Below are 57,671 nucleotides of genomic sequence, written 5' to 3' on the forward strand. Positions count from 1 at the left end.
ATTAACAAGTTCAATACCCTATAGCCTGCATAGTTTCATTTATGGTGGTGCCAAGTGTGCGGGCATGGGGGTTTAGTTTGAACACCCAGAGTTATTCTGTAACTGTAAATAATTCAAAAGAAGCAGAAGGGTTTCAAATTCAATATATTACCGGTATAAAAGAAAATCTTGATGGCACTCTCAGCGCCAAACATAACTCACATATAAAACTGGTGTTATCATATCCTCCCGGATATTTTACGGCAAATGCACCGGAGGGAAAAAAGAATGTGGGTATTGAATTTAGTGATTCGTCTGTTCCAGTGGCAGAAGAAGAAGATCAGACGAAACGTACAATCAGCTATGAATTTACTTATCCGGATAAGCCGATGACTTTGAATGTAGTAGGAGATAAGGAAACAACAGGCCTGATGTATGGGATATATGATGCAACATCCAATCTTCAGCGTGCAGAGCAAGGTTCGAACTGGTGGAAAGCGACAGATGCGAGCGGAGCGTATACAGAGGGACAGCCTTATTATGGGTTTGGAAGCTACAGCGAAGCAGATACCGGAGTATTAAAGGTACGGGGAGGAACAGCAAAAAACGTTAAAATAGAAGGGAAAGAGACACCGGTAAGTATGGCCACCGGATCCTTTGCCAGCGGGCAGGAACTGCACTTTGAATATGCAATTGACCGTGTAAATCAAAATGGAAAGCCGCCATATTTCTTCTGGCCGTCCCCAACCGTGAGTCTTTGCTATTTTTCAAATGGCGCTGACTATGCAAAGGATGCACCTATTACCGAAACCTTCCCCCTCTGGTCTCCTGATTGGATTTATGACCCGGATGCAGGGGGAGCTGCCGTTATATCAAACACCTATACCGCAGCGGTTGGAGCTGAGATTACAATTACAGTTAAAAAATCTATCTATACCGAAGTAGGGACAAGCACTGCGGGGGTAAGATTAAATTATCCTTCTTATCAGGTACATGTAAAGATAGAAAACATGAAAAACAGCTTTTATTTAAGAACACAGGGCGCGGGGAGTGTACAGGGGCCCCATTTTTTCAGAAATCTGGATAATATCTCTCTTGGATTGAACAATAATTTGCCGGACTCCTATTTTCTGGAGGATCATACAGATGAAAAGGGCGGGGATACCGGCACAGTTGGCGAAACAAGCATTAAGAGTGGAGGGATGTTTTTAGACAAACGTGCAGTTTATAATAAAAACATAACCGGTGGAGGCGTTCCCTGGGAGGAGGAAGGAAAACCGTTTTTTAAATTTGGGATTACTCCCAAATGGGGATACACGAATCCAAGAGTGGAAAGCTATGGAGAAGCATCGACGCCTATTATGACGAATAAATCAATTGAAATAGAGAAAAAGGAGCTTGAAAATAAAAACAGCCAGACCACATATCCGGATTTGACTTTGGGGAAATATTCCTGGTTTCATACGTCCCAGGACAGAAGAGATATAAGCCCTTTTCAGTATGTTCTGTTTATGCCGGTTGAAAGCTTGTCCACAAAGCATGATATGCGGGCCATTGATGTGAAAACAGAAAAAATCATAGGAACTGTCACTAATAATGCTGACTATGTGAATGATAACGCCGCTCAAAACTATATTGTGGAGGGGGACGGTATATTTGATTTATTGTTGGAAGACAAGGTTGTGTTTAACCCGGATTTTAAAGCCCCTGAAGAAACAGGCAGGGTATTTGCAGGATTCACTGTAACAATTACGGCTCCGGATAACTTACTGCTGCCGGCAGACTATAAGCTGGAGCTTGCAAAAAGTCTGGATAACTCGGTTTATTTTAAACCCGGTGATATCATCAGCATTTCAGATTTCTTCCGCCGTGATACGGCTGTACTGTTAAAGGCCTGGAACACAAATCATACACTTACGCCAGAAGAACAGAAGCGCCTGAATCTCATTATGTATTCATCCAGGCTGGATGCAAAGATAAACCTTATATACGAGGACGCTGCCAGCAGTCAGGGGCAGAATATCAGCGGGAATGTGAATAAATACCTGCAGGATGTGAGTAAAGACGGAATTATTTATTCAACCCAAAGGGCAGATACAAAAAGTATAAACGTCATAAAAGGGACCAATATTAAGTTTAACAAATTTGCGGAGACCTTCGTGAATTCCGTTGATCAATATACGTATTACCTTAACGAGGAAAATACAACCACTGTTGATAAGGTAACCGTGGATCATCAGGAGATTGCAGCTGTGAAATACGACCGGGGATTAACAGTCAGCTATTTAGATGAGAATGGCACCTCCTTTGCAGGACTCAGTGACGAAACGGTATATAAAACATATACGGGGAGTAATAAGGCTGTCATCAAATTTCCCACCGGAGCACAATGTCCGCCAGGCAAGGCATTTGATTACTGGACAGTCACTGAGCTTAATGACACAGGAAACTGGATACCGAAGCCAGACATTACATTCAGGGAGAGTGATGCACCGCAAGTGTATGAATTCGCCTCCGGCCTAAATGCAAATAATAAAAGTATAAGTCTTCAGGCTGTGTGGAAGGATATTTCTCCTGATTCCTACATATCAATACCGAAAAATATACGGTTAAGTGAAAGCGGGACAAACCTTACACCTGCTGAAGAATTTGCCGGGACAAAAGTAACCATTGCATATCACAGTGTCAATAACAGCGACAAAGATATTAATGTAGATGTTTTAAAGACTTTTGATCTTTCCCTGTCTGCAGACAATACTAAAAAGTTGACGGTTTCTGCGTACGACGCAGACGGAAACCTCTTAACAGCAGCCGGTATCAATGAAAGCTATGCGCGTATCGGTACATTTGGCACAGGGAATCCAAGCCGGGAAATATGGTTCAACACAAAATCTCAGAACGGAAATGAAGTTTATAAAGGGAGTTTTCATATTAGCTCTGATTCAGCGGATGTAGGGCAGGGAACCCTATTTTATATTTCCGCGCCATTATCAGGGGGTGCAACGCGATGAAGAAAATAATAACTGCAGGCATTTTAATTATGCTCCTTGTGATTAACCCATGTACTATATCTGCAAAGGAGAGTGCTGGGAAATACAAAAATACAGGACAAATGGAAGTAACCTATACACCAGATAAAAGACCTCCCATGTTAGAAATAGATAAGGGAAAGGGAGTACATACAGCAAGTGCCCAAACAGGAGATTTCACGGTTTGGATTGGTCTGGAAGTACTGGTAATTGCATCGGCGACGCTGCTGATGTTAATTATATACATTAAAAAAAGGAGAAACAGAGTATGAAAAAAACCAAATTGATGAGTGTATTGGCATTAACAGCCATGATCAGCGCAACAACCGTTCCGGTATCCGCAGCACCGGAAACAGCAACCGCAGGAACAGAGGTAACATATACGGCAAATTCCGCGGCTCCGGATCAGGCGGATTGGCTGGTTTCCTATCCAAAAGAAGCAGTTTTGTCTGACTATAACACAACAGCAGATACGGGGGTTTCATTAAATTTTAAACTGTTGGATAAGCTGGGTTCACAGGATTATAGCGGAGACAGGAGTGTTACGATTTCTGTTAAGAATTATGGGACAGGACTTGACATGGACGGTACGTCAGGCACAGTTGTAATGGGAATTGCGGATGATCAGAGAGCGGAGTTGACTAATCCTAACTTTACAGTGGGAACTATGGTAAAGAAAGGTTCCGGAACTGAAAATGCAAGCACAGGCTACGCATATTTAAAATCAACAACAAACCCGGAAGGAACCTATACAAAAAATGTGACCTTTACCTTTACAGACGATGCTGTTTAGAGTACATTCTGATAAACAAGATGGAGTCAGTCATTTCAAAAGACTGGCTCCTTTTTCAAATAATCAAATAACCGCAAGGGGGAATGACCTATTAAATATAAGATGCGGCCGTTATCGTATGCAAAACGGACATATAAGGACTCTACCGGCAGTCTCTAGAATTATGTAAATGAAGATGAGCTACAGGCGATATATCCAAATGGTGGATTTAAAGTATTTTCGGATATGCATATGTGTGGTAACTCCAAAGCACAGAATTACCTTTCCGGCCAAACTACAGAGATTGGTGTTTATCCTTACAAAAGGAAACAGTCCTGGGCCAAGAGGACTGTGGGATATATACCGGTCACGGATGCAAATGAAGAAGAAGGCTTTATACGGATTATAGGCAATGCATGGCAGAGGGTCCTCTTCCTCATATTAGCAATCCTGGTATGCGCAGCCATATTTTTGGTGGGTGTGTGGTTTGCACAAAGAGATGAGGTTCCTGGTCTGGATAAGACGGCTGTGTCTTATCATATCGACGGTGTTAAGAACACAGATGAAGACTCCATTTTGCTTCCGGGACTGAGCGTACTAAATGGAAAGGCAAATGATACACATATTAAGGCAGTGTTGATGAACCCTGACGGCAATGGCTGTTACTTCAAATATACAATTATACAGAAAGATTCAGAAGAGGTCCTCTACACTTCCGGCCTTATCGAACCCGGAAAAGCTGTAACAGAATTTGATCTTAACAAAAAGCTGAAGGCCGGGAAGTACCCCATCCAAGTTATCGTAGAGACAAATGATTTAAAAAATCCAGAGATAGTTTATAATGCAGGCAATATTGACGCACAGCTTGTAGTTACAGAGGAATGATGCGAGGAGGCACCGATGGAAGATCTATGTAACCAGAAAGAGAAACATGAGGAGATGAAATCCTTTTCAAGTCAAGACAGAAAGGCCGGATATGTGCGGATTAAAAAAAAGACTTTCAGAAAAGTCCTGATTACTGTAATACCGTTACTGTTGTTGGCTGCCGGAGTGCTAATTGCATTGTTATATAACCGCGGACCGGATCTGGACAAAAATGCCATTGCATATCAGCTTCCCGACGGGGTGAAAAATACAGATCCCGATTCCATTCTGCTTCCGGGATTTGATGTCCTTGAGATGAATTATGCAACGCAGAAAGTAGATGCAGCTTTTTTAAATCCGGAAGGGAATGAATGTTTTTTTACTTATTCTGTGACACTTAAAAGTGATGGGACAAGGCTGTATCAAACAGGACTAATAAAACCGGGTACGGCTGTAACAAGCTTTCAGGCAGAGAAAAAATTAGAAAAGGGGGAGTATCCCATTATCATCCTGGTTGAAGCCAGTGACATGAAAGAACCAGAAAAAAAATATAACGGAGGTGCAGTGGAGGCAGTACTGGAGGTGAAGTAAGTGAAGAAGAAATGCTTTTTATTTGTCACAACATTATTTGTTTTACTTATACTTTTAAGCGCCTGCAGCGGAAAAACGAAAGCGGACGAGATCATAGAGGCCGGTCCCGATAAGAGCCTGTCCATAAACAATATTTCCTTTTCAGTGGAAGATATGGACTCCGGCAAAGAGGTTAAACCAGAAGTTCCAAGCGGATACTACCATTATTATGAAGAACAAGAGGGGTATTATTATTATGTTATTTCAGGAAAAGTGGTCAATAAAGGAGCGTATGCATTCGATGCTGAGAATATCAAGATACAAGGTGTCAATGACAGTACAAGCTATGATGGCAGACTCCTTTTTTCAAATCCTGAGGAAAGTGAGTTCATTAAGGAAATCAGGATGAATGAAGAACTGAAGTTTTATTTTATTATACTGATAAAAGACGGTGCGCCTCCTCCTGACAAAATTAATATATTTTATACAAAGGATTTCAAAGTGCCGCAGGAAGACCAGCCATATGATACATTACTTACATGGACACTTCCTTCATTTTGATGTAAAGGAACGGATGGCTCATTGGGGATGGCTTACAGACCCGGAGCTGTGACAGGGACAGTAAAAGAAAGGGTGTAGAATTGAAAACAGATTTATTGGAAAATATAGCAGAGGCATTGGGAATTTATATAAGTGACCTAAGGCATGAAGATATCCAAAAGCAGACACTTTCCTATATTATAGGGTGCAATGGTTATGAAGCAGTAGAGTGGAACAAACTGATCCATTATATGTTTGGTATAAAATGTGATTTCAGCAGTGAGAGCGAAGCAAAGGATTTCTATATCAGAAAGATAGCTGCACCAGTATATCGGAAAATTTGATATTTAAATTTAGCATGTATAAATGGGCATTTTTGTTCGGCGAAAAGTCTGCCTGGGGTATTCCCTCATTCTCCCACGTTTTACCGAATTTAGTAGAGGCTGCTCCATTCCTCGGCAGCAAGGAAACCATTCTCATTGCCCCTATAACAATGTCCCCCATTGTAATTTTTATGTACTTGCTATTGCACTTTGGGCAGTGGTTTAGAGACTGAGATGGGGACTTGTCAAAGTGTTTTAGGTGCGAACCCCCAGTAAACATAGAAGTACTGGGGGATTCGCACCTAAAACAGGAGTACAACTGGTCGCGTAAAGGGGCAAAGGAGAACATGAGAAATTGTATATTTGTGTGGTATTAACAGATTTAAAGTGATAAAATGAAATAAAATTATATATATTTGCTGTCACTGTCTGCGAGGGCAGTGTGGATTGAAATTGGGAATTGGATAGAGGAGGATTCCAATGGAGAAACGTCACTGTCTGCGAGGGCAGTGTGGATTGAAATTATCACTACTCAGCCCTATACGTTTATCGACTTACGTCACTGTCTGCGAGGACAGTGCGTTGTTTTTTGTTATGTTACTAAATCAAATTGAGTTAACATAATCGGGAGGGCATTTGCGCTCCCGAAAGTAACTACAGCAAGTGCAAATAGTCTGTCCACGACAAAGCACAATGTAGTAAAAAATTCTATTTGTATAAACTTTTCCACTTATCAGGTGAAAGTAGAAAGTATTATAAAATGCGGCAATTTTTGGGCATATGGAGCAGTAGCATGAAATATTATGAATAATGCTGGTGAAGAAAAGATAATAAGCCTCTTAATATGTTATAATGGCATAACACACTGCCGCATGAAATATTATGAATAATGTAGGTTTAGAATAGATAATACAAACATTATGTGTTATAATATGTGTTAATTACGGACATAAATTATCTGCCTGTTGTTATTCTTTCATTAAAGTACAGAGAATGGAAAAATAACATAATCAGATAAGCATTAGGTCTGTAAATTAATATCATTAAGGAAGGTGAGCAATTGGAAAACTATACCAAGTATAAGCTAAAGGGGAACGACGAGCTGGCTGAGTTACTGGCTGATAAAGATAAAATGTTCGTCATTGCCTGCAACAAATGCTTCAAGGAATTTCAGACCATTGACGAACCAGATTGCGGTGAATTTGAAAAAATCGCCGCGGAACATGGAAAAACAATCACAGGAAGCGCAAAGGTCGATTTTTTGTGCAACAAAACTCAGACTGAGAGAAAATTACAGGATATGATTCCCGAAGGTACGGAGCATGTTTTTGTAATTTCTTGCGGCTTGGGTATCCAGACAGTTGCAGACGGGGCAAAGGTGCCTGTATATGCGGCAAGCAATACTTTGAACTATACAGGACATCACGGCATGGCGTTGACTAAAAAGCGCTGTGATGCATGTGCCCAGTGCTACCTGAATATAACCGGAGGAGTCTGTCCAATCGTTGACTGCTCCAAAAGTCTGGTCAATGGACAGTGCGGGGGCGCTAAGAATGGAAAATGTGAAGTGGATCCGGACAAAGATTGTGCCTGGGAAAAAATCAATAGTAAATTGGAGAAGCAGGGACGTCTTGAAGAATTTTTGAATCAGCCGGTTCAGTTACGAGACTATTCTAAAGTTAATTTTAATGTTATTAATGAATATGTAAAATCTATCCGTGAGGAAAGGTTTGCAGGCTATTATGGCGGTGTTCATCCATCAGAACGCAAAGGATTCAGCGAGCATATTGCACTGGAAAGATTTCCGGAACCGAAAACGGTTGTCATTTCCATGTCACAACATTTAGGCGCTCCGGCAAATCCTATTGTCCAAGTGGGTGATACAGTGAAGGTCGGTCAGAAGATCGCTGAAGCTGCAGGCTTTATCAGTGCTCCTGTTCATTCTAGTGTCAGCGGAACTGTTGTTGCAATTGAGCCGCGCCTGCATGCTACAAGAGGCAGCGAAGTTATGGCTGTTGTCATCGAATCAGATGGAAAAAATACTCTGTACGAATCTGTAAAACCAAATAAAGATTTAGAAGACCTTACGCCGGATGAAATCATCGAGATTGTTCGAGAGGCCGGGATTGTAGGTATGGGAGGTGCCGGTTTCCCGACATCTGTCAAATTGAAACCGAACAAGCCAATTGAGGCTATTTTGCTCAACGGCTGTGAATGTGAACCGCTTTTGACAGCAGACCATAGAGTGCTTCTGGAGTTTGCAGATGATATTATTTACGGTCTTAAGGCCATGATTAAAACTGTTGACGCTCAGAAAGGTATTATTGTTATAGAGGATAATAAGCCGGATGCTGTTGAACTTATGGAAGCGAAAACTGCTGACTGTGACGAAATCGAAGTTGTAGTGGCTAAGACAAAATACCCCCAGGGTGCTGAAAAGATGCTGATTAAGCATATTATGGGAAGACAGGTACCGCGGGGTGGACTACCGGCAGATGTTGGGGTTGTAGTTAGCAACATCAGCACGGTCAAGGCTGTTTCTGATGCGATTCAGAAGGGCATGCCGCTGATTGAACGTGTTGCTACCATAACCGGTGAAAAGATGAAGAAGCCGGGCAACTACATCGTGAAGATCGGTACCAATGTAAAAGAGCTGATTGACTACTGCGGCGGATTCACAGATGATGATGTTATGGTCAAGATGGGCGGACCAATGATGGGGTTTGCTCTATCAGATTTGAATGTACCAATGATGAAAGGCTCCAATGGAATCATTGCTATTGACACTGATCAGACACAGGAGATGTCATGTATCAAATGCGGACGCTGTGTGGACGTGTGTCCGATGGAGCTTGCTCCGCTGTATTATGCAAAACTAGCAGACGAGCAGAAATGGCAGGATATGCGTGACAGAGATGTCATGGATTGTATTGAGTGCAGGAGCTGTGAATATATATGTTCCTCCAAGATTCCATTAGTCAGCAAAATTAAGGCTGGAAAAAATGCGATAAGGGAGATGAAGTGATATGTTAATTACCCAATTAAAAGCAAAGGAAACTATCGTATCACTGGTGGGCGGAAAGAAAGTTTTTATCATTAACTGCCAGGGATGCAAAGAAGTTCATTTCCCGGAAAAAGAAGCCGCAGAATTTCAGAAAGAGCTGGCTGACGACGGGAATGTGACAGGAATCATTACAACTGACTATATTTGTAATCCGGAAAATATGAAGCTGCGTCTTCAGAAGCATATGAGTGCAATTGAAGCTGCAGATGTGGTGTTGGTATTCTCCTGCGGCGTCGGTGTACAGACAATTGCCGAGTACCTGGAGGATAAAAAGGTATGTGCAGCATGTGATACATATCCATTGCCGGGATTCCAGGGTGTGACACCTTTAGAATATGACTGCGATCAGTGCGGAGAATGTTATCTGAACATCACTGGCGGTATCTGTCCGATTACCGCTTGCTCCAAAAGTCTGGTCAACGGACCATGCGGGGGTACCAAAAACGGCAAATGCGAAGTGGACGGAGATATGGAATGCGGCTGGGAGCGTATTTACAGACGCCTTGCACAGCTTGGACGTCAGGATGCACTGAAATGTCCGGTACAGGTACGTAATTATGCAACCGATGATGAAGTGTCTAAACAAACAGAGAACTGTTAAAATTCATGTGACTATTCAGCGGGTAGTATCCCGCGTGGTAACTATGATGGGACTGAATGGTTACAAATTTATAATGATTAGGAGTAAGGGAGAATGAATATTACTGAATTATTTCAACGTGGTGAATTTGTAGTTTCTGCAGAAGTAGGACCGCCGAAAGGAACCAATATTGACCATCTTGTAGAAGAAGCAAAGACTTATCTGACCGGTGTTACAGCGGTGAACGTAACAGATAACCAGTCTTCCGTTATGCGTCTGGGCTCTCTGGCGACATGTAAGGTATTGAAGGATGAAGGACTAACACCAATCTATCAGTTGACCTGCCGTGACAGAAACCGTATCGCACTGCAGTCAGATCTTTTGAGCGCAGCTATGTTAGGAATTGAAAACCTGCTGCTCTTAACCGGAGATCACACCAAGATGGGAGATCATCCCCAGGCTAAACCAGTTTTTGATCTGGATTCTGTTTCCCTGATTCATACAGTAAAAATGCTGGAATCAGGCTATGACCTTGGCGGAAATGAGCTGGTGGGAGAACCTCCTAAGTTTGCAAAGGGTGCAGTAGTATCACCCTGCAGTGATTCTGTTGACGCACAGCTTGCAAAGATGGAACGAAAAGTAATGGCTGGTGCTGACTACTTCCAGACGCAGGCAGTTTATGAACCTGAAAAATTCATTGAATTTATGGAAAAGGCAAAACAGTTTGGAAAACCTGTTCAGCTGGGTATTGTAATTCCGAAATCTGTGGGAATGGCAAGGTTCATGAACGCGAATGTAGCAGGTATCCATGTTCCGGAATCAATGATCGACGAACTGAAAGCCGATAAAGAAAAAACAAAAGCAGGTATCACTGGTGTTGAGATCGCTGCACGTATTATCAAAGAGTGTAAACCATACTGTCAGGGTGTACATATCATGGCATTGGGTTGGGAATCTAAAATACCGGATCTTCTTAAGCTGGCCGGAATTTAATATTCTAAGGACTGTCAGTTAATACGGAGTTTTAGTCCTTGTAGTATATAATAAGAACATTCCGGCAGGAATCAGGAGTAGTTATACTTGATTTTCCTGCGGGAGTGTTCTTTTTCTTTCATCTAAAAATATACTGACGATGGGAATATGATAAAAATAATGGCCCTAATTTAAAAAGGAACTGTCAAAGCCCTAAGATAAGTGACGAGAACTTGAGAATGTTGAGAAGCTATTGTATATTTATCGAGAAAGAAGAAGGCAGTAAATCTTACACATTATTTGGTGCGAATGTCAAGTGCACATAAAAATACTGGGAGATTCGCACCAAGATAATTGAAAAATAGTTATCATTAAGGGGCCAAAAGGTTAAGGGAAAACTTTAAAATTGTTTAGTATTAATAAATAAATGGAAGATAATGCAAATGTTATTGTGCATTTTTGCTGTCACTGTCCGTGAGGGCAGTGTGAATTGAAATAATGGTGGTTACTGTGAAGGAGAAAGGCTTAAAGTCACTGTCCCCGAGAACAGCTGATTATAAAAACATCGGACTACGCAGATTGTGGATGGCAGCAGATATGATTGCCGGAGACCTGATTTGTTCTAAAGATTTTTTCATGAGCTTCTTATAAAATAATTTAATAAATTAAGACAGGGGCAGCTGAATCCTCTGGGCAGTGAGCTAAGAGCTGGTATCATAAATGTGATACTGGCTTTTTTTGATGGAAAAATGCACAAAGGAACATAAACATCCGGATGTGCCGAAGCAAAAATAACGTATATGGATGTGTGCTTAGAAAGAAATACGGTAAAAGTACTAAATATATGGTTAAACACTCCCCGAAAAAGTGAAAAAGTATACAGTCAGAATTAAAAAGTGAAAGAGACAAAAATTAAAAAGTGTTAGGATTACACCATAAGATAACAATACAGGACGGAGGAGAGTTAGATGAGAGAGAACAGATTCTCTTTAGATGGAAAAGTGGCCCTGGTTACAGGGGGAGCTTATGGAATTGGGTTCGCCATGGCTCGGGCGTTGGCAGAAGCAGGGGCACAAATTGCTTTTAACTGCAGGAGCAAAGAGCACAGGGATCAGGCGCTGGAAGCATATAACCAGGTTGGGATCGCGGCTCAGGGATATCTCTGTGACGTGACACAGGAGGAAGAGGTACGGGCTATGACCGCAGAGATCGCAAAGTCTCTGGGAACGGTAGATATACTGGTTAACAATGCAGGGATTATTAAGCGGATCCCTATGCATGAAACCAGCGTAGAGGAATTTCGGAAGGTAGTAGATATAGACCTAAATGCTCCCTTTATTGTGGCAAAAGCAGTAATTCCCGGCATGATAGAAAAAGGACACGGTAAGATTATTAATGTGTGTTCTATGATGAGCGAGCTGGGACGGGAGACTGTGTCTGCCTATGCTGCGGCAAAGGGAGGGCTTAAGATGCTTACAAAGAACATTGCATCAGAATACGGAGCATACAACATACAGTGCAACGGGATCGGACCGGGTTATATTGCAACCCCTCAGACAGAGCCACTGAGAAGGATGCAGGAGAATGGGGAGAGACACCCCTTTGATCAGTTTATTATCTCCAGGACACCGGCCTCACGCTGGGGTACTCCGGAAGATTTGGCAGGTCCGGCTGTCTTTCTGGCATCTTCGGCGTCTGACTTTGTAAACGGACATATTCTGTATGTGGATGGAGGCATCCTTGCATATATCGGAAAGCAGCCCTAGAGGCGGAAGCGTTCAGAATCATGGAAAAGAGGAAAAAAAGATGAGAGCAGCAAAGCTTATAAGCGCAGGAAAGATTGAGATAGAGGAGACAGAGAAACCGGTGATCCGGCATCCGGGCGAGGTACTGGTAGAAGTGAAAGCCGTGGGAATCTGCGGAACGGACTTACATATTTTTCGGGGGGAGAGGGATGATGTAGAGCTTCCCCGTGTTATGGGACATGAATTATCCGGTATCGTAAGAGAGACAGGAACACAGGTGACCCGGGTGAAGACAGGCGACAGGGTGGTTTTGGATCCGGTGTTTGCCTGTGGAGAGTGTAAAACCTGTAAAAGCGGCCATGTGAATGTGTGCAGCAGCGTAAAGTGCTATGGCGTGCAGATGGACGGTGGATTTCAGGATTATATTGTTGTAGAGGAGAGCCACCTCTATCCTTTTGGAGAAGATGTTTCATTTGAATCGGCAGCTTTGGCAGAACCATTTTCTATTGCCGCTAATATAGTGGCGAGGACCGGGGTTATACCTGAAGATAAAGTGGTGGTTATTGGAAGCGGGACCATTGGACTTTGCATTGTACAAGCCATAAAAGGGATTGGCGCAGCGGTTCTGGTATCGGATGTGGTTGAGTCAAAACTGTCCAGAGCGAAGGAAGCCGGTGCGGACGACACTGTAAACAGCAGAACACACTCTCTGGAGGATGCGGTTGAGCGGTTTGCGCCTGGAGGTGCGGACGTGGTGATAGATGCGGTAGGGATTGCGGCCCTGACCGAGCAGATGCCTGACCTGGCAGCGCCGGCCGGCCGGCTGGCCGTCATTGGGTTTGACGGAGCGCCTGCAGGGATACCGCCGGTTAAAATTACGAAAAAGGAACTGACGATTGTGGGATCCAGGATGAACTGCCGCAGATTTCCGAAGGTGATGGAGTGGCTCAGAGAGGGAAAAATCAACGAAGATCTTATGATTTCCAGGAAATATCCGGTGGAAGAGATTCAGAAGGCGTTTGAAGAAACCCTGGCGGACGGGCAGGATACGGTCAAAACTTTGATTTTGTTTTAGAAATATGAGCAGAGGGCTGACGGAACAAGGAGTGTCCCCGAACGAAGGAGGTAGAAAATGAAGAAAAAAATATTTGGAAAAAGCGCCCGGCCGTATCTGATGCTGCTTCCCACATTTGCGATTATTGGGATATTTATGCTGTATCCGATTTTAAATACATTTTTTCTGAGTACACAGAATCATGTACTCACGAATATGAAGGACGCAGGGTTTGTGGGGCTGGACAATTTCAAAACTCTGCTGCAGGATGAGACGTTTATAAAGGCAGCAGGCAATTCTCTCTGGTGGACGGTAGTAAATGTGGGGCTGCAGGCGTTTTTTGGCCTTCTGGTTGCCCTGCTGCTGAATATGAAATTTAAAGGGAGAGGATTATTCCGTGCCCTGATGTTTACACCTTGGGCGGTGGGCGGTATTCTGGTAGCCCTAATCTGGAGCTTTATGTTTAATGAAAGTGTTGGAGTAGTGGGAGACCTTCTGATGAAATTTGGGATACTGGATCATCGTATGTCATGGTTTTCCGATGGAACACTTTCCATGTGGGCTCTGACGATTGCAAATACCTGGAGGGGGATTCCCTTTTTTGCTATCAGCATTCTTTCAAGTCTTCAGACTATATCCGTTGAGGTATATGAATCTGCTGATGTAGACGGGGCAAATGCCTGGACAAAGTTCTGGAAGATAACACTGCCGCTTATCAAGGATACCTTACTGCTGACGATCTTACTCCGTACAATCTGGACCTTGAATGTGGTAGATATCATCTATGGAATGACAAAGGGGGGACCCAATTTCTCAACCCTTACGATTCCTGTATATATCATGATGGTGTTCAATGATACTCTGGATGCAGGATATGCTTCGGCTATGGCTGTACTGATGATTCTGGCCCTGCTGATCTTTTCTGCCATCTATCTTAAGGTAGGAAAATACGGAGAGGAGGAGTACTACTGATGAATAAAAAGGTAAAAAAGAGACTGAGTAAAATCTTTGGCTGCTATCTTCCCATTATACTGTTTACGGCTTTTATTATCTTCCCTTTCTACTGGTTTTTATGTACTTCGCTGAAGGAAGAGGGCAGTATTATGGAACTCCCTATCCGATATCTGCCCACCCCGTTTACTTTGGACAACTATAAGAATATGCTGGCCAGTATGGGATTTGATAAATACTTTGTGAACAGTCTGATTGTCTCAGTGGTGACTACAGTCATCATTATGATTGTGTCAATCTGGGGAGGATTTGCAATCTCAAGATACAAGTTCAGAGGCAAAAAGCTTACGTTCTTTATGCTCCTGATTACACAGATGCTGCCAGGTGTTGTAATATTGATTCCACTGTTTACTATATTTAACAAACTGGGTCTGATCAACAATCTCTGGTCTCTGATTATTACGAATACTACGGTAAACCTGCCGTTCTGTATGATTATGATGAGCGGATTCTTTTCAGGGATTCCGGCAACCCTGGAGGAGGCTGCTCAGATTGACGGATGTTCCATCTGGAAAGCCATATTTAAGATAGTAGTTCCATCCATCATGCCTGGAGTGGTATCCAGCAGTGCGTTTGCTTTCGTGAATTCCTGGAATGAGTTTGTATATGCTCTGAATTTTATTAATGACTCCAGTAAGTTTACCCTTCCGGTTGGACTGAGTATGATGAAAGGTGAGTTCACGGTAAATTATGGGGGACTGGCTGCCGGAACTATAGTTGCACTGATACCGGTACTGCTGATATTCTGCTACATTCAGAAATATCTGGTAGAGGGGATGTCTGCCGGAGCTGTGAAGGGTTAACACAATAACCATAAGGAGAATAAAACGATGAGGTATAAAGAAAACTGGGAAGAGACAAAGGAAAAATGGCGCCGGTACTGGAAACATGAGAATACAGGAAGACCTCTCATGTGCGTCATAGCCAGAAAACCGGAGATTGAGGAGGCGGCTCAAACTATGGAAGCTGCCGACGTGTGCCGCAGTGAGGGGCGGTATTACCGTCTTCCGGAAGAACTGAACTGTAAAAATCCCGAGGAAAAATATCTGAACGCAGAAAAAATAGTGGGAAGATATCGGCATTTTTGTGAAACCCATGAGTTTCTGGGGGAAAGCTTTCCCAATATGAATGTGGATTTCGGGCCGGGAAGTCTGGCGGCGTATCTTGGCGCAGACATTGTATTTAACGATGATACCATTTGGTTTGAACCCTGCATTGACGATTGGGATGGCCAGCCGCCCTTTGCATTCCGGGAGGATAACCCGTGGTTTAAGCGTCATATGGAACTGACAAAGGAGTGTGTGGCGCTGGCTGGGGATGACTTTTATGTCTGTATTCCGGATTTGATGGAGAATCTGGATGTGATAGCAGCGCTGAGAGGCCCCATGCCAATGATTTACGACTTGATAGAGGAACCGGAAGAAATTGAAGCCCGGGTAAAACAGATTGGGGATCTCTACTTTGAATACTATGACAGATTTTATGAACTTGTGAAGAACCAAAAGGATCAGGGCAGTGCCTATATGGTATTCCAAATCTGGGGGGAGGGAAAGACAGCTAAACTGCAGTGCGATTTCGGCGCCATGATATCCCCGGATCATTTCCGGAAATTTGTATTGGATTCTCTGAAGGAACAGGCGTCAAAGCTGGATCAGGTGGTTTACCATCTGGACGGCCCGGACAATATCAAGCACCTGGATGCAATTCTTGAAGTAGAGGGCATCGATGCAATTCAGTGGACAAGCGGGGATGCAGGCCCTGACGGAACCCTGGAAAAATGGGATGAGATTTATGATAAGGCCATAGCCGCTGGAAAATCTATATGGGTGAAGGTATATAGCGGGGAATTTGAAGACTGGCTGACCAATGCGGACAGGCTGGTAAAACGTTACGGCTCTCACAGTTTATTTCTGCATTTTCCGGAAATGTCTAAGGAACAGGCAGATTGCCTTCTGGATTATGCGGAAAAGAACTGGCGGGATATAGAAGGAACATTTAAAATAAAAGAGTAAAGGAGAATTGGAATGAGAAAGAAAAGACTTATGGGGTTACTTCTGACAGGAGTACTGAGTATGACAATGCTGGCAGGCTGCGGAGGCGATAGCGGGGACAAGGAATCTTCCGGGAGCAAGGACGATGGAAAGCAGCAGGAGGCATCCGGGGAAAAACAAACCATCGAATTCTGGTATCATGATGGGAATCCTACATCTAATCCAATTTTTGAGGAGCTGATTAAACGATTTGAGGATAAATATCCTCAGTATGAGGTGAAGTATGTAGGACTGCCTGCTGACTCCTACCTGCAGAAGTACAATACCGCAGTGGCTACTAATACTGTGCCGGACGTAGTGAGTATTCGGGATATGGACGTTTCCTCATTTATAAATCAGGACGCCCTGATGTGCCTGGACGAAGTGTATGATGAATTTTCTGAAAAAGAGAATCTGAATGAGGCAGTAATCGAGGCAACTCGTCTATGTTCCATTGATAAGAAGCTGTATTGTCTGCCCCAGTATATTACTACAGATATTTCCTGGTGCAATACGCAGCTTATGAAGGAAAAAGGCATTGAAGTTCCGAAGACATTGGATGAGTTTATGGCTGACTGTGAAAAATATGCAGATCCGGACAATGGTTCTTATTTCTACTCCCTGAGAGGCGGAGCCGGTTCTATGGAGAATCTGTTTGACTTTATTTTTACCTATGCAGATCAGGACAGCATGTTCGACGAAGAAGGAAACTGCGTGCTTTCCCAGCCTATTTTTGCCGAGGCCATGGACATGTATGCAAGTATATACTGGAATGGATGGACTTCTAAGGACAGTGTAACCAACAGCTTTAAAGAAATGGTAGCTGAGTTCGGTTCTAAGACCAGTATGTATATCAGTCACAATTCATCCTCCCTTGCTGAGCATAAAAAGAATCTGGGGGAAGGAAACTTTGAAAATGTCATTGCACCCGCGAATAAACAGGGAAATGTGGTAACTAAGAATTTGTCTTTCACCGGATATTCCGTGATGGAAAATGCTAAAAATAAGGAGGGGGCCATTGCGTTTATTGAATATCTGGTATCCTGTGAGGGAGCTTCTTATCTCTGTGAGCAGGAGGGCAGAGTTCCTATCAATAATTTGATTTATGATGAAGAATGGTATAAAAACGATCCTTACAACGGCATTTACAGGGAATTGATGGAGGCGGAAAATGTAAAATTCCTTACCCATCCGGTATGGCTTACCCAGTGGAATGAATTCAGAAGCAAATATCAGGAACCTGGATTCCAGGCCGTACTGCTGAAGGAGAAGACATCGGAGGAAGTCTTAAAAGAGTGGGCAGATTATCTGACCGCAGCGCAGAAAGAATATCTGGAGGCAAATAAATAAAGTGATGGAAAAGGTAGATTATAGAAAAGCTTACCAAAAAAAAGTAAGATTTGTCCGGGCAGAACTATACAGATTTCAGCCGCTGAAGCTGCCGAGGGAGTTCTGGGATTCTACAGGGGGACCGTTTGATACGGTTCCCGTGGATGCCTGGCTGATCTTGTACAACCAAAACGGTACGGCCGGGCAGTGTCCCTGCTCGGAAAGGATGAAGCAGTTTTTGAAGCTCATTACAGGAAATGGAGAAAAAAGCTATGAGGACTGGTACCATATGCTCTACTGGGCAGTCCGAAACTGCGGTTTTTCAAGCGAAGCAGCACTGGAGCTGGGAAGACTGGATCTGGCTTTTCATGATATGATGGCAAAAGAAGAAAATCTTCCTCTCCACCGATTCCTGGGAGCTGACAGAGACTGGGTTGAAGTGTATGCCAGCGGATGCGGTACGAATCTGACAGACCGGGAGATGGAAGAGGAAATAAAATCTTATCAGGCTGGAGGGTACACCACGTTTAAGATGAAGTGTGCCGGTTCTTTTGGCACCTGTATTGACAGGGATGTGGAGCGTGTTCGGATGGTCCGCTCCCTGCTTGGCCGGGAGGCAAGGCTGGCCATAGATGTGAATCAGCTGTGGAATGCAGAGGAAGCGCTGAGATTTGCGGACAAAGTGGAGAAGTTTGATATTGCCTGGTTTGAGGAGCCGGTTCATTCCTATGATATGACAGAGCTTGCCAAACTGACGAAACTGTCGCCGATTCCCATAGCTATGGGGGAGTCACCCAGATGCTATTATCCTATGGAATCCTATGTAAGGGCGGGAGTTGCTCAGCTGCAGCCGATTCCCAGCAATCTCAGCTCGGTGGAGGACTGGATGAAGACAAAGCGGCTGGCCGTGGAGCATAATCTGGAACTTACGTCCGGGGGATATTCCCATCTGACGGCTTCCTTTATCGCAACGGGCAGACAAGAGGATATGGTGGAGTATCTGATTCCTGTTATGCAGCCATTTTACGAGATTATGGAACTAAGACCGGAGGAGAAGAACGGCAGGTTTTATCTTCCCCAGGAACCGGGAATTAGTATGTCCCCTGACATCCGGGGGCTTGAACGAAGCGGCATGCTGAGCGGTAAGGAGTATTTTTGATATAAGCCTGAACTAGAAAATATTTATAGTGGCATAGAATGTGGGCACACAGATGAGGCTGCCTGACAGAAAAAGGAGGATTTGTTTTTCTGTCAGGCTGTGCCTCTATTTGGCGTTTTCGGACAAAAGAGGTCAGGAGGAGAACACTGATGAAAAGATGGATGGAATGGTTTCAGAACCATTCGCTGCGTTTTAAAATGGTGGTGCTGCTGTTTGCGGTAGTGGTTGTACTTCAGGTGTTTAACGGGCTTGTATTTACCTCTATTGTGTCAAATAAATTTGAGGAGAATATATCGGAGTCAAATTTAAAAACGGTGCAGCAGATGGCTATTAATCTGAACCAGGCCATGGAGGATATTGTAGATGAGATGGTTCCCATACGGGACGAGGTGCTCAGCCGGCAGATTCTCAATGACGGAGAAGAGGATTCCAACGATTATATCAGCCAGTATATAGTATATCAGGGAATGTTTAATCAACTCATAGCAGCAGATAATAACTATCAGTTCATAAATTCCATGCTGATTCTCAACGGCAGCCAGAACTATACCTTTGTACTGGACGAGTATCTCAAGCTCAACGGGGAGCCCCTTTTTGAGAAAATTCTTAAAGACAACAAGATGACAAAGCAATGTCAGTGGGGAGCGCCTGTTCCGGACAGCTACTTTTTTTCTAGAGATAAGGAACAGGTAATCAGTATCATAATGCCGGTTTACAGATACGGGGAGGTAAAAAGTATGCTGATTGTAAATCTCAGAGAGGAGGCAATCCGCAAATATCTGGAGAAGCTTGGAGGGGGCGACAGTACACTGATGCTTCAATTTGACAGAGATAATGCAGTGTTTGGACAGCCTGAACAGTGGGAAAGATTTACCCCTGAGGAGCAGAAGACATTGATGAAGTTTGAAGGCTGGGAGGAAGTAGAGGAGATTGGCAGCAGCGTTGCTATGAGCAGCCTGCTGTCCGTGAACCAGTGGAAGATTTCTATGGTTACAGCCAAAAGCAGTATCAGCAGCAGTGCAAAGGTACTCTCGCAGTATATTATTGTAATCATATTTACCACAGGGATCGTGCTTTTTGTGTGCGTATCCTATATTGTATTTATTGTTACGAAGCCAATCAAAAAAATGACGGAAACCATAGAGGCGAACCGGCATACCAGGCAGATCACCCATCGCTTTCACCCCAGATACAGAGATGAGGTAGGGGTGCTTGCAGCAGCATACAATCAGCTGATGGATGAGATTCAGCAGCTGATGGCGGATATTGAAAAAGAGCAGATACAAAGCCGGAAGAATTATGTGAAAATGCTGCAGATGCAGATAAAGCCGCATTTCTTATATAATACTCTGGAGGCAGCCAAATTCCTGGTGGAGATGGGGGACCCCAACGGAATTGAAATGCTTACTACGGTAGGAAAATTTTACAAACTAAGTCTCAGCGGAATCTATGATCAGGTAACCATCCGGGAGGAGACAGAACATCTGACTTGTTATCTCCAGATTCTCAAACTCAGGTACAATTCGAAATATGAGTATTCCGTAGAGGTGGATGAAAAAATCATGGAGAATGAAATTATCAAGTTTTCCCTTCAGCCGCTGGTGGAAAATGCAGTATACCATGGGATCAAGCGGCAGAGAAAAAAGGGATTTATTAAAGTCCTGGGGTATCAGGAAGAGAATATGATTGTTCTTGCAGTATGGGACAATGGTGCGGGAATAGAAAAAGAGAAGCTGGAAGCACTTCAAAAGAAACTCGGATTTGCGGAGAATATTCAGACGGCGGACCACATTGGGGTCATGAATGTACACCAGAGAATCCGGATGCAGTATGGAGAACCCTACGGGCTTTCCATCAGCAGTGAAGAAGGGGTATTTACAAGAGCGGAAGTAAGGCTTCCTGTGAGAAAAATGCGGGATTGAAAGGGGTGGCGGGCATGTATAAACTTTTAATTGCAGATGATGATGAGATCATCTGCAGAGGATTGGGGACTTGTATTCCTTGGGAGGAGAATAATATTGAGATAACGGGGCTCGTCTATGACGGAGAGATGGCTCTGGAGTGTGTGGAGCGTGAGAAACCGGATATTGTGATTGTTGATATTAATATGCCCTTTATGGATGGGATTGAGTTTTCTTATGCTGTGAGGCAAAACTATCCTGAGATAAAAATAATAATGCTGACGGCATACAAAGAATTCGCGTATGCACAGAAGGCAGTCAAACTTCAGGTGTTTGAATATCTCACAAAGCCTTTTACCAATGAGGAAGTGCTGGAGGCTGTGAGGCGTGCGGCAGATGCATTGGAGGAAGAGAGAAATTACCGAAGCAGGATACAGAGAAACCTGGGGATGATTCAGGAAAAGAATCTGGAGGAGCTGACTCTCTACGGGACTGTAGAAGAAGAGACTATAAAAAACAGCGGAATCTGTTCCCCTGAAAATTATTTCCAGGCGGTTATCTTGTATCTGAGAAGGATACCCGGTGAAAAAGAGGGCGGAAAACATGCATTGATTGAGGATGAGGTGGCGCTGCGCATGGCGGCCGATAAGCTGCGGACACTGATAAGCAGGGAGAAAGACTGCAGCCTGTTCCTGCAAAGCAACCGGATTGTATTAGTATTCGAATATAAGGACAGAAACGCAGGCAAAAAAGTTAGAGAACGCATTACCGGGATAATGGGGGAAATTGCTAAAGAGGATACTGTATTTCTTGCAGGAGGCGTTGGCAGGGTATGTCATGGCGCTGAGAGACTGCCGTCCTCTTACCAGGAAGCGGTCTACGCATTGGAGCAGCGGTATGGCTATGGAAACCGGAGCGTCATTCTGTACACGGAGGTTCAGGGCAAGGCGGCGGAGTATGACGTGGAACTTCCCGCTGTCAGAAAAAGGCTGCAGGAGGGCGTGCAGCAGCGAAGTTCGGAAAAAATACGTCAGGAAGTGGAATGCTTGTTTCAGAAATTAAAAAGAACAGAGAGGGCAAACTTGCCGTCAGTACAGTTCCTGCTTGTAGAGCTTCTGCGGTTTTGCTGGGAAATGACGGAAGAGGGAGAGTTGTATGAAACCTTTCTGAAACAGTATGGACAGCTGTTCTCCAGGATGATAGCCGCCAGGAATCTGTGGGAACTAAGAGAAGCGGCAGATATGTATTTTAATAATTTATACAGCTATTTAGACGCTCAGAATACTACAGACATAGAAAAACGGGTAAACCAGGCAGTAGAATTTATTAAAGAGAACTTTCCGGATCCGGATCTAAATTTGAATGATGTGGCCAGACATGTGAACCTGAGCGCCAGCTATCTTGGCAATTCGATCAAAAAGTATAAGAAAACGTCGTATGTCAGTCTGCTAAACCAAATCCGCATTGACAATGCCAAAAAGCTGCTGGCAAGACCGGACATTAAAACCTATGAGGTGGCATTTCTGGTGGGATTCAATTCTTCCCAATACTTTAGCAGCAGCTTTAAAAAGAGTACGGGAATGACTCCCGGGGCGTACCGGGAGAGTGCGTTTGCAAAGCAGAATGGTGTTGGGTAGTTGGTTGAGATCTGCATATTTGCTTATGGAATCGTATACTATAATGAAATTAAGCGCCACGGAGAAGGGGGGAAAGACATTGGGGAGGACTAAGAAAGTACTCATGCGGTAAGGACTTCCGAATATAATAGTAAAAAGCAGTTTGGGAGTATTTGTTGTGAAAAAAATACAGTGGAAGCCTCTGCTTGGAAGCCTGCTTATCAGTCTTGGCACAGGGGCGGTCTCAGCATTTCTTGCTTCGGATAGTATGGAGAAGTACAGCAGTCTTTATAAGCCTCCCCTTGCCCCTCCGGGATGGGCATTTCCGGTGGTGTGGAATATTTTGTTTATACTTATGGGGGTTGCCGCCTATATCATTTATGAGTCCGATGCACCCGGAAAAGCGCAGGCTTTAAAACTCTACGGAGTGCAGCTTCTGGTAAATGCCTTCTGGTCTGTAATTTTTTTCAGGTTTGATGCATACTTTCTGGCATTTGCATGGCTGCTCCTGCTTTGGTACCTTGTCTATCTGACGATAAAGCAGTTTAAGGATATCAATGAGACAGCTGCACGATTATTGATCCCCTATCTTGTGTGGCTTACATTTGCCGGGTATCTGAACCTTGCCATAGCGGTACATTATATTTTTTGACCTATCAGGTATAGATTAAAAAAAATATGCTGATACTAAAAGAAAAAGGCAGAAAGAAGGTACTCCTATGGAAGAACATACAAAAAAACTCCTGGAGGAATGTAATTCCGGCTGCAAAATGGCTGTGAACAGTATGGACCAGGTCAGTGAATATATCGAGGACGAGAAGCTGAGCCAGGTAGTTGGGGTTTACCGGGATAAGCATAAAAAAATTGAGGACAAATCCTCAGAACTTCTGCAGAGATATGGAGAGACGGGCAAGGAGCCTGGAGCTGCAGCCTCTGTATTCTCCTGGTTTACCACAGAGATAAAGCTGATGCTTAAGGATGACAGAAACCAGATTGCCAAGCTTCTGATGGATGGCTGTAATATGGGGATTCAGTCTATCAGCGAAGACAGAAACAAGTATAGCGGCGCATCGAAAGAGAGCATGGATCTGGCAAATGAACTGGTGGGCATTGAAGGGGATTTCATGTGGGAATTAAAATATTTTTTATAAAATAGACAATAAATAAAGAAATGACAAAGCCTTGAAGGGATTCAGGGCTTTTTTCTTTGGAAATAATTGGATAATAATTCATAATACATTGCCGAAATTATGTGATAAAATTAATATAGTTAACAGAAAAGTTTGGTAAGAAGTTACCACAGAAAAGTACATAGGATGGGCGGGACTTAATATGTTAAAAATAGTAGTTGTTGATGATGAAGAGATCATCTGTGATTTAATCTGTGCTTTAATTGACTGGGAAAAATATCAGATGCAGCTGCTGGGCTGTGTGTATGACGGAGAGGAAGCCTTTGAGGTCATCTGCGATAAGCGACCGGATGTAGTAATAACGGATATTCGTATGCCTGGGATGGACGGATTGGAGATGATAAAAAAGGCAAGAGAGGAGAAGATAGAGGCTCAGTTCCTGATTTTAAGCGGCTATAAAGATTTCTCTTATGCACAGGAAGCTATCCGATTAGGAGCTGCTGCCTATTTGCTGAAACCCATCGAAGAAGAGGAACTTCTGAATACCCTCTTGAAGATTCAGGAGAAAAATGAAATTGCAATGGAGCAGTCAAAGGAGAAGCAGGCGCTGAACCAGCAGCTTGTGGACAGCAGGCATAGGCTGTGGCATCAGTTTTTGACGGATTTTCTGGAAGGAAGAGAGACTGCAAAGTATGGACTGAAGGAAGTAACAGAAGAAGAGATTAACAGGGTGTTTGGACCAAAATTTTGCGGGGGCCTGTACCGGGCAGCGGTGTTAAGATGGGATAATCCATACGGAAGCATCACAGAGGAGGAGTCCAGGTATCTTACCGGAAAGTGTATCGACTTTTTTTGCACCTGCCTTCCTGAGTCAATGGTTTGGTATGCCGCAGAAACGAAGGAATGCCAATTGGTGCTTTTAAACGGTACAGAGGAGGAAACGGGGCAGGAAGTTTGGACTGCATTTCATAAAATGCAGGCTTACGCCTCTGCGCTCAATGAGGGCGTGGTGACCGCAGGACTCAGTCGTACTGCACAGGTACCGGCCATGGTGCCTGCTTTGGCAAAAGAGGCGGAGAAGGCCTGCAGCATGCGGATTCTAAAAGGGTGCGGGAAGATATTGGAATATGATGCAGCTGCATTCTCCCCTTGCAAGGTGGAGGAGCTTCTGAGTATGAAAAAGGCGAAGGAGCTGCAGGAGCGTCTGGAACTTATGGATTGGGAACAGATGAAAGATGCAGCAAGGGAGCTTTATGAAAATATACCGGGAGAGGCGGATCCGGATGTGTACTATCAGCTGCATCTGAGAATTCTGACAGAGGTACTTCAGGGTTTGAGCTATCTGGGAGCAGAGGTGGCGGATATGCGCGGGCTTATAGAGCGAATGTGCAGAGAACTGCGCTGCTGCAGCAGTATCGCTCAGATTATCAGAAAGACGAACGGGCAGATACAGGAAATTCTATTGTCCTGCAAAGAACAGTCCGTCTTAAAGGAGAACCGTCTGGCCAACATTGCAAAAGAGTACATCAGAAAGAATTATAATAAAGATATCCGTCTGGCGGATGTGGCGGAACAGGTCTATTTGAGCCCAACCTATTTCAGCGCTATTTTTAAAAGGGAAACAGGAATGAATTTTAATGAGTATTTGACAGAATACCGGATAGAAATGGCCAAGGAGTTTTTAAAGAATCTGGAATACAAAGTGACTGAGGTGGGAGAGCAGGTAGGGTATGAGGATTCCAAATATTTCAGCAAAATATTTCGGAAAATGGTGGGGATATCCCCCAGGGATTACAGAAAGTTATATATGCGGGATAAGATATGAAAATGGTAAATAAAATCAGAACCTGGTACCGAAAAAGGAAAGAATATTATCATGTGCAGGCAGGGCTTAGGGGGATTCTGCTTGGGTGGGGTTTTTGCATGATACTGCTGATCACGGGGTTTGCACTGGCTGCGTTTCAGATTGCTGCCCGGGAGGCCCGGAGGGAGAAAAACAGTGCATATGAGACAATGGTTTCCTACGTGACCGGTGAAATAGAGAAGAAATGTGCACTTCTCAGCGGACTGGCAGAAGAGGCCGCAGAGATTCCACGGGAGCACAGGGAGGAACTGGTTCAGGCCTTTGAGGGGATGGATGGACTGGCAGTCTGGGAAAATGGGGAAATCGCCTGTTTTCCAAGAGAAGAAGCACTGTTTTTGGGATTTCTGGAGAGTCATAAAGGACAGTTGACAGATCCCGGGAACGGACAGAAGCTATTGATGGGAACCAGCAGCAGTTCTCGGTACCGTGTGGGAAATCTTCAGCTGGGGTGGATACATTCGGAGGCGGAGAAAAACATTATGGTCTCCAGTACCCTGGAGGTTTCCATGGATTCCGCCTGTGAATTTTACATATATAGTCCGGACAGCAACATGGTATATCCTCAGGGATACCTAAGGCCCGATTTTTCCGAGGTAAAAGCAAAACTTAGGGGAAGCTACCAGGGCAAAGCAATCCGGATTCCGTCTTACACGGTATTTCTGCAGAAGAGCAGCACCTATGGTTTTTATGGGCTTCTCTGTGTGAGAAACGAAAAGCTGGAAACAGAATTTACCGGCTATCTATGGCTGCTGGGAACCTCGGTCGGTATACTTCTGATTCTACTGCTGGGTACGTTTGTGATCTTTAAAAAGAAGGTATATAATCCTGTGATACATGTGGAACATGCGATTAACGGGATTCTTAACGGCAATCAGGGACTGGAAGTAGAGATTGACGATTCCAGTGAGCTGGCCTCTGCGGGGAGGGCTGTTAATTCAATGATAACCCATGTTGAGAATCTGACTTCCAGGGAGTACCAGTCAGAGATACTGAAGCGCCAGGCGGAGCTGAATGCACTTCAGAATCAGATCAATCCTCATTTTCTGTACAACACCCTTGAGTCAATCCGTGGTCTGGCTTTGCGGGAGGGGTCGAAAAATGCTGCTAATATGACAAAAGCATTGGCAAATCTCTTTCGGTATAACATTGATAACCGGAGTCTTACCGTTACTCTGCAGGAAGAGCTGACAAATATTGATAATTATTTCGTGATACAGAAGTACAGGTTTTCCAATAAGATCCGGCTTGTGACATATATTGACGAAGAGAATCCCCAGCTGAGACAGTATCAGGTGCCCCATATGGTGCTGCAGCCTATAGTAGAAAACGCAGTATGTCATGGACTGGAGACAAAGCGGGGAGGAGGAACCATTGTCATCATGGTTATGGCAACAGAGAGCAGGCTGATTATTACAGTCAGTGACGACGGCCTGGGGATGGATGAGAAAACCCTGGACCGGATTGAAGAACAGCTTCAGAGGGGCTACACCTCCGGCAGAGCCGGAGAGCGGACGGGTATTGCTCTGTACAATGTAAATGAGAGAATTCGTATACTCCATGGGGAGGATTACGGGATTCATGTGCACAGCACAAAGGGGATCGGCACAGAAGTAGAGGTGGTTTTGCCTCTGATCTGTCAGGAGTCAAAATCATAAAAAAGAACACCTTTTCATAAGGCGGTCTGTTTTTTAAAATAGACCGTCTTTTTATAATTAAAATATAACCGGAGGATAAAAATGAACAGGGAGATCTTAAGGTTACAGTCCATTACCCAGAGACTCTATGGAAACAAAGTGCTTTCTAACATTTATTTCAATCTGTATGAAGGTGAGATTCATGGGATCATTGGGATTAATGGAGCAGGCAAATCCACTTTAGCCCGGGTCATCGCCGGATGGCAGCAGGGATATGAGGGCACTATTTTTCTGGAAAATCAGAAGGTACGTCTTGCATCGGCAGAAATGGCAATGCATATGGGAATCGCTATGGTACCCCAGGATCCGGACACAATCAGCACCATGAGTATTGCAGAGTATATCTTTACGCTGAGAAAGGAAGCATCAAAACGTGTCCTGCTTCGAAGGAGAGAGATGGAAGGCAGAACCATTAAGCTGCTGGAGGAGATGGGATATCCCCTGCCTCCGGGGAGGACCATGGGGGAATTGACCAGAAGCCAGAAAAAATTTATGTCAATCGCTAAAACCCTCACTTATAATCCCAAAATACTTATTTTTGATGACACCGAGATTGGCATGGAGCCTGAAGACGTTAATTTGTTCTGGGGGATTATTAAGAAACAGTGTTTAAAAGGGATATCCTGTATCGTGATTTCACAGAATCTGCCGAGACTTTCAGCGGAGTGCGGCAGGATAACGGTTCTAAGAGGCGGGAGGATTGCGGGCACGGTAAAAAACGGCAGCTGCCCGGAGGCTCATATTATGAACCTGGTACTGGGCACGAAGGATAGAGAGGGTGACAAAATCTCAGAGATACATCTGGGAAGGGAGATACTCCGCCTGGAGGACATCAGAGGAATTTATCTGAAGAAGGTTAGTTTTTCCATAGCCCAGGGAGAAATTCTGGGACTGACAGGGGCAGATGACGCGGGAAAGGAAGAGCTGGGAGATATTCTCTATGGCTGTAAAAAGTACCGGTCGGGAAGCCTATATTTCTGCGGTCAGCCTGTTACAGTGAAAGACTCACATGAGGCAGTGCGTATGGGGATTGGCTTTATCCCCGAAGAGAGGAATAGGCTTCTTTTGGAAAACCAGACGGTAAAGGATAATCTTACTTTTCTGCAGATGCAGACAGCAAAAAATAGGTTTGGATACCTGAAGCCAAGCATAGCCGGGTATCTGGCAAGAGACTGGTGCGAAAAGGAGAATATCAGTGAGTTCGCCAAGAATACTCTTAATGAGGTGGGCGGCAATATCCGGCAAAAGCTGCTGCTTGGCCGATGGCAGGATAAAACTTTAAAGCTGCTTCTTCTAAACCATCCTACCAACGGGCTGGAGCAAAAGGAACGAAGGAAGACGCTGGAAAGAATATTGGAGTACAGCAAAAACGGCACGGCAGTATTGCTGATTACCAATGATCTGCAGGAGCTGGTCTCCCTGTGTCACAGAGTAATTGTCCTGAAAAAAGGCGAGATCTCCGGAGAGATTTATAAAGAAGAATTGTCAGAGATGGCGGTAACAAAACTTAAACTTATGTAACGGAAAATGAATAGGAAAGAGGGATGGCATGAACAGCAGAGAACGTGTACAGGCAGTTCTGACCGGAAAACCGGCGGATCGTCTGCCTGTAGATTTTCATTTCGCAGATGATACGGCCCTGCAGGTATTCGCCGGTCATTATGGCATGGGAGAGGAAGAATTTTTGACATATTTGGAAAATGATGTGCGTCATTTGTATGTGATGGACGAGGTGGAACTGTTTTTGCAGAATAGGCCGCTGATGAGATATGCTTTCGATCATGGATTCGCTTACCCAAATCCAGAAGATCCTGCTCTCTGCTTTGATCAGTGGGGGATCGGATGGAATATGGTGAGCGACGGGCAGCTTCCGGTTTCCAGTCCCCTGATGGACTGGGATGGATTGGACAAGGTACAGGCACCGGATCCGAATAGAAAAGAGAACTTTTATGTGGTAGATACCAACATTCAGGGGTACATAGACAGGAATCTCGCTGTTGACGTGGCACAATATTTCGGCCCCTTTGAGAAGGGATATCTCATACGGGGCTTTGAGGATTTTATGATGGACATGTACGAGGAGACGGAGAAGGTAGAGATCCTTTTAGACAGGATTACCCAGTATCGTGTGGAAATGGCAGAGGAGATCTGTCAGAGAGGAGTTACCTATGGGCATAGCGGGGATGATTTTGGCACCCAGGGAGGGCCCATTATGTCGCTGGCTCTGTGGAGGAAACTTTTTAAACCCCGTCTGGAACAAATCTGGAGTGTGTATAAAAGGCATGGACTCCCGGTGGTACACCACAGCTGCGGGGACTGTGAACAATTTCTGGATGAAATGATTGAGATTGGACTGGATGCTATCCATCCAGTTCAGGCCGCAGCTATGGATATCCGTGAACTGTCCGGGCGTTACGGAAGCCGTCTTGTGTTTTACGGGGGGTTTGACACCCAGGATATACTCACATTTGGAACACCAGAACAGGTGAGAGCCAATGTGAAGGAGACGATTGAAACTCTGGGCCAATATGGAAGGATGTTCTGCGCACCCATTAATATTATGAGAAATGTGCCTCTGGAGAACTTCGAGGCGCTGGTGGAAAGCGTACATCAATATAGATATGCAGAGAACTAAGGGAAAGCAAAAGGAGGAAAAAACATGAGAAGAATGTTAGCTATTTTGTTGGCAGCAGTATTAGCTATGGCAGGTCTTAGCGGATGCGGAGACAAAAAGGAAACAGGGACAGCGGAGACGTCGGGGGGAAGTGAGAGCGGGGAGAAAAAGGATGCTTCGGATTTTAAGGTAGGTTTATCCATGAATGTGCTGGTACATCCCTCCTATATCACAATGGAAGCCGAGATCCGAAAAGGATGTGAAGATCTTGGATATGAATATGTGTGTACCGATGCCCAGGAAAGCCTGGATAAGCAAATTTCAGATATTGAGGATCTGGCGGCCCAGGGATGCGATGTGATTTTTGTAAACACTTACGATCCAGATGTTCTGACACCGGTTATAAATAATGTTGCCGCCCAGGGAATCCGCGTGATCGCTGTGGACAATGCGCTGAGCGATGAGGCGCAGCTGGCCACTACCATCCAGGCAGACAATCACCAGAATGGAGTACTGGTAGGCAACTATGTGGCTGATACTCTGAAAGGCCAGGATATAAAGATTGTCTGTATCAGCGGCGCAAAGGGTGCAGAAGTATCACGTGTCCGCCGTTCCAGCTTTATTGAGGGCATCGTGGAAGAACAGCTGAGACAGGGAAGCGATGCCAAGGTGGAGATCGTAGCACAGGCATATACCGAGTGGTTTGCAGATGCAACTGTGACAGCAATGGAAGATATTATGGCTCTGAATGAAGAGTTTAACGTAGTATTTGCCGAGGCGGATGTTATGGCCATTGAGTGTTATAAGATCCTGCAGGATGCTGGGCTGTTGGATAAGGTTATGATAGTGGCAGACGCCGACGGGCAGAAAGAGGCTTTTGAACTGATTAAGGAAGGGGGAGCCTATAAGGCCACCGGACTGAACTCCATGACGCTTCTGGGACAGACAGCAGTGGAGACAGCCCAGAAAATTCAGCAGGGCGAAACTTCCTTCCCTTACAGAACCTATACGCCGAGTGCATGCGTAACCATAGACAATGTAGACGAGTACTACGACCCTGATTCAGCATTCTAAGAAACAGAACAGACTGGGTGCGGCGGGGAGGCCTCTCCGCCGTGCGGGTAAGAGAAGGAGATGGGGGTATGAAAAAACCATACGCAGTTGAGATGGAGAAGATCACCAAGACCTTTGGCGGAGTCCATGCGCTAAAGGAGGTATCTTTTCAAATTGTAAAGGGAACCATTCATGCGCTGGTAGGTGAAAATGGGGCTGGAAAATCTACCTTGATGAAAATATTGTCCGGTGCATATACCAAAGACAGCGGAAAGATTCTCATAGAGGGAAAAGAGATTTCGGAAGGCAGCACTTTGGAAATGAAAAAGGCAGGCGTGGGAATTATCTATCAGGAATTTGCCCTTGCCCCGGATCTTACGGTGGCGGAAAATATCTTTATTAACCGTATGAACCTGGGAAAAGGCTTTATATCCTGGAAGGAACTGAACCATAAGGCGGGAGAAATCATTGATAAGATAGGATTTCAGATTGAACCTTGTCAGAAAGTAGAGGAATTGAGTGTAGCCTTTCAGCAGATTGTAGAGATTGCCAAAGCTCTGGGGGAGGATGCCCGCGTCCTGGTGTTGGATGAGCCTACCGCCGTATTATCGCCCTATGAGACGGAAAAGCTATTTCAGGTTTTGAGGCATCTGAGAGAGCAGGGAACCAGTATTGTATATATTTCTCACCGGCTTGATGAAGTATTTCAGCTGTCCGATGAGATTACGGTACTCCGGGACGGAGAGGTGGTCAGCCATAACCGCACGGAGGAAACGTCAATGGACAAGATTGTCTCTGATATGCTGGGGCGAAGCGTACAGTCCCTGTATCCGGAAAAGACAGCGGCTGGAGATGAGACAGTGCTGGAGGTGAAAGACCTGAACCTGGGCAATATGGTACGGGGTGTAAGCTTTGCACTGCACGAGGGAGAGATATTTGGAATTGCGGGGTTGGTGGGCAGCGGAAAAACGGAGACAGCCCGGGCCATTTTCGGAGCAGACAAGGGTGCACGGGGAGAGATTGTGTTAAAGGGTAAGAAAATACGTCCGGCATCTCCTTATGAAGGAGTTAAAAACGGAATTACCTACTTATCCGAGAGCAGAAAAGAGGACGGGGTTCTGCTGGATATGAAAATACGGGAAAATGTTACCATGGCATCCATGAAAAAGGTGAGTAAATGCATGGTATTTCATATAAAAAAAGAAAAGAAGTATGTGGAGGAAATGATTCGCAGGCTCTCTATCAAATCTAACGGTTCGGAAACTCTTACAGGGGATCTGTCAGGGGGCAACCAGCAGAAGGTATCCCTTGCTAAGTGGCTCAGCGTGGACAGCGATGTACTGATTCTCGACGAACCCACCCGCGGGGTGGACATTGGAGCAAAAATGGAGATTTATGGAATTATTCATGAATTAGCCAGGCAGGGAAAATCAATCATTATTGCCTCCTCAGAAATGGAAGAGATCTGCGGTCTGTGCCATCGGGTGCTGGTGATGCACAAAGGTCTGGCTAAGGGTATTCTGGAACAGGAAGAACTCACCAAACACAATATTATTCACTGTTCTGTAGACAATCGTTCGGAACAATCCCCTAAAGCAGGAGGTATATAAGACATGGAAAAGACAGGAAAGCACAAAATTACTGTGAGTGAGTTTTTTGAAAAATGGAATACCGTTATCGTGTTTTGTGTTATTGTAATGATAGCTTCACTATTAACAACAAACTTTATGCAGGTGCAGAACCTGACCAATCTTCTGAAGCAGAATGCAGGGATCGGGATTATTGCAATGGGAATGCTTCTGGTTATACTTACTGGAGGGATTGATCTCTCCGTGGGCTCCATTGTGGGTGTGGGAAATGTTATCTTTGCGTATATGATGCAGACACACGGTCTGGGATATTCCATTGGAGTAACCCTGCTGGTGGGAGCGGCCTGCGGGGCAATCTCGGGATACTTCGTGGCATACCGGAATCTGCAGCCTTTTGTAGTTACGCTGTCTGTTATGACGGTGGCCAGAGGCTATGCCTACATAATCTGCAAGGGGGCATCTATCTCCATTAAGCACCCGGACTTCTTGGCTTTCGGATATGGTACGTTTTTGGGAATTCCCAAGCAGACATATCTCATGATTATTATCTTTCTGCTTATTTGGTTTGTTCTGCGGTATACGACTTATGGACGTATAGTAACTGCCATTGGAAGCAATGAGGAAGCTGTGCGCTTATCAGGTATCCGCAGCAGGATCTATAAGTTTTCTGTGTATGTGGTATCCGGGTTATTTGCGGCGACAGCGGCTATATTAAATTCTTCAAGGACGGGAGTCGGTTCTCCCCTTACCGGAGACGGCTTTGAGCTGGATGCAATAGCCATTACGGTAATCGGCGGTGTCAGTCTGAACGGCGGGAAAGGTACTGCCGGAAGAGTACTGATCGGCGTCTTTGTGATTGGCATGATTGGCAATATTATGAACCTGACAAAAGTATCTGCTTATACACAGCAGGTAGTAAAGGGCCTGATCATTTTGTGTGCGGTATTTATGCAGACGCTTCAGAAAAAGTCCAGAGCATAGGTCTAGAGAGGATGGAAAAGATGGAAAAAGAGAGAAGGATACCTGCTGTTATGAAGGCATTGGTGGCATATGGAAAGGATGACTATCGTCTGGAGATCGAGTACCCCACCCCGGAATGCGGACCGGATGACATTATAATTAAGACAGAGGCCTGCGGTATCTGTGCTGGAGATCTCAAATGCAGCCATGGAGCTGCTATGTTTTGGGGGGATGAGATGCAGCCGCCCTGGGTAAAACCTCCCTTTATTCCTGGTCATGAGTTTTTTGGACATATTGTGGAGTTGGGAGAAAATGTTAAGGACTTTGTGCTGGGGGAACGGCTGATCGCAGATCAGATCGTACCCTGCGGAGCGTGCAGGTTCTGCAGGGACGGACATTACTGGATGTGCCAGCCTCATAATATCTTTGGGTTTCAGGGATGCAACAATGGCGGAATGGCTGAATATGTGAGATATCCCAAGACTGCTGTACTATCCCGGCTACCGGAGGAAATGGGGGTGGAGGAGGCACTTTTAATTGAACCCTATGGATGTTCCAAACATGCAGTAGACCGGGGACAGGTGACGAATGAAGATATCCTGGTGATCTCAGGTGCGGGAACCCTGGGACTGGGGATGGTTACTTATGCCAGAAGGAAGAATCCTAAGAAACTGATAGTTTTGGACATGAAAGAAGAAAGGCTCCAGAAGGCCATGGAATTCGGGGCTGACATGGTGTGGAATCCGGGTACCTGTAATGTCGTAAAAAACATCATGGAACTGACGGATGGATACGGATGTGATGTCTATATAGAAGCTACCGGCCACCCCTCCAGCGTTATCCAGGGCCTGAATATGGTGAGAAAGCTGGGACGCTTTGTAGAATTCAGTGTATTCGGAGCCCCCACAACAGTAGACTGGTCTGTCATTGGAGATCGGAAGGAACTGGATATTTTAGGATCCCATCTAAGTCCCTACTGCTATCCTTTCGTCATAGAAAATATTATAAGTAAAAATCTGAAAACAGAAGGAGTTGTCTCCGCCATGTTCCCCATTGAGGAATGGGAAAAAGCATTTGAGTATGCCACAGGAAAATATGGGGATCTGAAGGTGGCAATTGACTTTAGATAACAGTGCGGAAAGCATGGGTTAAATGATAGGAAAAAGCCTTCCGGGACGCAGAAGCTCCCCGAAAGGCTTTTTTATGTGTCCGAAATAACTGCAGGTTAAGATTTTTTCATAATAGTTAACGAAGGCTCAGTAGTACATTCCCATAACTTCTGCTATTCTATAAGCAGCAAAGGTCAATGCAGAGATTATATTACAGGAGGAAACCCATGGAGTTAGGAAAGGTAATCAGGACATTCAGAAAAGAGAAACAGCTAACACAGGAGGAAATGGCGAGGCGTCTGGGTGTTACGCCCCCGGCAGTTAATAAATGGGAGAACGGCAACTCTTATCCGGATATTACCCTGCTGGCTCCCATTGCCCGCCTGCTTGGAATTACAACGGATACACTCTTGTCTTATCGTAAGGAGTTGACAGACCAGGAAATCCAGGAGATACTCACCCGGGTGGGTGCGCGTATGAAAAGGGAGGAGTACAGTGAGGTGTTCCAATGGGCTATGGGTGTGATTCAGGAATACCCCGGCTGTGAAGCGCTGATCCTGCCGGTTGCCCAGGTTTTGGACGCATACAGAGACATTCTCCAGGTACCGGAGGCAGAGAAGTATGATGAGGAAATCTGCAGTCTTTACCGTCGGATGCTGAACAGTACAGATTCTGCTGCTGTCCATACGGCCTTAACTGCTCTTTTTCTGATAGCCCTCAAAAAGGAGCAGTATGAACTGGCAGAACAGTACCTGGACAAGATCCCCCAGCAGAGAGTGGACCCTATGAGATACAGGGCATTGCTGTACGCGAAACAGGAAAAGAATGATCTGGCATATGAATTGTATGAGCGGATGCTATTTCAGGGATACAGCGATCTCACCTGGTGCCTGCAGGGGATCAGTGCCCTGGCAATAAAAGAGAATCATATGGATAAGGCAGAACGGATTGCCCAAAAGCAGAAAAAACTTGCGGAAATACTGGAGATGGGAAAGTACATGGAGGCTTCCCCGGAATTCTCACTGGCATATATGAGGAAGGACAAAGAAGCCTGTCTGTACCTGCTGGAAGAGATGACCGACGGTCTGGGAGATATGGCGCCCTACAGGAAATCAGACTTGTACAGCCACTTGCAGTATGCGAAACGCGGAAGCGAGAATACGGCGTTTATGATGCTAAAGGCACTGGAGGAAGATGAAAACCTGGACTTCCTCAGAGGGGAAGAAAGGTTTGAGAGGATTTTGGAGAACCTACGAGTGGTATTCTTTTAAAAATCTCTTCAGAGCATCTTCCCAGTGGGGCAGAAGGCCGAAACCGTTATCAGTCAGACAGGACTTATCCAGGCGGCTGTTTTTGGGCCGTCTTGCCTTTGCACCGTATTCTTCTGTGGTTAGAGGATGAACGGTGATATCTATATGAGATTCGGCTAAGATCCGGCAGGCAAACTCGTACCAGGAGCAGCAGCCCTCATTGGTAATATGGTAGGTGCCGTATGCCTCTGTCTGAATCATATCAACCATTAATTTTGCAGCATCCGGGGTATAGGTAGGAGAACCGATTTGATCGGCAACTACAGAGACTGGCTGACCGGTGTTTGCCCGCCTTATTATGGCTTTGACAAAATTATTTCCGTTGATTCCAAATACCCAGGATATCCGGACAATAAAATATTTTTCCAGCTGCTTCTCCACCGCCAGCTCTCCCAGGTATTTACTCTTTCCGTATGCGCATTGGGGGTTTCTATTATCATCTGGTTTCCAGGGGCGATCTCCCACACCTTCGAATACGTAATCGGAGCTTACAAACATAAATTTGCAGCCTGTTTTTTTGCAGGCAGTTATCAGATTCTGTGTCCCGGTTACGTTGACCATATGGCACAGTTCTGTTTCCTCCTCGGCTTTGTCTACCGCAGTATAGCCGGCACAGTGAATCACAGCATCCGGCCGGATATCCTCAACCGTGTGAAGTACAGCAGAGAGGTCTGTAATATCACAGTCTTTCGACCCAAGGCCCACTGCAGGGATTTCTCTGCTTCTTAACTCTTTTATAATATCATATCCCAATTGTCCGGTAGCACCGGTAACTAATACTTTCATACGCTGCCTCCTTTTATTCGATGTTATATTCTCTGAAAAAAGTGTAGATGCAAACCCTTGTACAATGAGAGAAGTCATCCGGGTTTCTTATAATGATACTGTAAGTTTCTCCTTTTTCCAAGAAAATTATTGTAAATAGATATTGTTAACCAATAATAAAAACTGGTTGACAATTCGCGAGCCATTCGATATGATATTTTGTGTGCAAAATATAATTACAGAAAAAGAGGAGGAAAGAACTTGAAGAGAACACTGACAGCGATGGAAATGGTATATGCAGGGCTTTTTACAGCGCTTATAGCTATTGGGGCGTTTATACAGGTGCCGGTGCCGGGAATGGATTATTTTACCCTTCAGTTTTTATTTGTACTCATGGCAGGAATGGTGTTGGGCAGCAGACTGGGCGCAGTGAGCGTGGGAGTCTATGTGCTTTTGGGCTTGCTTGGGCTGCCTGTATTTGCCGCGGGCGGGGGATTCGGATACATTTTCCGGCCGAGTTTCGGGTATCTAATCGGATTTATCGCAGCTGCCTTTGCTGCGGGATTTGTGACTGAGAAATTAAGGGCAAACTCCTATAAAAAGTATCTTTGGGCTGCCTTTGCAGGATTTGCAGTTACTTACTCCATTGGCTTGGTGTATAAATATCTGATGCTGAATCTGTATGTGGGAGAAAAAACAGCGTTTGCAATGGTGCTGGCGGACTGTTTTCCTCTGGATATGCCCGGAGATGTAGTGCTGTGCCTGGTGTCGGCAATGATTGCGGTACGCCTGGTGCCTGCCGCCAGGGGGATGGCCCTGAAGGCAGCCGGTGGGATTAAGGAGGATGTATCGGTTATATACGGAAAAGGAAGGGAGAATCAATGAATACAAAACTGCAGGAACTGAAAAACAGGGTGCTGAAGGGGGAGTCCTTGGGCAAAGAGGAGGCTCTTTCCCTTGCAGAGATGCCTTTAGAGGAGCTCTGCAGCGCTGCTGATGAGATACGCAGAGCTTTCTGCGGCAGCCGTTTTGATCTTTGTACGATTGTAAACGGAAAAAATGGGGCATGTACGGAAAACTGCAAATACTGTGCCCAATCGTCCTATTACAATACAAAGATCCAGGGGTATCCCCTGCTCTCCGGGGAAAAGCTGGTGGAGCAGGCACAGTACAATGCCGCCCGGGGGGTTCCCAGATATTCTATTGTTACCTCCGGAAAGAGACTAAACAGCCGTGAAGTGGAACAGGCTTGTGACAGCATACGAGACATCAGAAAGCAGACAGACGTGGCCGTCTGTGTATCCTTTGGACTTCTGGACGAGGAGGCATTCCGTAAAATAAAAGGGGCTGGTGCTGTGCGTGTACATAATAATCTGGAGTCCTCACGCAATTATTTCCCCAATGTCTGTACCACACACACCTATGATGAAAAAATTGCCACACTGAAGGCGGCCCAGGCCGCCGGTCTGAGTGTGTGCAGCGGAGGGATTATGGGACTGGGAGAGTCTATGGAGGATAGGATCGATCTTGCGCTGACAGTCCGTGAACTGGGGGTAAGATCCATACCTGTAAATATGCTGAATCCGATTCCGGGGACTCCATATGAGAAAAATAAGAGACTGACGACTGAGGAAATGTGCCGGATTGTGGCGGTTTACCGGTTCCTGGTGCCCGACGCCTTTATCCGCCTGGCAGGAGGCCGGGGGCTTATGCCGGATAAAGGGAAAAGATGCTTCCGGTCCGGGGCGAATGCGGCAATTACGGGAGACATGCTGACTACCGGCGGAATTACCATAGAACGGGATAAAAGGATGCTGGAGGAATTGGGGTATGAGGTGGTGAGAGGCTGTGAGTAAAGGTCTGTTTGTGACAGGCACTGGCACAGATGTGGGAAAGACTTATGTCACGGCTCTGCTGGTAAAAAAACTCTGTGGGAGCGGAGTGCGTGCGGGGTATTATAAAGCTGCGGTGAGCGGAAATGAAAAAGGCCCCGGAGGACTGATACCGGGTGATGGGGAGTATGTAAGAGAGATCTCCCAAAATGGCCAGTCACTGGCATCCATGGTCCCCTACGTCTACCGATGGGCTGTCTCTCCCCATCTGGCGGCAAAGCTGGAGGGGAATCCTGTAGAACCGGAAAGGGTAGCGGCGGGATACCGCAGACTTTCCCGGGAGTATGATTTCATCACGATGGAAGGCAGCGGAGGAATTGTCTGCCCCATCAGATTTGATGAAAAGGTTTTATGGCTGGAGGACATTATCAGACAATTGAAGCTTCCGAGCCTGATCGTGGCGGACGCCGGACTGGGAAGCATCAATTCTGCAGTGCTTACGGCGGAATATATGAAGCAAAAAAAACTGCCGGTGCAGGGATTTATTCTGAATCATTATCACGACGAAAGTATTATGGAGAGGGATAATCGGTATATGATAGAACAGAGGACAGGGCTTCCGGTGATTGAATGTATCGCCGAGGGGCAGAGGGAGCTTGAAACAGAGGCAGAGGTGTGGGAAAAAATGTACGCCTGAGCAAAATACTGTCTGTAAAAAACGGGTTTTGAGATTTGGTTGTTGAACCATCCACAAAAAGAGTGCCGCGGCCCATACAACCATGGAGCCGGCGGCACTCTTGTTCTATTTTTGTTCCAGCATCCAGAGATGCCGGTCTCTTCGGAAAATCAGGCAGGTTCCTGTTCCCAGGATCCCAAGAAGCAGAAATAAAACTGCTGCACCAGACCCTTTCCCGCTGCCAAAGAGAAGGTGAAGAATGTGTCCCTGGCACAGACCTTCCATGAGGGGTTCAAACACCTTATCCACCAGCAGCCCTCCCAGAAGATATCCTACCGGTATGGTAAAAAACTGGAGGGTATTTCGTACAGAATACACCCGTCCCTGCATCTCTAAAGGGATGTGGGATCGGAAGAGCACATCCATATTGGCACTCATCACAGGAATAAACAGCCATCCCAGAACTGCCCCGGTGCACCATACGGGAAGGTTCTGTCCAAAAGCCAGAAGAAAGTTTTCTGTGCTCATGGAAAAGAGAAGGGAATTGCAGATCGCCCTTACCCGGCTTTTGGGAGCCGGACAGAGGGAGACGGCTGCACTTCCCGCCAGATTGGCCAGGCCTGTGCAGGCATTTACAAGACCCAATGCAGTGCGGCCGCCGCCTTCCCTTGATAACAGCATAGCGGGCAGAGCGGCGTTATACATAGAGGCCGTCAGATTAATTGCAGCCAGGAATACTATCATATCCAGGATTCCCCGGTTTTTTTTGAGGTATCCGATCCCCTCCCGGGCAGAGCTCAGGATGGAGGCCTTCCCCGCGGCAATACTTCCGGGAACCGGAGGAATCCGGATAAGGAAAGCCAGAGTTAGAAAGGCAATTCCAAAGGTAATAAAGTCAATCACTATTACAGCGGTTAAGCTGTAAAGAGAGAGAATTGCCGTGGCGATCACAGGTGTCAGGACTGTAACCAGGGAATTAGAGAAGGAACGCATGCCCCCTACCCTCTGGTACTGCTCTTTGGGTGTCAGAAGACTGACTGCCACATCTGAGGCCGGCTGCTGAAGTGTATTCATAAGCCCGTTAAAGGCGTTAAGGACATACAGATGCCAGATTTCAAGATGACCCGTCCGCAGCAGGAGGAACACTGCCAGGGTGCTTGCCGCAGCAAGACTGTCACACAGCAGCATGGTATGTTTTTTGTTCCACTTGTCACTCAAAGCCCCGGCAAATATACTTAGCACAACATAGGGGGCATAGGTACAGACGGACAGGAGGGCTGTTGTCAGTGCAGACCCTTTTGCCTGGTAAGACCATATGACCAAGGCATAGCTTGTCATACCGCTTCCAAGGGAAGAAAGTGCCTGGGTAGACCAGAGAAGAAGAAAGGAATGCAATCCCTGAAACATGTATTTAATTTTATTCATAATGACTTTGCTCCTTATAATTACTATAATTTATAATACAAAGTGCAAAGTCCAAAACGGACGAATAGATTTAACTCGTCTCCATGCAAATCCGTCCGCTGTTCAGACTTTGCATGGAGGGCAAACAATACAGAGCTTCATTTTCCGGAATCCTCCCTTCGGTTATCTTTCTATAAAGTTACCATGGAAAACACCATTTGTCCAAGGATTTTTGTGCAGACCATTGACAGGGTACCATATAGGACAGGTATAATAGAGAGGCAGAGATAAAAACACAGCCCGGTAGGTAGTCCGGGCGCAGCGGCGGATATTCATAAAAGCGCTGTCAGTAACCTTCCTCCTTAGGTCGTCCGTTCTTTGCCGTGATTTTTTATATTTAAGGAGGACTTATCATGGACAAAGTATCGGTAACCTTGGAGGTTTTTTTTGAAGATCCCTTCTGGGTAGGGATTGTGGAAAGAGTAACAGACGGCATGCTGGATGCAGCGAAGGTTACATTCGGGCCGGAGCCAAAAGAATGGCAGGTATGGGACTTTTTTCTGAAAAACTACGGGAAGCTGCGATTTAGTCCGGCTGTCGCGGCCTGTGTAAAGGAAAAGAGCGCAAACCCCAAGCGTAAGCAGCGGGAGGCAAAAAAGCAGCTGGAACATGCGGGGATGGGAACCAGGTCCCAGCAGGCCTTGAAATTACAGCAGGAGCAGTCGAAGACCGAGCGCAGAGTTCGGAGCAGACTGCAAAGGGAAGAAGAACAGCAGCGCAGATTTGAGCTGCGGCAGCAGAAGAAAAGAGAAAAGCATAGAGGCAGATAGTACTGCCTCTTTTGCTGTTAAGGGGGAAAAAGTGGAGACATTTATTCGGTTAGAGAAAGCAGCAAAAGAATACGGCAAAAGCAGGATTCTGGAAGATATAAACCTGGATATCAGAAGCGGTGAGGCTGTAGTGTTCACAGGCACCAATGGAGTCGGGAAAAGTACGATTCTGAAAATGATCGGCGGATTGATCGCGCCGTCAGGGGGAAAGATACATAGGAAAAAAGGACTGCTGTACCATATGGTACCGGAACGATTTCCAAAGTCTAATCTGACTGCACGGCAGTATATCTGTGCAGTGGGAAAAATTGAGGGCCTAAGGAGAGAGGAGATCCAGAAAAAAAGTGCGGATCTTTTTGAACGGTTTCACATGAGCGGGATGGAAGATAAACCCATGAAACTGCTGTCTAAGGGTACGCTTCAGAAAGTCGGGGTTATCCAGGCGGTTCTGAAAAGACCGGATATTCTGCTGTTGGATGAACCGTTGTCCGGACAGGATGCGGCATCCCAGGCTGTATTTGTGGAGCTGGTCAATGCTCTGAAGAGGGAGGGGACTGCCCTGATCATTTCCTGTCATGAGGAATTTTTGGTGAACGCTGTGGGGGATACAGTGTGCAGGATAGAGGGAGGAAAGATGCATACAGTCCGGTTAGAACGCGGGAAGCAGAAGAGGAAGGCTCTAATTACCTTTGAAGCCCCTGGGGACAGGACTGCGCCTGAACTGCCTGTGACAGGGGAAGCAATACCGGGGGGACTGCGTTTTATTTCTTCCTATGAAAGCAGCAATGAGGTGGTGGCGAAGATGATACGGGAAGGGTTTCGCTTGGAGGATTTTACTCTTGTGGGGGAAGAACCGGTTCTGGCAGGGGAGAGAGAGGGAAACGGAGGAACTCTCCAGGAGCTTGAGCTGCGGGAGAACGAAATGGAAAAGCAAAGAGGCTCTGTATGGGGAATGCTCTCCTATGAATTTCGGACGTATTTTAAGACCAACAGATTTGCCATGCCTTTTTTAGTTCTGATGGTATTTCTTTTCAGCTTATATTCTTCCATGCCTGTGGGTGTGACAGACAGCTTTACCATCTCCTGTAATCTTTTGTTTTTACTGATGACGTGGGCAGGGTTATCATACAATGAAATGCAGCAAGCGGCAGAAGAACAGATGATGATACTGCGTCTTCAAAGTGAAACGATATATTATTTCGGTCAAAGCCTGTTTCTCTGCCTTCTGGGGGGAATATTCACGTTGGTTTCTCTCTTGATCCCCCTGGTGTTGGATGCAGTAAACGGCGGCCAACTGTTTTCAATGGGAATTCTGCTTCAGGACGCAGCAGGAGGTTTACTGTTCATGTGGGCGGGAGCGTTTCTGGGGAGTTCTCTTGGGACCTTGCTGCACCCCAGAGTGATGAAAGACAGAAAAGCAGCTGTAGTGCTTACCGTGCTGATTGCTGTCTTAGCCATAGGTAAGACAGCAATCCTGCAGGATGCATCCTGGGTGGGATGGGTTTTATATCTTTTGCCTCCTATCTCAGATGTTACAGGAGTCTTTGCCGGGACTTTGCATTTTACCTTGAAAGATACCGCCTTTGCCGCGGGAATGTGCATCCTGTACGGAGGTATCTTGACAGCGGTGAGAATCTGGGGCCTGGAAAAGAGGAAATTTTAGCAGTCCTGCATGGAGAGAAGAATTTCCTTCATCGCTATAGCCGCGATGCTTAAGGGGCGTTCTCTGTCTTGTATCAGACAGATATGCCTGGCAGGGGGCTCGCAGTATAGGGGAATGTGGAAAATTTCCTTGTGCGCAAGGGCCTCATCTGCCAGATCCAGGGGCAGAAAACCTATTCCAAGATCATTTTTTATCATAAGAAGCACCTGATCTGTAGTTGCAGCTTCCATATCCGGCTCAAGGGGCAGATGTTCCTCCATAAAGTATTGGTTGTAGAATTCATAGGTTTTGCTTTTAGCATCCATGCAAATAAAAGAGTGTTCCTTCAGATCTCTTAAATGCCATGTTTGAGCTGCAAGATATGCGTAGCCCGGACCACCTGCAAGAATTTCCTGAAAGGCCTTCAGGGGAGTTTCCTCAAGAGGCTTTGATACTCCAGTGGGAGTTGTGACTACTGAAAAATCCACCAGACCGCTTTGCAGGGCGGCTATGGCCTGAGGCGTGGTATGATTGGAGATACGGATTCGTATTCCAGGGTGCCTGCTGTGAAATTCTCTCAGTTTTTTCAGCAGCAGTCCATGGAGGGCGATCTCACTGGCGCCTATGGTCACCAGACCGCTGTGGAGAGACTTACTTTTCAGAAGTTCCTCCTCTCCTGCCAGGAGCTGGGTGACAGCTGCCGCAACACGGGGATATAACTGTTCTCCCTCCGGGGTCAGAGTGACGCCCCGGCTGGAGCGTATAAAAAGGCGGCATCCCAGCTGGTGCTCCAGATTATGAATGGAGCGGGTAACATTGGGCTGATTATTCATCAGTATATTGGCTGCCTTAGTAAAGCTTTTGTATTTGGCTACATAATAAAAAATCCGGTAATACTCGTAGGAAATATTCATATTGCCTCCTGTATTATATAAAAATGATATAGATGTTATCTGAAATATACATTTTACATCTGGTTGGAGAAAAGTATAATATGATAGAAAAAGAAAAGCAAGAGACAGTTGCTGAGATGACAAAGGCAGGAAGGCTCCGGGAGAAGGGCAGTTCCTGCCGGTTTTATGTATATGATGGCAGCTTCTCGATAAGGAAAGGAGAAAAGGAATATGGTGAAGATTAAAGCAAGGAGCCAGATGTCAGAGTCTCTTCTGCTGGCGGTGTTCTTAACTCTGGCGGGAGGGTTTCAGGATGCCTATTCTTATAACTGCAGAGGAGAAGTCTTTGCAAATGCCCAGACGGGTAATATTGTACTTCTGGGACAGAATCTGGCCCAGGGCAGCTGGCAGGAAGCCCTGCATTATATCCTTCCCCTGGGGGCGTTTATCTCTGGTGTCTATGTGACGGAGTGGGTCCACCACTTGTTTAAGGAATATCAGCGCCTTCACTGGCGGCAGATGGTTCTTTGCACGGAAGCAATCCTTCTGGCCGTTGTGGGGCTGCTTCCTCAGTCTGCGAACATGTTAGCCAACGGTCTGATGTCTTTTGCCTGTGCTATGCAGGTAAACAGCTTCCGCAAATTCAGAGGTATCCCATGCGCCACAACAATGTGCATCGGAAATATGAGAAGTGCCACAGAGATGCTTTGCAGGTACCATATAACAAAGGACAGAGAGCTGAGAAGGAGATGTATGCACTACTACTTTGTGATTCTGGTGTTTGCATTGGGGGCAGCTGCGGGCGCTCTTATGAGTTTGTGGCTGGGGGAACGCGCTATCTGGATGGCAGGAGGACTTTTATTGGGGGGATTTTTGATAATGTTTGTGAGAGAAGGGGAGAGGTAACGGTGAGAGAAATCCCGCGGAGGAGCCTAGGAGGGCATTCCTGCAAAAAAAACAGGAGATCATAGAAAAGGCCGCCGCTGCGGGATAGGGGTAGATACTGTGGATGTGGAAGCGGCAACCAGGAGAAAAATTGCAGTCTGCAATGTTCCGGATCACTGTATCTATGAGGTTGCAAGTCATGCGTTTGCCTTCATAATGTGTCTGAAACGCCAGCTGTGGCCTTTTGTAAAGAGGGCCCGTGAGGGTGGCTATGCCCAGGGAACACAGATTCGGTGTACCAGAATCCGCGGTGAGGTAATGGGTATGAAGGTTCTTGTTTACGATCTCTTTGTAACAGAGAGCGGCAGGGCAGAGATACAGATGACCGACAATCTGGGATGCTTGCAGGAGAGGGCAGACGTTTCTGAAAACACTGTAAAATTAACCTGGGAAGCACAGAGGTATGGAATTATTTACCTCTGTGCTTCCTTTTTCAAATAACCATTTGACGATTGGAAATTCTGTACTATAATAGAATTATATTAAGAAATTCTTAAGGGCGTTGGTACTTACTTAACAAGACACAAGTGCATATGAAGGAGACACAAATGATTAAGAAATTTGCAGTGGTGTTGGCTGCTATTTTATGCTGCAATATTCTGGGCTGCGGCAGCCGGGAAGAGGGGGAGAAAGGGACTGCAGCGACTGCGGCAGAGGACAGTGGGGTGAACACAGAACAAAAAGATGAGATAACCATTCAGGGTAACCGAAGCAGTGCGTCGGTTATTCCGGATCCCGTCTGGAACACAGTAGATTACAGCGGGTATTTTCAGGGAGTGCAGGGATGTGCGGTGGTATTTGACTCCAAAGAAGACGAATATCAGGTCTACAATGAGGACATGTGTTACACGCAGTTTTCCCCCTGTTCAACATTTAAGATCGTATCCACTCTGATTGGATTGGAAACGGGTATTCTCACAGGGCCGGATTCTACTATGGGATACGACAATACTAATTATCCGGTAAAAGCGTGGAATAAAGATCTGACTCTGAAAGAGGCATTCCAAAGCTCCTGCATCTGGTATTTCAGAAAGGTTCTGGATCAGGCAGGGGCGGATGAGGTTCAGCGCCAGCTGAATGAACTGGTGTATGGAAACTGTGATATCTCCCAGTGGGAGGGGAGCGGTGTCAACCCGCAGCCTCAGCTGAATGGATTCTGGCTGGAGTCCTCGCTGCTGATATCGCCTATGGAGCAGGTTAATATGATGTCAGATATTATGGAGGGACGGTCAGAGTATGTCTCCGGGGAAACGGAGATTCTGAAGGAGTTGATGTTCGTCCAGGAGACAGATGGGCATAAAATATACGGAAAGACAGGAAGCGGAAATGCAGGAGACGGCTGGTTTGTAGGCTTTCAGGAATATCAGGGTAAGTATTATTATTTTGCATTTTATGTGCGGGATGAGAATGCCGGGGGCGACGGGGATAAAGCAGAGGAAATTGGAATAAATGTTCTAACAGAGAACCAGCAGACACAGTAAATTTTCCCCAATCATTTGACAAATGCTTTTATGTGAAACAATGGGCAAAATGATGATGCAAGCTCGGACAAAGGGGTCTGATAGAGAGCCCTTTTGGCCGGGCTTTTTTGGAGGTAAGTATATGAGATGTGTACCGGCAGGGGATTGTGCTATTATGGCAGAATTTCCACAGGAGATTAGCACCCGGACAAATGACAGGGTTCATGGGCTGGCCAGGGAGATCGTAAGCCGGCAGATCCCGGGAATTACAGAATTGGTGCCAGCATTCTGTTCCCTGATGATTTATTATCAGCCTCAGGTGATTTCTTATGGGGAACTGAAAAAGAGGATTGAGGAGCTGGAGGAAGGGGAAGTGGGAACGTTCGGCAAAAAAAAGAGGATTCTGAAGATTCCCTGCTGCTATGGGGCACGCTTTGGCTGTGATCTTGCAGACATGGAGCAGTATATGAAGCTCACCAGGGATGAGATTATTGCCATTCACAGCTCTGTGGATTATAAAATCTATATGCTGGGATTTCTGCCGGGGTTTGTCTATCTGGGAGGACTGGACAAAAGGCTGGAGATGCCCAGGCTTAAGATACCCCGGATTAAGATTCAGCCGGGAGCTGTTGGAATAGGAGGAAATCAGACTGGTGTCTACCCCCTGGCATCCCCGGGGGGATGGCGGCTCCTGGGAGGCACGCCCGTGGACTTTTATAATCCGGACCGGGAGGAGCCGGTTCTGTGCAGCGCCGGAGAATATATCCGTTTTATTCCCATAACGATAGATGACTACTACGATATCCGCCGGATGATCCAAAAGGGGAGCTATAAGGTGGTGACTGAGGAAGAGGAGGGAGAGCGCTTATGCCAGTAAAGATTCTTATCCCGGGGCCGCTGACGACGGTCCAGGACGGAGGGCGGTACGGCCGTCAGAGTGCAGGAATCCCCCCAGCGGGGGCCATGGATCAGGAAGCCTGGGAGACTGGAAATTATCTGGTGGGCAACGAACAGGGGGAGGCAGGCCTTGAATTCACCCTGTGGGGAGGGCGTACACAGTTCACAGAGGATACCGTATTTGCCCTGACAGGGGCAGACATGTGCCCCAGGCTGGACGGTCAGAGGGTTGCTATGAATGTGCCCCATCTGGCACCGGGAGGAGCTGTGCTGCATATGGATATGGCAAAGGCGGGATGCCGTACATATCTGGCTGCAGCAGGCGGTATTGAGGTACCTGCTGTCATGGGGAGCCGCTCTACCTATCTAAAATGCAGTATGGGAGGATATAAGGGCCGTGCGCTGAAGGCAGGAGACATTCTGGAAGTAGGAACAGTCCGAAAAAATTTTGAAGAAGTAAAAAACAGGAAGATCCGGCAGCGGATGTTTCCCCGGGAGATCGTACTTCGTGCGGTAGAGGGGCCTCAGGCGCTTTACTTTACGGATAAGGGGAAACGGACGTTTTATGACAGCGCATATACCATATCGGGGGAAAGTGACCGAATGGGGTACCGGCTGAGCGGCCAGGCCGTTGAGAGCAAAAACGGAACAGACATTATCTCGGATCCTATCCCCCTGGGCGCAGTCCAGGTCCCTGCACAGGGCCAGCCGATTGTCCTGCTGGCAGATCGCCAGACAACCGGAGGCTATGCCAAGATTGCGGTGGTGTGTTCTTTTGACATACCCAGGATTGCCCAGGGAAGGCCGGGAGATCTGGTGAGATTTCTTCCGGTTTCCATCGAAGAGGCACAGATGCTGTTAAAACAGTATCGCAAAGAGTTAGACCTTATGATGAAAAAATAGAAGGGCGGGAAATGTAATGTATCAGATAGACTTGAATTGTGATTTGGGAGAGAGCTTTGGAAATTATCGCTGCGGTCTGGATGAGGAAGTGATTCCCTATATCTCATCGGCTAATGTCGCATGCGGCTTTCATGCCTCAGATCCCTCAGTTATGGCTAAGACAGCAGCTTTGGCCAGGAAGTATGGGGTAAACGTGGGAGCACATCCAGGTTTCCCGGATCTGATGGGATTCGGCAGAAGAAATATGATGGTGTCCCGGGAAGAAGCGAAGACTATGGTCCAGTATCAGATAGGAGCCCTAAGTGCTTTCTGCAGGGTCCAGGGAATTCCAATGACACATGTAAAGCCCCACGGGGCCTTGTATAATATGGCGGGTAAGGATGCCTCCCTGGCAGAGGCTATATGCACCGGGATTATGGAAGTGGACAGCAGACTCATTCTCCTGGGACAGGGAGGGAGTGAGATGGAGCGGGCGGCGGCGGCCGCAGGTCTGACATTTGCCAGAGAAGTGTTTGCGGATCGTGCCTATGAGGAAGATGGAACGCTGGTACCGAGAACTAAGCCGGGGGCTGTAATTGCAGATGAAGAGGAGGCTGTTCGAAGGGTACTGTCAATGGTGAAGCATGGAAAGACAGAGGCCGTATCCGGAAAGGAGATACCGGTGAAAGCGGATTCCATATGCGTTCATGGAGACGGGGAGAAGGCCCTGGCGTTTGTAAAAAAAATCAGAATGGAACTGGAAAGGGAGGGGATTCAGATTGTTCCCCTTGGCTCCACAGCAGGCTGACAGAAAGATAGAAAAGGAGATCCTTGAGGATCTCCGCAGAGCAGACGGGTGTGACGCCTGATCAGTCAGACGGCAGGGAGGAGTATATATTTTTTACTGTGCGAAGGACAAAGTGGGTTTTTGTCTGGCGGATTCCGCCTAGGTCATTGACCCACCGGTGTACTTTCTCCAGCTCCTCAGAAGAACGGCAGGATATCTTCAGGAGAAAATCGAATTCCCCGGTGAGATAATAGCAGGAAATAATCTTCGGGTTCCCCGCAACCCCTTCCATGAAGGATTCATTATATCTGGGATGGTCCAGACTTACTTCCATGAGTGCTGTCACACCATTGCCCACCTTGCTGTCGTCTGTGATGGCAGTATAAGAAGTGATAATTCCCATATCCTCCATCCGGTGAATCCGGTCAATAACTGTAGAAATCGATAAATGTACTTCTTTACTGATATCAGAGGCCTTCTGCCTGGCATTGGCCTTTAGCATCTCTAAAATTTTATAATCCAGTTCATCCATAAGAAGCCCATCCTTTCCAACGAGATCTGCCATAACTGCAGGTTTTATCTATTTTAGTATAACATCTGCAGCACCAGAAATCCATAAGAAATATACCCCTGTAAAAAGGCCGGAACCAGACTTGCGCTTGGGGATGAAATAGCTGCGGCTGAATTTTGGGACCGGGATTTTCAACGCCCAATAGAAAAAGTAAGGCTGTAAATCATAAATTTCCTTGCACCTCAGGACGATTCACTCTATAATAGTAATTCGCAGGTAAAGATAAGGCAGAGAGGTCTGTCTTATCTTTTGTGCGCATGTGGAAAAAAGGAGTAGAGCATATGCAGGGATATCAGCTAAAGATAATAATTAAGAACAGCAAGCCGCCTATCTGGAGAAGGACGGCAGTTCCCGGGGACATCACCTTTGGGCAGCTGCACCGTGTGATACAGGCAGTGTACGGCTGGAAGGACAGTAAACCTTATATATTTGAGATTCCTCAGAAAAAGATAAAAATAGGTCCGGCAGAGGACCAGGCAATTGCCCCCTGGCTTCAGAACCATAAATGGATCCGCTATACATATGGTTCGGAGAACCCGTGGGAACACAGAGTGGAAATAGAAAAGGAAGTAGATGATGCCTGGGGATATCCCAGGGTGGAAAAGTATAAAGGGGCAAACCTGCCGGAAGACTGCGGGGGGATTGCTGGGTACTATGAACTGCAGGAAAAGGGAATGGCAGGGGAAGAGGAGTATTCCCTGGAGACGATAAATCAGTACCTGGCCGAACACCTGGATTTTCATAAGAACAGCGGGACTTCTGAGGATACTGGTGAGTATACCATGGAGCGGTGGCTGATGGAAGCTCATCCTGAGGAACTGGAAGAGCTTGCAGAATTGAATCATCTGGCATCTTATAAAAACCTGACAAAGGAAGAATTGACAGTACGGCTGAAAGAGCTTTTGCTTAACGAGGCCCATATGTCCCAGCTTCTGCTCTATGCAGGAGCAGACGAGTACAGAGTATTCCTGGAGCTTACGGCAGGCGGCCGCGGGGGACGGGCGGATTTGAATTTTGTATACCGCTCACGCCTTCTTAGAAGCTGCTGCATTCTTACAAGGGATACTACTCTGGTGGTGCCTGAGGAGGTGAAGGCTCTCTGCCGGAAGATTATCACTCCGGAATTTGAGGCGGAACATGAAGAGATAGAAACTTTGAGAAAATACTGCAGCAGTGCCTGCTATCTGTATGGGGTAACTCCTGTTTCTCTTCTGACAAAATTATACAATCAATATGAAGGAACCCGGCTTACGGAAGAAATAATGGAAAACCGGTGCAGGGAACTGATGAATAACGGGGGGCCGGTCACAGTAATCAATGATTCTATTGTGGCAAATGAACTGCTGGAGCAGGATGCCTACCGGATGCTTTTGCTGCTTCAGGGAACAAAACCCTACTATATCCCACCGGTTCGGGGACTCTTCCTGCAGTACGGCGTACTCTACGGGGAAGCCCCGGATCAAAACGGACTGGAACTTATCCGGTATGTGAGGGAGGATCTGGATGCCGGACAGGCCCAGGCAAACAGCTATTTTTACGAAGCCCAGGCACTGATACATAAAAATTATGAAATGGAAGATCTCATTGCAGCGGCCGCCAAGTATAATATTACCCCCGGCACAAAGGAACAGCTGGCTGGTCTGTCAGAAAGACTCCGCAGTGTCTGGAACCATACCAGGCGTCTGGGGGATCGGGGATACACCCCTCTGGAACTGGAGATACTTCAGAAAAAAGCAGGGCTTTCGTCCGGAGCCGGCAAGCCGGGGCCGGTACAGAAGTGCCAGAAAATCTATCCCAACGACCCATGCCCCTGCGGGAGCGGCAGGAAATATAAAAAGTGCTGCGGCAGGTAGCTGCCACTATTATATTTTATATTTGAAAAATCTTGTCTTTTTCCTTATAATAGAGAAGTTAGGACTAAGTAATATAGAAAGTTGGAAGAGCCATGAGCCATTCAAGTACACAGCCCTTTGTAAAATGGGCAGGGGGGAAAAGACAATTATTAGAGAAATTAAGATCACGGATGCCGTCTGCCTGCAAAAAGTACTACGAACCATTTGTAGGAGGAGGGGCGCTGCTCTTTGACAGCAAGCCGGAACAGGCATTTATCAATGACATCAACCGTGAACTGATGCATACCTACGAGGCGATCCGGGACTCCAGGGATGAATTCATCAGCCGGATGGAAGAGATGGATCGTGTCACCTGTACCAAGGAGTTTTATTACAAGACCAGAGGACGCTACAATGAAAAGCTTTCCGGCGGTGAGTATGATGTAGAGATGGCAGTACTGTTTGTGTATCTGAATAAGCACTGCTTTAATGGGCTGTACCGGGTGAATGCAAAGGGGTTGTTTAACGTACCCTGGAATCAGAAGATATCGGGCAAATCCATTGATATAGAAAATATAAAAGCGGTTTCTTATTATCTGCAGAACGTGACCATTACTTGTCAGGATTTTGAGACAGCACTGGAAGGGGCAGGGGCTCAGGATTTTATTTATCTGGACAGTCCCTATGCGCCGCTGAATCCCACCTCGTTTGAAGCGTATACCAAGGAAGGATTTACGATTGAAGAGCACAGGCGTCTGGCGGAAGTCTTCCGCAGACTCACGGAAAAAGGCTGTTACTGTATGCTGACCAATCACAATACGGAGTTAATTCATGAATTATACGACGGTTTTTCCATGGAAGAGATCGATGTGAGGAGGGCTATTAATTCCAATGCCAGCAAACGGGTAGGCAAGGAATTGATTATACGTAATTATCGGTAAAGCAGACAGGGAGCAAATAACGATTCACCGGGCAGGCTTGGACGTGTCCGGACAGAGAAGGAGAGTGGGGATGGACAAACTGTTTCGCTCCAGTTTAAAACCAGTTTATACAGAAGAACATATAATGCTGTACCAGGCAGACAGTCTGGAACTGCTGAAAAAGGGAATACCAGAGTCTGTGGATATGATTTTTGCAGATCCCCCCTATTTTCTCAGCAATGACGGAATTACCTGCAAGGGCGGTAAAATGGTATCTGTGAATAAAGGGAAATGGGATCAGTGTGATTCTGTTATGGACAAACACAATTTTAACCGCAGATGGATTCGGGCCTGCAAAAAAATGCTGAAGGAAAGCGGGAGTATCTGGATATCCGGGACTCTTCACAATATTTATTCCATCGGCATGGCGCTGGAGCAGGAGGGATTTAAAATTATCAATAATATTACCTGGCAGAAAACGAACCCGCCGCCGAATCTGGCATGCCGGTGCTTCACCCACTCTACGGAGACCATTCTCTGGGCGCAGAAGAACGAAAAAAAGGCCCGGCATCTCTTTAACTATGAAGATATGAAGGAAATGAACGGGGGAAAGCAGATGAAGGATGTCTGGACGGGGAGCCTGACGAAGCCCTCTGAGAAGACATTTGGAAAACATCCGACCCAGAAACCGGAGTATCTGCTGGAACGCATAATACTTGCCTCAACCAAACCGGGAGATATGGTATTGGATCCCTTCTGCGGTTCCGGAACTACCGGTGTGGCGGCCAAGCGTCTGGGCCGCAGGTTTATCGGCCTGGAACGGGAGGAAGAGTATCTGAGAATCAGTGAAAAGCGTCTTTGGGCAGCCAGGGAGAGGCAGGAGGATAGCCATGAGTAAAAAAATTACAGTCTGGTTACTGGTGCTGAGTATGTTCTGTCTGCTGGCCGGGTGTCAGGGGAAGGAAGAGGAGACCAGAGAATATATAAATAAGGGGAATACATTTTCTGTCACAGTCCCAGGTGAATGGAAGATTACAGAGACAGATAATGAGGACCATCTGGTGCTGGACAACGAGGACCAGTCTCTGAGTATCCTGATTCAGCGGTTTCCCCAGGAAGGGCTGGAGGAGGAAGACGGCAGCGGACTGGAAGACTTTATGGCTGCGTATAAAAGCCAGGTTATCCCGGATCTGGCGGCCGCCGGGTCAGAGTCGGACGGGGATGCACAGCTGGAGGGAATGAAGCATGCCAGAGAAGAGGAATATAAGATGACCCAATCAGGCCAAGTCTTCAAGGCTTATATCTTATATGTGGAATCCGATGTGGCATATTACAGTGTAGCAGTCACAGGAACCGGGGAATCCTACGATCCGGATATTGATAAGCTGAAAACAGCAGTAAAAACACTGAAGGAGTTGTAATTACCGGGTTGACTTACAAGTAAAAAGTGATATAATGATCCCAGAATATAAGAAAAGCTATGAAGGAAAGAGTAACTTATAGGATGCATACAGAGAGAGCGGCACATCGGTGGAAGCTGCTTATGCAAAATATCAGTGAAGACCACTCCTGGATGTTCTGCAGGATGCAGAAGATCAGCTGCATATGAATACAGAAGCTTTCTGTTAAGTATGGCCGTATGCCTGCGTTAAAGGCTAGGATTTGATGGAATCCGAAAGTTAAAAGTTAAGGTGGAACCGTGCATTTCAAAATAGTATGCACCCTTAGAGCTGTACAATTGTGCAGTTTTAAGGGTGCTTTTCTTATATCCGCAACATGTCATTCTGCGCAGAGGACAGTTCAAAATAAAAGAACAGGAGAGAGTATATTATGAGGATAACATTAAAAGATGGAACTGTGAAAGTATATGAGAGGCCGCTGACACTTGAAGAATTGGCCGGGGACCTTTCAGAGAGGCTGAGACAACATGCAGCGGCAGGGCTTGTAGACGGAACACTGACGGATCTGAGGGAAGAGCTGACGGCAGATTGCAGCGTGGAAATCCTGACGTTTCAGGATGAGAGAGGCAGGGACGTCTTCCGCCATACCACCGCACATATTCTGGCGCAGGCAGTGAAACGGCTGTATCCGGAGACAAAGCTGGCCATAGGGCCTGCCATCGCGGACGGCTTTTATTATGATTTTGACAGAGAAGTCCCCTTTTCCCAGGAAGAGCTTATGCTGCTGGAAAAAGAGATGCAGAGGATTGTAAAAGAAGGGTATAAGATCACACGATTTACCCTTACCAGGGAGGAAGCGCTTCAGCTGGCAGCATCCCGTGGAGAAGACTATAAAAAGGAACTGATAGAGGAGCTGCCGGAGGACGAACCCATCCGTTTTTATCAACAGGGGGAATATATTGACTTGTGCGCAGGCCCCCATCTGCTGAGCGTAGCACCAGTAAAAGCTTTTCATCTGACAAAAGTGGCCGGAGCTTACTGGAAAGGCAGCGAGAAGAATAAAATGCTTACCAGAATCTATGGCACTTCCTTTCCCAAAAAAGCAGACCTGAAAGCGTATCTGGAACAAATGGAGGAGGCAAGGAAAAGAGATCACAGAAAATTGGGGAAAGAATTGGGCCTTTTTACCTTTATGGAACAAGGGCCGGGATTCCCATTCTTTCTGCCAAAGGGAATGGTGCTGAAGAATGTTCTGATTGACTATTGGAGAGACATTCACCGGAGAGAAGGGTATGTGGAGACATCAACGCCTGTGATGCTGAACAAAAGCCTCTGGGAAACATCGGGCCATTGGGAACACTATAAGGAAAATATGTATACTACAACTATTGATGACGAGGAGTATGCCATCAAACCCATGAATTGTCCGGGAGGTATGCTGGTCTATCAGTCGGAACCTCGTTCCTATCGGGACCTTCCCATGCGGATCGGTGAGCTGGGACTGGTACACCGTCATGAGAAATCAGGAGCTCTTCACGGTCTGATGCGGGTGCGGTGCTTTACCCAGGACGATGCCCATATTTTTATGACAAAGGATCAGATTTTGCCGGAGATAAAGGGAGTAGTCCGGCTGATTGATCAGGTATATTCACGATTCGGATTCAAATATCATGTGGAACTTTCTACAAGGCCAGAGGACAGCATGGGCAGTGATGAGGACTGGGAGGATGCTACCATGGGACTTAAAAGGGCCCTGGAGGAGATGGAAATTCCCTATCAGGTAAATGAGGGGGACGGGGCTTTCTACGGGCCGAAGATTGACTTTCATCTGGAAGACTCAATTGGAAGAACGTGGCAGTGCGGTACCATACAGTTGGACTTTCAGCTGCCTTTGCGGTTTCAGGCAGAATATACGGGGGAGGATGGACAGAAGCACCGTCCCATTATGATTCATAGGGTAGTATTTGGCTCAGTGGAGCGGTTTATAGGGATTCTCACAGAGCATTTTGCAGGAAGGTTTCCTTTCTGGCTGGCACCGGTGCAGGTGAAGGTTCTCCCGGTCTCCAGAAAACACGGTGCGTATGCCGGAAATATTCTGGAGCAGCTTAAAAACCAGGGGATCCGGGCGGACATGGATATGAGAGATGAAAAAATAGGCTATAAGATCAGAGAGGCCCAGCTGGAAAAGATCCCATATATGATAGTTGTGGGAGATCGGGAGGAAACAGACGGCACCATAGCACTGAGAAGCCGGGAGGAAGGAGACCTGGGAAGTATGAAGCTGGAGGAGTTCCTGGAACGCAGCCTATAATCCGACAAGAAAATCCTTTTACTTCCCCCGGGTTTATATTATAATTAATCTGTATGTTAAAATAAATATAGGGAGAGGTTTTTCTATGGAACGAAAAGTAGGAACCATCTCAAGAGGAATCCGCTGCCCGATTATCCGGGAAGGGGATCCCCTTGGTGATATTGTAGTAAAGAGCGTACTGGACGCAGGAGAGAGTGAAGGATTTTCCCTGAGAGACAGGGATGTAATTGCCGTGACAGAATCAGTGGTTGCCCGTTCACAGGGAAATTATGCCTCAGTGGAGGCCATTGCAGAGGATGTTAGGAAGAAGCTGGGAGGAAAAACGATAGGAGTCATCTTCCCTATCTTATCCAGAAACCGTTTTGCAGTATGTCTGAAGGGAATCGCAAAAGGAGCGGAAAAGGTAGTCCTTATGCTGAGTTATCCCAGTGATGAGGTAGGGAATGAACTGGTATCTCTGGACAAGCTGGATGAGGCCGGCGTGAATCCCTACAGTGATGTGCTGACACTGGAACAGTACAGAAAGCTGTTTGGAGAAAACAAGCACCCTTTCACGGGCGTTGACTATGTGGCGTATTACAGTGAGATTATCCGTAAGACCGGGGCGCAGGTGGAGGTGATCTTTGCCAACAATCCAAAAGAGATTCTGTCTTATGCGGACTGTGTCCTGTGCTGCGACATCCACTCCCGGGAGCGTACCAAACGGATTCTCAGACAGGCTGGGGCTAAGGCTGTGTGCGGCCTTGATGACATTCTCACGGCGCCGGTGGAGGGCAGCGGCTGCAATGAGAGATACGGACTTTTGGGATCGAATAAATCAACAGAAGATACGGTAAAACTGTTCCCCAGAGACTGCAAGAACCTGGTAGAAGAGATACAGGACAAGGTTCTTAAAGCAACAGGCAAATGTGTGGAGGTTATGGTATATGGTGACGGAGCTTTTAAGGATCCCGTAGGAAAGATCTGGGAACTGGCCGACCCTTGTGTATCCGTAGCCCACACACCTGGTCTTGAGGGAACACCGAACGAAGTTAAACTAAAATATCTGGCAGACAATGATTTCAGGGAGCTGTCCGGGGAGGCGCTGAAGGAGGCCATATCCAAGAGGATCAAAGAAAAGGGCGAAAACCTTGTGGGAGATATGGCGTCTCAGGGAACCACGCCCAGACGTCTTACGGATCTCATCGGTTCTCTCTGTGATTTGACCAGCGGCTCCGGGGATAAGGGTACCCCGGTAATTCTGGTACAGGGTTACTTTGACAATTTTACGAATTAGGATAAGGAGATAGATTAGGGATGAAACAGGATATGATAGTAATCTTAGACTTGGGAAGCACAGAGAATACCACACTTGCGAGAGCTATCCGTGACCTGGGGGTGTACAGTGAGATTCACCCTCATGATATTACTGCCAGGGAGCTTAAAGAGCTGGAAAATGTAAAAGGCATTATTCTGAACGGCGGTGAAAACCGGGTGGTGGACGGCCAGTCCATTGACGTGTTGCCGGAGATTTACGGCTGCGGCTATCCGGTTGCTGCCATTGATCATCAGGCGGCACAGTGTGAGACAAAGCTGGAAACACTGCCGGATACAAACTGGCTGAAGGAATTTTTATTCACCGTCTGCAGAGCAGAGCCGAACTGGAATATGAAGAACTTTGTGGAAGACCAGGTGGAACTGGTGCGCCGCCAGGTAGGGGATAAAAAGGTATTGCTGGCACTCTCCGGCGGGGTGGATTCTTCTGTCGTGGCAGCTCTTCTTCT

General features: G+C 46.2%; 53 protein-coding genes (1 of these 53 running past the window's edge). 49 read left to right on the forward strand and 4 right to left on the reverse strand.

The window, feature by feature from the left end:
- Window positions 1–269 precede the first annotated feature (269 nt).
- The 30 genes from GKG41_RS14890 to GKG41_RS15035 all read left to right on the forward strand — a co-directional run bounded on the left by GKG41_RS14890 (window position 270) and on the right by GKG41_RS15035 (window position 35,822).
- Complete coding sequence (locus GKG41_RS14890) at window positions 270–2,990, forward strand: hypothetical protein (RefSeq protein ID WP_154259995.1); 2,721 nt, start codon at window positions 270–272, stop codon at window positions 2,988–2,990.
- Complete coding sequence (locus GKG41_RS14895; RefSeq protein ID WP_154259997.1) at window positions 2,987–3,280, forward strand: hypothetical protein; 294 nt, start codon at window positions 2,987–2,989, stop codon at window positions 3,278–3,280. The genes GKG41_RS14890 and GKG41_RS14895 overlap by 4 nt, the downstream gene beginning before the upstream one ends.
- Entirely contained in the window at window positions 3,277–3,801 is a 525-nt protein-coding gene (locus tag GKG41_RS14900; protein ID WP_154260000.1) for a hypothetical protein, read from the forward strand. The genes GKG41_RS14895 and GKG41_RS14900 overlap by 4 nt, the downstream gene beginning before the upstream one ends.
- 330 nt (window positions 3,802–4,131) lie before the next feature.
- Window positions 4,132–4,665, forward strand: coding sequence for a hypothetical protein (locus GKG41_RS14905; protein WP_154260002.1), 534 nt, complete (start codon window positions 4,132–4,134; stop codon window positions 4,663–4,665).
- Between the two features lie 15 nt (window positions 4,666–4,680).
- Complete coding sequence (locus GKG41_RS14910; protein WP_154260003.1) at window positions 4,681–5,235, forward strand: hypothetical protein; 555 nt, start codon at window positions 4,681–4,683, stop codon at window positions 5,233–5,235.
- On the forward strand, window positions 5,236–5,775 hold the full coding sequence (locus GKG41_RS14915) for a hypothetical protein (protein ID WP_154260006.1): 540 nt from the start codon (window positions 5,236–5,238) through the stop codon (window positions 5,773–5,775). It abuts the gene before it with no gap.
- An 80-nt stretch (window positions 5,776–5,855) separates the two neighbouring features.
- Complete coding sequence (locus GKG41_RS14920; RefSeq protein WP_154260008.1) at window positions 5,856–6,098, forward strand: hypothetical protein; 243 nt, start codon at window positions 5,856–5,858, stop codon at window positions 6,096–6,098.
- A 1,039-nt stretch (window positions 6,099–7,137) separates the two neighbouring features.
- Window positions 7,138–9,102, forward strand: coding sequence for an electron transport complex subunit RsxC (gene rsxC / locus GKG41_RS14925; protein ID WP_154260011.1), 1,965 nt, complete (start codon window positions 7,138–7,140; stop codon window positions 9,100–9,102).
- 1 nt (window position 9,103) lies between these two features.
- On the forward strand, window positions 9,104–9,742 hold the full coding sequence (locus GKG41_RS14930; RefSeq protein WP_072849480.1) for a methylenetetrahydrofolate reductase C-terminal domain-containing protein: 639 nt from the start codon (window positions 9,104–9,106) through the stop codon (window positions 9,740–9,742).
- Between the two features lie 93 nt (window positions 9,743–9,835).
- Window positions 9,836–10,714 carry a methylenetetrahydrofolate reductase gene (locus tag GKG41_RS14935; RefSeq protein ID WP_154260013.1) on the forward strand — a complete coding sequence of 293 codons (879 nt, stop codon included), beginning with the start codon at window positions 9,836–9,838 and terminating at the stop codon, window positions 10,712–10,714.
- A 947-nt stretch (window positions 10,715–11,661) separates the two neighbouring features.
- Window positions 11,662–12,459, forward strand: a complete 798-nt coding sequence (locus GKG41_RS14940; RefSeq protein ID WP_154260015.1) for a gluconate 5-dehydrogenase — start codon at window positions 11,662–11,664, stop codon at window positions 12,457–12,459.
- A gap of 40 nt (window positions 12,460–12,499) precedes the next feature.
- Window positions 12,500–13,513, forward strand: coding sequence for an alcohol dehydrogenase catalytic domain-containing protein (locus GKG41_RS14945; protein ID WP_154260017.1), 1,014 nt, complete (start codon window positions 12,500–12,502; stop codon window positions 13,511–13,513).
- Between the two features lie 57 nt (window positions 13,514–13,570).
- Window positions 13,571–14,464, forward strand: a complete 894-nt coding sequence (locus GKG41_RS14950; protein ID WP_154260020.1) for a sugar ABC transporter permease — start codon at window positions 13,571–13,573, stop codon at window positions 14,462–14,464.
- Entirely contained in the window at window positions 14,464–15,306 is an 843-nt protein-coding gene (locus GKG41_RS14955; protein ID WP_154260022.1) for a carbohydrate ABC transporter permease, read from the forward strand. Before GKG41_RS14950 ends, GKG41_RS14955 begins: the two co-directional genes overlap by 1 nt.
- Window positions 15,307–15,333: 27 nt before the next feature.
- The gene (locus GKG41_RS14960; RefSeq protein WP_154260024.1) at window positions 15,334–16,515 is read left to right on the forward strand and encodes a trimethylamine corrinoid protein 2; all 1,182 of its coding nucleotides are present in this window, start codon (window positions 15,334–15,336) and stop codon (window positions 16,513–16,515) included.
- A 12-nt stretch (window positions 16,516–16,527) separates the two neighbouring features.
- A complete protein-coding gene (locus tag GKG41_RS14965; RefSeq protein ID WP_154260026.1) occupies window positions 16,528–17,883 on the forward strand; it encodes a sugar ABC transporter substrate-binding protein in 1,356 nt (451 codons plus the stop codon).
- A gap of 4 nt (window positions 17,884–17,887) precedes the next feature.
- Window positions 17,888–19,021 (forward strand): enolase C-terminal domain-like protein, encoded by a 1,134-nt coding sequence (locus GKG41_RS14970; RefSeq protein ID WP_226902320.1) that lies wholly within the window; start codon window positions 17,888–17,890, stop codon window positions 19,019–19,021.
- Between the two features lie 149 nt (window positions 19,022–19,170).
- On the forward strand, window positions 19,171–20,943 hold the full coding sequence (locus GKG41_RS14975; RefSeq protein ID WP_154260030.1) for a sensor histidine kinase: 1,773 nt from the start codon (window positions 19,171–19,173) through the stop codon (window positions 20,941–20,943).
- Window positions 20,944–20,957: 14 nt separating this feature from the next.
- Window positions 20,958–22,559 carry a response regulator gene (locus GKG41_RS14980; RefSeq protein ID WP_154260032.1) on the forward strand — a complete coding sequence of 534 codons (1,602 nt, stop codon included), beginning with the start codon at window positions 20,958–20,960 and terminating at the stop codon, window positions 22,557–22,559.
- Window positions 22,560–22,716: 157 nt separating this feature from the next.
- A complete protein-coding gene (locus GKG41_RS14985; RefSeq protein WP_226902148.1) occupies window positions 22,717–23,190 on the forward strand; it encodes a TspO/MBR family protein in 474 nt (157 codons plus the stop codon).
- Between the two features lie 67 nt (window positions 23,191–23,257).
- Window positions 23,258–23,689: a hypothetical protein gene (locus tag GKG41_RS14990; RefSeq protein ID WP_154260038.1), complete on the forward strand. Its 432-nt coding sequence runs from the start codon at window positions 23,258–23,260 to the stop codon at window positions 23,687–23,689.
- 181 nt (window positions 23,690–23,870) lie between these two features.
- A complete protein-coding gene (locus GKG41_RS14995; RefSeq protein WP_154260040.1) occupies window positions 23,871–25,493 on the forward strand; it encodes a response regulator in 1,623 nt (540 codons plus the stop codon).
- On the forward strand, window positions 25,490–27,187 hold the full coding sequence (locus GKG41_RS15000; RefSeq protein ID WP_154260041.1) for a sensor histidine kinase: 1,698 nt from the start codon (window positions 25,490–25,492) through the stop codon (window positions 27,185–27,187). The genes GKG41_RS14995 and GKG41_RS15000 overlap by 4 nt, the downstream gene beginning before the upstream one ends.
- Before the next feature lie 81 nt (window positions 27,188–27,268).
- Complete coding sequence (locus GKG41_RS15005) at window positions 27,269–28,747, forward strand: ATP-binding cassette domain-containing protein (RefSeq protein ID WP_154260043.1); 1,479 nt, start codon at window positions 27,269–27,271, stop codon at window positions 28,745–28,747.
- Between the two features lie 28 nt (window positions 28,748–28,775).
- Complete coding sequence (locus tag GKG41_RS15010; RefSeq protein ID WP_154260045.1) at window positions 28,776–29,861, forward strand: uroporphyrinogen decarboxylase family protein; 1,086 nt, start codon at window positions 28,776–28,778, stop codon at window positions 29,859–29,861.
- A gap of 24 nt (window positions 29,862–29,885) precedes the next feature.
- On the forward strand, window positions 29,886–30,914 hold the full coding sequence (locus GKG41_RS15015) for a substrate-binding domain-containing protein (RefSeq protein WP_154260047.1): 1,029 nt from the start codon (window positions 29,886–29,888) through the stop codon (window positions 30,912–30,914).
- A 68-nt stretch (window positions 30,915–30,982) separates the two neighbouring features.
- Window positions 30,983–32,503 (forward strand): sugar ABC transporter ATP-binding protein, encoded by a 1,521-nt coding sequence (locus GKG41_RS15020; RefSeq protein WP_154260049.1) that lies wholly within the window; start codon window positions 30,983–30,985, stop codon window positions 32,501–32,503.
- A gap of 3 nt (window positions 32,504–32,506) precedes the next feature.
- Entirely contained in the window at window positions 32,507–33,463 is a 957-nt protein-coding gene (locus tag GKG41_RS15025; protein WP_154260052.1) for an ABC transporter permease, read from the forward strand.
- A 20-nt stretch (window positions 33,464–33,483) separates the two neighbouring features.
- Window positions 33,484–34,572, forward strand: a complete 1,089-nt coding sequence (locus tag GKG41_RS15030) for an alcohol dehydrogenase catalytic domain-containing protein (RefSeq protein WP_173015612.1) — start codon at window positions 33,484–33,486, stop codon at window positions 34,570–34,572.
- 206 nt (window positions 34,573–34,778) lie between these two features.
- A complete protein-coding gene (locus tag GKG41_RS15035; protein WP_173015613.1) occupies window positions 34,779–35,822 on the forward strand; it encodes a helix-turn-helix domain-containing protein in 1,044 nt (347 codons plus the stop codon).
- On the opposite strand, the gene rfbD is transcribed toward GKG41_RS15035, so the two are convergent.
- A complete protein-coding gene (gene rfbD, locus GKG41_RS15040; RefSeq protein ID WP_154260058.1) occupies window positions 35,802–36,647 on the reverse strand; it encodes a dTDP-4-dehydrorhamnose reductase in 846 nt (281 codons plus the stop codon). The two genes, GKG41_RS15035 and rfbD, sit on opposite strands and share 21 nt — an antisense overlap.
- Window positions 36,648–36,908: 261 nt before the next feature.
- Between rfbD and GKG41_RS15045 the strand changes: the two genes are divergently transcribed.
- The 3 genes from GKG41_RS15045 to bioD are packed head-to-tail and all read left to right on the forward strand — an operon-like array spanning window position 36,909 to window position 39,155.
- On the forward strand, window positions 36,909–37,511 hold the full coding sequence (locus GKG41_RS15045) for a biotin transporter BioY (RefSeq protein ID WP_154260145.1): 603 nt from the start codon (window positions 36,909–36,911) through the stop codon (window positions 37,509–37,511).
- Window positions 37,508–38,482, forward strand: a complete 975-nt coding sequence (bioB, locus tag GKG41_RS15050) for a biotin synthase BioB (protein ID WP_154260060.1) — start codon at window positions 37,508–37,510, stop codon at window positions 38,480–38,482. The genes GKG41_RS15045 and bioB overlap by 4 nt, the downstream gene beginning before the upstream one ends.
- Window positions 38,475–39,155 carry a dethiobiotin synthase gene (bioD, locus tag GKG41_RS15055; protein ID WP_226902163.1) on the forward strand — a complete coding sequence of 227 codons (681 nt, stop codon included), beginning with the start codon at window positions 38,475–38,477 and terminating at the stop codon, window positions 39,153–39,155. Before bioB ends, bioD begins: the two co-directional genes overlap by 8 nt.
- A 105-nt stretch (window positions 39,156–39,260) precedes the next feature.
- Here the strand turns inward: bioD and GKG41_RS15060 are convergent, their stop codons facing one another.
- Window positions 39,261–40,559 (reverse strand): MFS transporter, encoded by a 1,299-nt coding sequence (locus GKG41_RS15060; RefSeq protein ID WP_154260063.1) that lies wholly within the window; start codon window positions 40,557–40,559, stop codon window positions 39,261–39,263.
- Between the two features lie 392 nt (window positions 40,560–40,951).
- Between GKG41_RS15060 and GKG41_RS15065 the strand changes: the two genes are divergently transcribed.
- Together GKG41_RS15065 and GKG41_RS15070 are read left to right on the forward strand one after the other, a co-directional pair.
- Entirely contained in the window at window positions 40,952–41,368 is a 417-nt protein-coding gene (locus tag GKG41_RS15065) for a YjdF family protein (protein WP_154260066.1), read from the forward strand.
- A 31-nt stretch (window positions 41,369–41,399) separates the two neighbouring features.
- Window positions 41,400–43,031: an ABC transporter ATP-binding protein gene (locus GKG41_RS15070; RefSeq protein WP_173015614.1), complete on the forward strand. Its 1,632-nt coding sequence runs from the start codon at window positions 41,400–41,402 to the stop codon at window positions 43,029–43,031.
- Here the strand turns inward: GKG41_RS15070 and GKG41_RS15075 are convergent.
- Window positions 43,028–43,924 (reverse strand): LysR family transcriptional regulator, encoded by an 897-nt coding sequence (locus tag GKG41_RS15075; protein WP_154260071.1) that lies wholly within the window; start codon window positions 43,922–43,924, stop codon window positions 43,028–43,030. The two genes, GKG41_RS15070 and GKG41_RS15075, sit on opposite strands and share 4 nt — an antisense overlap.
- Window positions 43,925–44,004: 80 nt before the next feature.
- On the opposite strand from GKG41_RS15075, the gene GKG41_RS15080 reads away from it, so the two are divergent.
- From GKG41_RS15080 to GKG41_RS15110, 7 genes are all read left to right on the forward strand, one after another.
- The gene (locus GKG41_RS15080; RefSeq protein WP_154260073.1) at window positions 44,005–44,148 is read left to right on the forward strand and encodes a hypothetical protein; all 144 of its coding nucleotides are present in this window, start codon (window positions 44,005–44,007) and stop codon (window positions 44,146–44,148) included.
- Window positions 44,135–44,809, forward strand: a complete 675-nt coding sequence (locus GKG41_RS15085) for a YoaK family protein (RefSeq protein ID WP_154260076.1) — start codon at window positions 44,135–44,137, stop codon at window positions 44,807–44,809. Before GKG41_RS15080 ends, GKG41_RS15085 begins: the two co-directional genes overlap by 14 nt.
- A gap of 84 nt (window positions 44,810–44,893) precedes the next feature.
- Window positions 44,894–45,289: a hypothetical protein gene (locus tag GKG41_RS15090; RefSeq protein WP_256281929.1), complete on the forward strand. Its 396-nt coding sequence runs from the start codon at window positions 44,894–44,896 to the stop codon at window positions 45,287–45,289.
- 107 nt (window positions 45,290–45,396) lie between these two features.
- On the forward strand, window positions 45,397–46,329 hold the full coding sequence (locus GKG41_RS15095; RefSeq protein ID WP_173015615.1) for a class D beta-lactamase: 933 nt from the start codon (window positions 45,397–45,399) through the stop codon (window positions 46,327–46,329).
- A 121-nt stretch (window positions 46,330–46,450) separates the two neighbouring features.
- Complete coding sequence (gene pxpB / locus GKG41_RS15100; protein WP_173015616.1) at window positions 46,451–47,185, forward strand: 5-oxoprolinase subunit PxpB; 735 nt, start codon at window positions 46,451–46,453, stop codon at window positions 47,183–47,185.
- The gene (locus tag GKG41_RS15105; protein WP_154260091.1) at window positions 47,176–48,108 is read left to right on the forward strand and encodes a biotin-dependent carboxyltransferase family protein; all 933 of its coding nucleotides are present in this window, start codon (window positions 47,176–47,178) and stop codon (window positions 48,106–48,108) included. Before pxpB ends, GKG41_RS15105 begins: the two co-directional genes overlap by 10 nt.
- Before the next feature lie 16 nt (window positions 48,109–48,124).
- Window positions 48,125–48,895, forward strand: a complete 771-nt coding sequence (locus GKG41_RS15110) for a 5-oxoprolinase subunit PxpA (protein ID WP_154260094.1) — start codon at window positions 48,125–48,127, stop codon at window positions 48,893–48,895.
- 61 nt (window positions 48,896–48,956) lie between these two features.
- On the opposite strand, the gene GKG41_RS15115 is transcribed toward GKG41_RS15110, so the two are convergent.
- Window positions 48,957–49,406, reverse strand: a complete 450-nt coding sequence (locus tag GKG41_RS15115; RefSeq protein ID WP_154260096.1) for an Lrp/AsnC family transcriptional regulator — start codon at window positions 49,404–49,406, stop codon at window positions 48,957–48,959.
- 320 nt (window positions 49,407–49,726) lie between these two features.
- Here GKG41_RS15115 and GKG41_RS15120 point away from each other — a divergent pair, with 320 nt between their 5' ends.
- The 7 genes from GKG41_RS15120 to guaA form a co-directional block, all read left to right on the forward strand.
- Window positions 49,727–51,298, forward strand: a complete 1,572-nt coding sequence (locus GKG41_RS15120) for an SEC-C metal-binding domain-containing protein (RefSeq protein ID WP_173015617.1) — start codon at window positions 49,727–49,729, stop codon at window positions 51,296–51,298.
- A gap of 92 nt (window positions 51,299–51,390) precedes the next feature.
- A complete protein-coding gene (locus GKG41_RS15125) occupies window positions 51,391–52,218 on the forward strand; it encodes a DNA adenine methylase (protein WP_154260101.1) in 828 nt (275 codons plus the stop codon).
- A 70-nt stretch (window positions 52,219–52,288) separates the two neighbouring features.
- Window positions 52,289–53,095, forward strand: a complete 807-nt coding sequence (locus GKG41_RS15130) for a site-specific DNA-methyltransferase (RefSeq protein WP_154260103.1) — start codon at window positions 52,289–52,291, stop codon at window positions 53,093–53,095.
- Complete coding sequence (locus tag GKG41_RS15135; protein ID WP_154260105.1) at window positions 53,088–53,618, forward strand: hypothetical protein; 531 nt, start codon at window positions 53,088–53,090, stop codon at window positions 53,616–53,618. The genes GKG41_RS15130 and GKG41_RS15135 overlap by 8 nt, the downstream gene beginning before the upstream one ends.
- Window positions 53,619–54,024: 406 nt before the next feature.
- Window positions 54,025–55,908, forward strand: coding sequence for a threonine--tRNA ligase (gene thrS / locus GKG41_RS15140; protein ID WP_347563331.1), 1,884 nt, complete (start codon window positions 54,025–54,027; stop codon window positions 55,906–55,908).
- An 85-nt stretch (window positions 55,909–55,993) separates the two neighbouring features.
- Window positions 55,994–57,184 carry a coenzyme F420-0:L-glutamate ligase gene (locus GKG41_RS15145; protein ID WP_154260111.1) on the forward strand — a complete coding sequence of 397 codons (1,191 nt, stop codon included), beginning with the start codon at window positions 55,994–55,996 and terminating at the stop codon, window positions 57,182–57,184.
- 20 nt (window positions 57,185–57,204) lie between these two features.
- Window positions 57,205–57,671, forward strand: partial view of a glutamine-hydrolyzing GMP synthase gene (gene guaA / locus GKG41_RS15150; RefSeq protein WP_154260113.1) — the start only. 826 nt of this gene lie beyond the right edge of the window; the window shows 467 of its 1,293 coding nt (coding positions 1–467); it begins with the start codon at window positions 57,205–57,207; its stop codon lies off the right edge, out of view.

Origin of the sequence: Lactonifactor sp. BIOML-A5 (assembly GCF_009677585.1) — a bacterium.
In the GTDB taxonomy this organism is placed as follows: Bacteria; Bacillota; Clostridia; order Lachnospirales; family Lachnospiraceae; genus Lactonifactor.

Bases quoted from the DNA above. Each gene is read 5' to 3' on its own strand.
- GKG41_RS14895 (WP_154259997.1), top strand. From the start codon at position 2,987: ATGAAGAAAATAATAACTGCAGGCATTTTAATTATGCTCCTTGTGATT.
- GKG41_RS14900 (WP_154260000.1), top strand. From the start codon at position 3,277: ATGAAAAAAACCAAATTGATGAGTGTATTGGCATTAACAGCCATGATC.
- GKG41_RS14910 (WP_154260003.1), top strand. From the start codon at position 4,681: ATGGAAGATCTATGTAACCAGAAAGAGAAACATGAGGAGATGAAATCC.
- GKG41_RS14930 (WP_072849480.1), top strand. From the start codon at position 9,104: ATGTTAATTACCCAATTAAAAGCAAAGGAAACTATCGTATCACTGGTG.
- GKG41_RS14935 (WP_154260013.1), top strand. From the start codon at position 9,836: ATGAATATTACTGAATTATTTCAACGTGGTGAATTTGTAGTTTCTGCA.
- GKG41_RS14940 (WP_154260015.1), top strand. From the start codon at position 11,662: ATGAGAGAGAACAGATTCTCTTTAGATGGAAAAGTGGCCCTGGTTACA.
- GKG41_RS14945 (WP_154260017.1), top strand. From the start codon at position 12,500: ATGAGAGCAGCAAAGCTTATAAGCGCAGGAAAGATTGAGATAGAGGAG.
- GKG41_RS14950 (WP_154260020.1), top strand. From the start codon at position 13,571: ATGAAGAAAAAAATATTTGGAAAAAGCGCCCGGCCGTATCTGATGCTG.
- GKG41_RS14955 (WP_154260022.1), top strand. From the start codon at position 14,464: ATGAATAAAAAGGTAAAAAAGAGACTGAGTAAAATCTTTGGCTGCTAT.
- GKG41_RS14960 (WP_154260024.1), top strand. From the start codon at position 15,334: ATGAGGTATAAAGAAAACTGGGAAGAGACAAAGGAAAAATGGCGCCGG.
- GKG41_RS14965 (WP_154260026.1), top strand. From the start codon at position 16,528: ATGAGAAAGAAAAGACTTATGGGGTTACTTCTGACAGGAGTACTGAGT.
- GKG41_RS14970 (WP_226902320.1), top strand. From the start codon at position 17,888: ATGGAAAAGGTAGATTATAGAAAAGCTTACCAAAAAAAAGTAAGATTT.
- GKG41_RS14975 (WP_154260030.1), top strand. From the start codon at position 19,171: ATGAAAAGATGGATGGAATGGTTTCAGAACCATTCGCTGCGTTTTAAA.
- GKG41_RS14980 (WP_154260032.1), top strand. From the start codon at position 20,958: ATGTATAAACTTTTAATTGCAGATGATGATGAGATCATCTGCAGAGGA.
- GKG41_RS14990 (WP_154260038.1), top strand. From the start codon at position 23,258: ATGGAAGAACATACAAAAAAACTCCTGGAGGAATGTAATTCCGGCTGC.
- GKG41_RS14995 (WP_154260040.1), top strand. From the start codon at position 23,871: ATGTTAAAAATAGTAGTTGTTGATGATGAAGAGATCATCTGTGATTTA.
- GKG41_RS15000 (WP_154260041.1), top strand. From the start codon at position 25,490: ATGAAAATGGTAAATAAAATCAGAACCTGGTACCGAAAAAGGAAAGAA.
- GKG41_RS15005 (WP_154260043.1), top strand. From the start codon at position 27,269: ATGAACAGGGAGATCTTAAGGTTACAGTCCATTACCCAGAGACTCTAT.
- GKG41_RS15010 (WP_154260045.1), top strand. From the start codon at position 28,776: ATGAACAGCAGAGAACGTGTACAGGCAGTTCTGACCGGAAAACCGGCG.
- GKG41_RS15015 (WP_154260047.1), top strand. From the start codon at position 29,886: ATGAGAAGAATGTTAGCTATTTTGTTGGCAGCAGTATTAGCTATGGCA.
- GKG41_RS15020 (WP_154260049.1), top strand. From the start codon at position 30,983: ATGAAAAAACCATACGCAGTTGAGATGGAGAAGATCACCAAGACCTTT.
- GKG41_RS15025 (WP_154260052.1), top strand. From the start codon at position 32,507: ATGGAAAAGACAGGAAAGCACAAAATTACTGTGAGTGAGTTTTTTGAA.
- GKG41_RS15030 (WP_173015612.1), top strand. From the start codon at position 33,484: ATGGAAAAAGAGAGAAGGATACCTGCTGTTATGAAGGCATTGGTGGCA.
- GKG41_RS15035 (WP_173015613.1), top strand. From the start codon at position 34,779: ATGGAGTTAGGAAAGGTAATCAGGACATTCAGAAAAGAGAAACAGCTA.
- rfbD (WP_154260058.1), bottom strand. From the start codon at position 36,647: ATGAAAGTATTAGTTACCGGTGCTACCGGACAATTGGGATATGATATT.
- GKG41_RS15045 (WP_154260145.1), top strand. From the start codon at position 36,909: ATGGAAATGGTATATGCAGGGCTTTTTACAGCGCTTATAGCTATTGGG.
- bioB (WP_154260060.1), top strand. From the start codon at position 37,508: ATGAATACAAAACTGCAGGAACTGAAAAACAGGGTGCTGAAGGGGGAG.
- GKG41_RS15060 (WP_154260063.1), bottom strand. From the start codon at position 40,559: ATGAATAAAATTAAATACATGTTTCAGGGATTGCATTCCTTTCTTCTT.
- GKG41_RS15065 (WP_154260066.1), top strand. From the start codon at position 40,952: ATGGACAAAGTATCGGTAACCTTGGAGGTTTTTTTTGAAGATCCCTTC.
- GKG41_RS15075 (WP_154260071.1), bottom strand. From the start codon at position 43,924: ATGAATATTTCCTACGAGTATTACCGGATTTTTTATTATGTAGCCAAA.
- GKG41_RS15080 (WP_154260073.1), top strand. From the start codon at position 44,005: ATGATAGAAAAAGAAAAGCAAGAGACAGTTGCTGAGATGACAAAGGCA.
- GKG41_RS15085 (WP_154260076.1), top strand. From the start codon at position 44,135: ATGGTGAAGATTAAAGCAAGGAGCCAGATGTCAGAGTCTCTTCTGCTG.
- GKG41_RS15095 (WP_173015615.1), top strand. From the start codon at position 45,397: ATGATTAAGAAATTTGCAGTGGTGTTGGCTGCTATTTTATGCTGCAAT.
- pxpB (WP_173015616.1), top strand. From the start codon at position 46,451: ATGAGATGTGTACCGGCAGGGGATTGTGCTATTATGGCAGAATTTCCA.
- GKG41_RS15105 (WP_154260091.1), top strand. From the start codon at position 47,176: ATGCCAGTAAAGATTCTTATCCCGGGGCCGCTGACGACGGTCCAGGAC.
- GKG41_RS15110 (WP_154260094.1), top strand. From the start codon at position 48,125: ATGTATCAGATAGACTTGAATTGTGATTTGGGAGAGAGCTTTGGAAAT.
- GKG41_RS15115 (WP_154260096.1), bottom strand. From the start codon at position 49,406: ATGGATGAACTGGATTATAAAATTTTAGAGATGCTAAAGGCCAATGCC.
- GKG41_RS15120 (WP_173015617.1), top strand. From the start codon at position 49,727: ATGCAGGGATATCAGCTAAAGATAATAATTAAGAACAGCAAGCCGCCT.
- GKG41_RS15125 (WP_154260101.1), top strand. From the start codon at position 51,391: ATGAGCCATTCAAGTACACAGCCCTTTGTAAAATGGGCAGGGGGGAAA.
- GKG41_RS15130 (WP_154260103.1), top strand. From the start codon at position 52,289: ATGGACAAACTGTTTCGCTCCAGTTTAAAACCAGTTTATACAGAAGAA.
- GKG41_RS15135 (WP_154260105.1), top strand. From the start codon at position 53,088: ATGAGTAAAAAAATTACAGTCTGGTTACTGGTGCTGAGTATGTTCTGT.
- GKG41_RS15145 (WP_154260111.1), top strand. From the start codon at position 55,994: ATGGAACGAAAAGTAGGAACCATCTCAAGAGGAATCCGCTGCCCGATT.